Here is a 52,830-nt window from a genome sequence, read left to right as displayed (position 1 = left end):
GACCCTCCTGGGCCAGGGCGTCGCCACGGCGGCGGGGGCCGGGATCGATGACCGTCCACCCCAGGCGCAGCCCCGTGCCCGCGGCGACGAACACGGCGGTCAGTTCGAGCAGGCCGTGCGGGAGGACGAGGCCGAGGAACACGTCGAGCCGCCCGGCCGCGGACATGAGGCCGAGGCCCAGGCCCAGGTTGGCCATGTTCAGCAGCAGCACCCACAGGACCGGGATGCCCAGGAGCACGCCGAAGATGAGGCAGATGGCCGCCGCCTGGGCGTTGTTCGTCCACACCTGCGCCGCGAAGGAGGCGGCGGGGTTGCTGGAGTAGTAGGTCTCGTACTCCCCGCCGGGGCGGGTCAGCTGCCGCAGCTCGTCGGGGGCCCCGATGAGCGCCTGCACCTCGGGGTTCGTCCCGACCCACCACCCGATCACCGCGGCGAGGAGCACGGAGAGCACGGCCGTCGGCCCCCACCAGCGCGCGGTGCGGTAGCAGGCGGCGGGGAACCCGGCCGTGAGGAAGTGCCCCGCGTCGCTCCAGGAGGAGCGGCGGGGGCTCGTGACGGCGCTGCGGCCCCGGGCGACGAGGGAGGTCAGCCGGGCCGTGAGTGCGGGGTCGGGCGCGCTGGACTGGATCTGCGAGAGGTGGGTGGCGGTGCGCTGGTAGAGGGTGACGAGTTCGTCGACCTCGGCACCCGTGCGCGGGCGCCGTCGCCGCAGGAGTTCCTCCAGCCGGTCCCACTCGGGGCGGTGCGTGGAGACGAAGACGTCGAGGTCCATGGGGAGAGCTTCGCAGACCGGCGTGGCGCTCGTCGGGCACCGGTCGGCAGACTTGGTCCCATGTGCGACGAGGGGATGTGCTGGTGAGTGATCTGGTGACGGGTGACGCCGTCGTGCTGGGGCTGCGGCCGGCGAGGCTGCCGAGCCGTGCGCTGGCGATCTGTCTCGACCTCCTGGTCCTGTGGACGGCCTACATCCTCCTGTCCCTCGTCCTGACGACGATGGTGCTCGACCTGGACGGCGCGGCCGTGGCCGCGGTGCGGGTCGGGCTGCTGATCCTGGTGCTCATGGGCGTTCCGGTGGCCGTGGAGACGCTGACCCACGGCCGTTCCCTCGGGAAGCTGGCCTGCGGGCTGCGGGTGGTGCGCGTCGACGGCGGTCCGATCCGGTTCCGCCACGCGCTCGTGCGCGGGCTGGTGGGGTTCCTGGAGATCCAGCTGACGCTCGGCTCGGTGGCCTGCGTCGCCTCGCTGGTCTCCGCCCAGGGACGCCGGCTGGGTGACGTGTTCGCCGGGGCGCTCGTCGTCGCGGAGCGCGTACCCGTGCCCCGGACGGACGCGGTACCGCCGCCGCCTCCGTGGCTGGCGGGGCACTTCGCGGGACTGGACCTCTCGCAGGTGCCGGACGCTCTGTGGCTGGCGGTGCGCCAGTACCTGACCCGCGTGGGGCAGCTCGACCCCGGCGTGCGTCAGTCCCTCGGTGAGCGGCTGGCGGACGACGTCGTGGCCGCGACGGGGGCGCCGCCGCCAGCCGGTGTGCCCGCCGTGGCGTACCTGTCGGGGGTGCTGGCCGAGCGGCGGCGGCGGGAAGCGGGACGGGTGCGCGACACCGCTGCCCGGCCGGTGCCGCCGGGCCCGGCGGGTGCCGGGGCGGGCGCGTGGGCGCCGGAGCCTTCCGGTGCGGAGGCGGCGACGGCGCCGGAGGAGCGGGGGTCGGAGCGGCCCTCGGGTGGCTTCGTCCCGCCCGCCTGAGACGACCCGGGGCGAGGAGTCCAGCCACGGGCCCGGGGCGGACGGGTGGCGTGGGCCGCCGCGTCAGCCGAAGCCGGACGGCGGGGACTCCAGGTCCTCCAGCTCGACGCCGGGAGCCGAGAGGACGACGTCCCCAGCCAGGTGCACGGTGTGCTGTTCGCCGGTCTGCAGGTCGCTGACCTGGTACGCGTCGACGATCAGGGGGGCGTTGTCGGTGGCGTGTGTTTGGCTGTCGGTCAGGGCCCACGCCTGGTCGAGGGTGCGGGGCGCGAGGACGGGAGGGGTGAAGGCGACGAGGCGTACCCGGACGGCCGGGGCGGCGGGCTCGGGGCGCAGCAGCCGGGCGAGGGCGACCAGGAACGCGGGCGAGGCACCGGTGAACGCGTGCGCTGCGGCGTTGCCCTCCTGGGCGTGCTCGCCCAGCGGATCGCTGCGGACCCAGGTGACCCCGTCGAGCGCGGCGGCGCGGACGTGCCAGTCGGCGGCGCGGAGTTCGAGGCGGATGGGACGCCCGAGGTCGTCGAGGGTCAGGTCGAGGGAGCCGGCGTGCGCGCCTTCGGGTGTGGTGGTCCGTGAGACGTAGCGCCACCCGGACGGCCCGGGGGCGCACTGGAAGTGTTCTTCACCGAGGGGGGTGTGGTCGTGGGGATCGTGGAGCGTGTAGCGACCGCGGGGCATGGTGGGTCCTCGATAGGGCGGGCCCCCGCCGCCCTGCTGGGCGACGGGGGCCGACGTCCGGGGCTACCGGCTGTTGATCGCTGATCAGTAGCGGTAGTGGTCGGACTTGTACGGGCCCTGGACGGGGACGCCGATGTAGGCGGCCTGCTCGGGGCGCAGCTCGGTGAGCCGGGCGCCGAGCGCGTCCAGGTGCAGGCGGGCGACCTTCTCGTCGAGGAGCTTGGGCAGCACGTAGACGCCGATCGGGTACGCCTCGGTCCTCGTGAACAGCTCGATCTGGGCGATCGTCTGGTTGGCGAACGAGTTCGACATGACGAACGAGGGGTGGCCCGTGGCGTTGCCGAGGTTCAGCAGGCGGCCCTCGGACAGCACGATGATCTTCTTGCCGTCCTCGAAGGTCCAGGTGTGCACCTGCGGCTTGACCTCGTCACGGACGACACCGGGGATCCGGGCCAGTCCGGCCATGTCGATCTCGTTGTCGAAGTGGCCGATGTTGCCGACGATGGCCTGGTGCTTCATCCGCGCCATGTCGGAGGCGAGGATGATGTCCTTGTTGCCGGTGGTGGTGATGAAGATGTCGGCCGTCTCGACGAAGTCCTCGAGACGCGCCACCTGGTACCCGTCCATCGCCGCCTGCAGGGCGCAGATCGGGTCGATCTCGGTGATGACGACGCGGGCGCCCTGGCCGCGCAGCGACTCCGCGCAGCCCTTGCCGACGTCGCCGTAGCCGCAGACGACGGCGACCTTGCCGCCGATGAGGACGTCCGTCGCCCGGTTGATGCCGTCGATCAGGGAGTGGCGGCAGCCGTACTTGTTGTCGAACTTGGACTTCGTCACCGCGTCGTTCACGTTGATCGCCGGGAAGAGGAGCGTGCCTTCCTGCTGCATCTCGTACAGCCGGTGCACGCCGGTGGTGGTCTCCTCGGTGACTCCGCGGATCTCGGAGGCGAGCTGCGTCCACTTCTGGGGGCTCTCGGCGAGCGTGCGGTGGAGCAGTTCCAGGATGACGCGGTGCTCGTCGCTCTCGGCGGTCTCGACGGCGGGAACCTCGCCGTCCTTCTCGTACTCGACGCCCTTGTGCAGCAGGAGGGTGGCGTCACCCCCGTCGTCGAGGATCATGTTCGGGCCGCCGGTCTCGGTGCCCGGCCAGGTCAGGGCCTGCTCGGTGCACCACCAGTACTCCTCCAGCGTCTCCCCCTTCCAGGCGAAGACGGGGACGCCGCTGGGGTTCTCCGGCGTGCCCTCGGGGCCTACGGCGACGGCCGCGGCGGCGTGGTCCTGCGTGGAGAAGATGTTGCAGGACGCCCAGCGGACCTGCGCCCCGAGGGCGACCAGGGTCTCGATCAGCACCGCCGTCTGCACGGTCATGTGCAGGGAGCCGGTGATCCGCGCGCCGGCCAGCGGCTGCTCGGCGGCGTACTCGTCGCGGATGGCCATCAGGCCGGGCATCTCGTGCTCGGCCAGCGCGATCTCCTTGCGGCCGAACGCGGCCAGCGAGAGGTCGGCGACCTTGAAGTCCTGCGCGGTGTCAGGCGTGGTCATCTGAGCTGCTCCTCGGTTGTCGGTCGAGGTACGTGCGGGCTGTCTGCGGCAGCGGGTGGGGTACGCGAGGGCGTGCGGTACGGCGGCGCCGTGCGCCCCGTCCCGTGCACCCTACGGACCCTTCTGGTCCCTGACCGCAGCGCAGTCCGTCGGAGGCCCTCTCTCCCTCGACCGCCCATGGGGGCGCCCGACCGCCATCAGCAGCGACGTCTGTGCCCTGACGAATCTACACGCTGCGCCCGCCTCGCCCCAACGGTGCGTGGGGTGCGGGGAGGGGCCGGGCGACGGACGTCACACTCGGCGCGGTGCCACGGCCGCGGCGGCGCGGAACAGCGTGCCCTGGCCCCGGAGCCGTACGGCCACGCCCGCCCGTACGTAGGCGGACTCGCCCCGGCGGAGGGTGAGTTCCGAGCCGTCCGAGCCGTCCGCGCCGGCCGAGCCGTCCGCGCCGTGCAGGGACACGGTGCCGTGCGTGCAGAGCAGGATCTGCGCGACGTGGGAGGGCAGCGCGCGGGGGGCGGACGCGGGCGGGAGGACGTGGCGGGAGAGCTGGAACTCGTCGGTCGGTGTGCTGTACACCTCGGCCTCGTCGTCGCCCGCCTCGGGTCGGAGCACGGCCGGGTCGCCGGACTCGAAGCGCACGATGCGCAGGAGCTCGGGCACGTCGACGTGTTTGGGGGTGAACCCGCAGCGCAGCACGTTGTCGGAGTTGGCCATCAGCTCGACGCCCAGGCCGCTCAGGTAGACGTGCGGGACGCCCGCGCCGAGGTACAGGGCCTCGCCGGGCTGGAGCCGGACGTGGTGCAGCAGCAGGACGGCGAGGAAGCCCGGGTCGCCGGGGTGGTGGTGGGCGGCGCGGGCAGCGGCCGCGTAGGCGGCGGCGTGCGGGCCGCCCACCGTGCCGAGGCGCTCGGCCGCCGGTGCGGCGGCCGAGACGGTCGCGGTGATCTCCGCCCGGTCGGCGGTGAGCAGGGCCGTGAACACCTCGCGCAGGGCGTCGGTCTCGGGGCGCGCGTGCAGGAGGTCGACGTAGGGCTTCAGGCCGTCGACGTCGAGCGCGGCGAGGATGTCGGCGGACTCCTCGGCCCGCCGGAAGCCGCAGAACCCCTCGAAGGTGCTGAGGGCGCAGACGAGCTCGGGCTTGTGGTGGGCGTCCTTGTAGTTGCGGTGGGGGGCGTCGACGGGGATGCCCGCGGCCTCTTCGGCGGCGTACCCGGCTTCGGCCTGACGCCGGTCGGGGTGCACCTGGAGGGAGAGCGGGACGGCTGCGGCCAGCACCTTGAACAGGAACGGCAGCCGGGGGCCGAACGCCTCGACGCTCGGCCCGCCCAGCTCACCGGACGGGTCGGCCGCGATGACGTCGGCCAGCGAGCGCGGTCCGTCCCCCCGGTCGACGCGGGAGGGGGCGCCGGGGTGGGCCCCCATCCACAGCTCGGCCTGCGGCTCTCCGGTCGGTTCCTCGCCGAGGAGCTCCGGGATGGCCGTGGTGGAGCCCCACGCGTAGGGGCGCACGGTGTTGACGAGCCGGTCCATGGGGACTTCCTCCACGAGGTGTCGAACGGACCCCGGCCCGCGTCGCGGCCGGAGCGACTGACAGACCTACGCGTCGGGGGTGAGCGCGAGGTAAACCGCCGCGAAATCGGTGGTGGCGATGAGGTCGGCCGCTGCTTCCAGGGGGCTGCTTCCGGCGGTCGGCTCCAGTTCGCTGAGCCCGGCCTCGTGCGCGAACGCCAGCTCCCGTGCGGCCGGGGCCGCCGACTCCGGGCCGGCCGTCGCGTCCCGCAGGAGCACGATGTGGGCCTGGAGGGACGGGGGCTCCTCCACCCGGTCGCGGAAGAAGTCGTCCGGGTCGGCGGCGGCGAATGCCCCGCCCAGGAGGGCGCGGTGGACGGTGAGGGCCTCGGGGAGCTCGGCGGCGAGGGAGGGGCGGCCCGGCAGGGACGCGAGCACGGTGGTGCAGTGGCGTGCGGCGGCCGCGGCGACGGGGCCCTCGCTCCACAGCACCGGCAGTGCCTCGGCGAGTTCGGCGGCCAGGGTCTTCGCGGGGTTCGTGTAGGTCTCTGTGGCGGGGCCGCAGCGCTCGGCGACGGCGTCGAGCCGGTCGGCCAGGGCCTGCACCGCGTGCGGCGGGGCGTGGGCGAGGCCGAGTCGGTCGGTGAGCACGAGCAGGGGCGTGAGCAGCGACCACAGGGTGCCGGGCACGACGGGGGTGCCGGACGCGGCGGGACCGGCGTCCGCGCGGGCGTGGGGGTGCGGCAGCTCGACGGGCACGGTGAGCCCGTGGAGGTGACCGGCCGTCTCGGCGACGGTGTCCCCCGGTCGGGTGACGGCGACGACGGTGCAGCCCCGTCGGTACGCCTGCTCGGCCAGTGCGGCCAGACCGGCCTCGGTGCCGTCGGGGGTGACGATGACCAGCAGGTCCAGCGGCCCGGCCCAGCCGGGCAGCGTCCAGCGCAGGACGTCCGGTGTCGCGCCGGGCCCGGTGGGGCGCAGCAGGGACACGGGCAGCACTCCGTGGCTGAAGGCGGCCAGCAGGTCCGCGACGCAGCCCCCCGCGGGCGCCGGCCCCGCGACGAGCAGGCCGCGCGGCCGTCCGTCGGGGCGCAGTGCGGTGAGGCCCGCGTCGGCCGCGTTGCGCGCGGCGGTGCGGACGCGGGCTCCGGCTTCCGCCGTGCCGCGCAGTAGGGCCAGCCGGTCAGCGCCGGTCAGGGCCTCGGGATCGTCCAGCAGCGACTCGTCGAGCATGGCGTGCGGCCCCGTTCCGTCACGCCGGCCGGCGTGCCTCGTCGACGAGGAGGACGGGGATGCCGTCCCGCACGGGGTAGGCGAGGCCGCAGGCGCTGTCGGTGCAGACGAGTTCGCCTTCGGCGGCCCCGGCCGACGTCTCCTCACCGGCGGGTGCGGACTCCTCGCGGAGGGGCGCGTGGCAGGCCGGGCAGGCGAGGATCTCCAGGAGGCCGGCTTCGAGCGGCATGACGTCCCTCCAGACGGTTGGGCGGCTGGCCTCAGCCTACCGCCGGTGATCAGGGCGTGCGCCGTGGCGCGGGCCGGTGCGGTCAGGCGCGGACGATGGCCAGGACCTCGTCGCGGACGCCGGCGCAGGTGGCGGCGTCCCGGGCCTCGACGTTGAGGCGCAGCAGGGGCTCGGTGTTGGAGGCGCGCAGGTTGAACCACCAGTCGGGTGCGGTGACCGTGAGGCCGTCGAGGTGGTCGAGGGTCACGTCGTCCCGCTCGGCGTAGGCGGCCTCCACGGCGGCGGCGCGGCCGGGCTGGTCGTCGACCAGGCTGTTGATCTCACCGGAGGCCGCGTACCGGTCGTAGGCGGCCACGAGCCGGGACAGCGGGCCGTCCTGCTCGCCCAGCGCGGCCAGGACGTGCAGGGCGGCGAGCATGCCGGTGTCGGCGTTCCAGAAGTCGCGGAAGTAGTAGTGCGCGGAGTGCTCGCCGCCGAAGATGGCCCCGTGCCTGGCCATCTCCTCCTTGATGAACGAGTGCCCGACGCGGGTGCGGACGGGGGTGCCACCGGCCTCCCTGACGACCTCGGGGACGGAGCGGGAGGTGATGCAGTTGTGGATGATCGTGCCGCCGCCGTGCTTGGCCAGCTCGCGGGAGGCGACGAGGGCCGTGATGGCGGACGGGGAGACGGGCTCGCCGCGTTCGTCGACGACGAAGCACCGGTCGGCGTCGCCGTCGAAGGCCAGCCCGAGGTCGGCGCCGGTCTCCCGGACGCGGTGCTGGAGGTCCACGAGGTTGGCGGGGTCGAGCGGGTTGGCCTCGTGGTTGGGGAAGGTGCCGTCCAGCTCGAAGTAGAGGGGGTCCAGCTCGACGGGGAGGCCGGCCAGCACGCTGGGCACGGTGTGGCCGCCCATGCCGTTCCCGGCGTCGACGACGACCCTGAGCGGACGGATGCCGGTGAGGTCGACCAGGGTGCGCAGGTGGGCGGCGTAGTCGGCGAGGACGTCCTGTTCACCGACGGTGCCCGGGGCGGCGGCCGACGGCGGGAGGCCGTCGCGCCGCCACCGCTCCACCAGGGCGCGGATGTCGCCGAGGCCGGTGTCCTGGCCGACGGGGGCCGCGCCGGCGCGGCACAGCTTGATCCCGTTGTACCGGGCGGGGTTGTGGCTCGCGGTGAACATGGCGCCGGGGCGGTCGAGGAGGCCGCTGGCGAAGTACAGCTGGTCCGTGGAGCACAGCCCGATGAGCGTGACGTCGGCCCCGCGCGCGGCGGCGCCACGGGCGAAGCACGCGGCCAGGTCCGGGGAGGAGGGGCGCATGTCGTGGCCGACGACGAGGGGGCGGGCGTCGGTGATCTCGGCGAAGGCGGCGCCGAGCAGCCCGACCAGCTCCTCGTCGAGCTGGTCGGGCACCACTCCGCGCACGTCGTACGCCTTGATGATCTGCGACAGGTCAGGCACGGCCCACCCCTCCGAGAGTTCGTGTCGGAGGGTCAATCTACCCGTCGGTCACGAGCGGCCACGGCGTGGTTCCGGTTCGCCGTTCCGCCTGCTCAGGGGTCGGGGGAACGCAGGACGCGCAGGTGGCCCCGGCGCGCGACCTCCATCGGGTCGATCTCCCGGCCCCGGGGGGCCGGGCGCTCCCGCTCCCGCTCGCGCGGGGTGCGGGGGGCGCGGGCCGCCTCCCGGACGGCGTCCGCGAGGGCCTCCAGATCGTCACCGGCGGGCCGCGCGGGTCCGGCGGGGACCGCCAGCCGGACGACCTCCCAGCCACGGGGTGCGGTGAGCCGCTCGGAGTGGTCGGAGCACAGGTCGTAGCAGTGCGGCTCCGCGTAGGTGGCGAGCGGCCCGAGAACGGCGGTGGAGTCCGCGTAGACGTACGTCAGCGTCGCGACGGCGGGACGGCCGCACGCGGTGCGCGAACAGCGACGTACAGGGCTCACGATGTTGGACGGTACCGCACTCCTGAGCGGGCTGCGACGACTCGCCCCCGGGTCACCCGGCCGTGTCGTCCCGCTTCGCCGGGAAAGTACGGAACGGCGGGGCGGGGACCGAGCCGGGCGAGGAGGCGGCACCGACGCGGGAACGTCTCCGCGGGGGCTCGGGAAGCCGGTCGGGCCCGGGCACCACCGGGCCCCCGCGAACGCGGAACGGTCGGCCGGGTGCCGCAGAACCGACCCGGGCCGCACCCGGTCGGTCATCCGCCGACAGCGGCCCCGCACTACGGCAGATGGACGCGACCCCGGGGGCAACGGCGTCCGGGGCCGATACGCTCGGAGACGATGAGCAACGCCGTACCGCCGTCCCGGCCCCCGGACCGGGCGCGCCACCGAGACCGCCACGGCAGAGGCATGCGCGGCCCGCTCGCGCCGCCGCAGGTGCCGCTCGCGGTCAGCCGGTCCGCGTCCTTCGACCACCTCGTGCAGGACTCGGCCGAACGGCTGGAGCGCCAGTGGCCGCAGCTCTCCTCCGTCGCGTTCGAGGTGCAGGAGGTGCCGCTCCTCGACGGGGACCTCCCCGACGTCTGGGACGGTCTCGGCTCCCCCGTTCCGCTCGGCCGGCTCGTTGCCGCCCGGGGCGGCCGTCCCGCCCGGGTGGTCGTCTACCGGCGGCCGGTGGAGCTGCGCAGCAAGAGCAGGGAGGAACGGGCCCTGCTGGTGCACGAGGTCGTCGTCGAGCAGGTCGCCGAGCTGCTCGGCCTGGCCCCGGAGACCGTCGACCCCCGGTACGGGCAGGACTGAGCCCCTCCGGGGACGGACGCGGGCTAGGGCCTGACCGGCGCCATTTGTCAGACAGGCCCTAGTCGTTCTCCGTCAGGATCGACAGGTCCTCGCGGGCGGGCGGTACGGCGACCGTCCCCCGGTCGTCGGAGAGCGCCTGGAGCGTGAACATCGGCACGCCGTCCTCCGTCTGCTCCAGCATCCGCGCCACGTGCACCGGGCCGCCGGAGAGGCGCTCGACGGTGAGCGCGAAGCGCCCGTCGCCGCCCTCCGGCACCAGGTCGTCGACGGCCGTCGTGGTGCCCGGCTTGAGCTCGACGGTGCGGTCGGCCGGCGTACCGCCCTCGGCCCCGGGCGACGCCGTGACCTTGACCTTCGCCGCCTCGCCGGGGGCCGTCAGGAAGAGCGTGCTGCCCTTCCGGCTGCTCCCGGCGGCCGTCGTGCGTTCCTCCACCGGGGCCGTGGAGGGGAGGAAGGCGATCTCCTGCCCGTCGCCGTCCTCGCCGTCCTCGCCGTCGCCGCCACGGGTGACGCGGACGGCCGCGACGACCGTGGCGTCGGCGGTCCCCTCCTCCGGAGTGAGGACCAGCGAGGCCGGTTCGCCACGGGTGAGGTCCTGCAGCGCCACGGACGTCGTCATCCCGCTCTTGACCTGCAAGGTCTCCTGGCCGGCCGGGGTGAAGGAGCTGGTGGCCCCGGCGAGGGCGACGGAGAGCCGCACGTCCGAGTCGCCGGGGGTGAAGGCCGTGAGCCGCACCTCGGTCGCGTCCCCGGGGATGCCGGGGATGACGACGGGGCCGGTCGTCCCGGCCACCGGGGTGATCCAGTCGGCTCCGCGCTCCTCGTCCAGCGCCTGGACCTGTGCGCCGATCCGGCCCGCGCGGGCCGCGACGTGCAGCGTGACGTCCTCCAGTGGCTCGGGGGTGAGCGTGGAGAGCAGCACCGGGACGGTGGAGTGCGCGGGGATGGTGATGCCCGTGCCGCTCTCCGTCTCGACCAGGCCCTCGGGCCCGAAGAGCTGCAGGTCGACGGTGGCGGGCGCCTCGTCGGGGTTGGTCAGGTGGACGTAGTCGAGCCGCTCCTCGGCGGTGCTGACGGCGGCGAACCAGAACCGGGTGTCGGGTGCCGAGCACGCCACCCCCAGCATGCCGCGCCCGCCCCCACCGGGGATGACGGTCGTCTGCTGCACGGTCCACCCCGGCGCGAGGGCCCCGGTGGCGGTGCCGCTGAGGGCGGGCACCTCGGTGCTGTCGGCGGAGTGGACGGCGGGCGTGCCGGGCTCGGTGAGCGGCACCAGCGGTTCCGCGTCCTCGCCACGCCGGTCGGTGCCGCCGTTGTCGAGCGTCGAGACGGCGGGCAGCAGGCCCGCGTCGGCCTCGCCGCCGTCGGACCCGCCGGAGCCGCCGCCGGGCGTGAAAGCGGTGAGGTGCGTCTCCCCCAGCTCCGACGTGGACGGCTGCGGGCACACGAGCGTCGACCGCTGGACGGGGAGCCGTTCGGCGGACGACGCCGACGGGGTTCCGGCGCCGTCGGCGGACGTGGTCACGGCGGCCACTCCGCTGACGGCGGCCAGCGCCGTGACGGCGGCGGCGAGGGCGAGGGCGGGGCGGTTGAGGCTCACTGCTGGCTCCGGTGGTCGTACGTCGTGCCGTCGTGGCCGCCGGGGTGGCCGTCGGGACCGCCCTGGTGGCCGGAGTGGCCGCCGCCGTAGCCGGAGGTGCCGTCGTAGGAGGTGCCGTCATAGGGGGTGCCGTACGGGGCGCCGTAGGAGGGCTCCGGCTCCCATCCCTCGTACGGCCGGCCCGCGTCCGGGTACGGCTGTTGTTCGGGCACGTACGGCCGGTCCTGCGGCTGCCACTGGTGACCGTCGTCCCACGCGGGGGCCTCGGCGGGCTCGTGGACCGGGGGTGCGGGTGCGGCGGCCGGGGCCTGCGGGGCGGCAGCGCCGGCCTGGGCCGCGGCGCGCAGCCGACGGGCGCGGCGGCCCTCCCCGTCGACGGGCTGGGCCGGGACGGCGGCACCCGCCGCGTCGGCCGGGGTCCCGGTGCCGGCGGGGTCGTCGCCCTCGGCCCGGTCGTCGTCGTGGTGCTGCTTGCGGCCGGGCAGCGCCAGCACCACGACGGTCAGCAGCCCGAGCACCTGGGCCCACACCCACAGCGTGCGGCTCAGCGGCGTCTCGTGGGTGACGACGACGCGACCGGCGTCGGGGAGCAGCTCGAAGCCCTGCGCCCAGCCGTCGACGGTGACGGGCTCCAGCGCGCGGCCGTTCTGCGTCGCCCGCCAGCCGTCGGACGCGGTGTCCGCGAGACGCAGCACCCGACCCTCGGGGCCCGCCGGTACCTGGCTGTCCACCTCGACGGGGCCGGCCGCGACGGCGACCGGCTCCTCCCCCTCGGTCACGACGGTGACGCGGGCGATGTCCGCGCCGGTGCCGTCGTCGACCCGCCACAGCTCGCCGCCCTGCTGCTTGCTGAGCCGCTCCAGGCCGGGGGTGCCGTTGAGGACGCGGACCATGGCCTCGGGCGCGCCGCCGCGGACGAACACGTACCGCACGCCGTAGCCGCCGAGTTGTTCGCGCTGGTCGGCGCCGGACCCGGCGACGAGGTGGGCGACGATGTCCGCGAGCCGGTCGTGGTGCTCGGCGCCGGGGGTGACGTCGCCGTCGCCCAGGCGGACGCCGGAACCGCGCACGAGGGTGTAGCGCACCTCGTCGCCCTCGCCGCCGTCCAGGACGAGGGTGCGCGGACGGTCGGCGGTGTCCGCCTCCTCAGCGACGAAGGCCGGCACCTGGACGGGGTGCCGCCGCTCCAGCGGCCCGTCGGCGCCGCCCACCATCCAGCCGACGGCCGAGACGACGGGGGCCAGCGCGGCCAGTGCCGCGACGAGCACGGCGACCGGCTGCCGCCACCCGAAGGACTGGGTGGCGACGCGGGTGCGCGCGCCGTCCGCGCCGAGCAGGGCGGCGGCGAGCAGGGCCAGGCCCTGGACGAGGGTGGCGGGTCCGGCCCACCCGGAGCCGGCCGACAGGGCGGCGAAGAGCATTCCGGTCAGCGCGACGCCCCAGGCGCCGCGGACGGCGGCCTGCCGGTCCTGCCGCAGGAGGGCGGCGAGGGCCGCGAGGACGATGCCGCCGAGGAGCAGCCCGCCGTGGGTCCCCGGGCCGCCCGGGTCGAGGGTGAGCAGGCCGAGCGGGGAGGCCGCCCCGGAGTCGTGGGGCAGCCCGGCCTCGGCGAGGAAGGCCGAGGGGCTGGTCAGCAGCGTCAGCGACCAGGGGGCGAGCAGCAGCAGCGGCGTGCCGAGGAGCAGCAGCGCGCGGACGCCGTGGGTGCGGACGCCCTCCCCGGCGCGCAGCCGCAGCGCGAGGACGGCGAGGGTCAGGACGGCGGCGACCGGCCAGACGACGGGCGTGAAGGCGGTGGTGACCGTCAGCAGCAGGGCGCACGCCCACAGCGGACGCCAGCCGGGTCGGCCGGTGCGGCGTCCGACGCCGGCGGCCGCGACGGCGGTCCGGGCCAGCAGCGGCAGCAGGACGGCCAGCACGGCCGTGCCGATCCGGCCGGTGGCGAGCGCGCCGGTGGCGGCGGGCAGGAAGGCGTAGGCGACGGCGCCCCAGGCGCGCAGCAGCCGCGAGGTGACCAGCGGCCGGGAGGCGAAGTAGGCCGAGAACCCGGCCAGCGGCACCGAGCACACGAGCAGCAGCGTCATCGTCAGCCCGGTGCTGCCGAGGAGCAGGGTGGCCAGGCCGGCGAGGAGGGCGAGGTAGGGGGGCGCCGAGGCGGTGCCCCCGACGCCCACGGCGTGCCAGGCGTCGGCGTAGCGGGACCACAGGTCCGAGGCGTCGGCGGGGGCGGGAAGCAGCGCGCCGCCGGCGAGGGCGCCCCCGCTGAGGAGGGCGCGGCAGGCGACGAGCGAGACGAGGAGGAGCGCCGCGAAGAGCACCGGGCCCGGCCGGCGGGCCACGCGCTTGAGCCGGGCGAACTGCTCGACCTCCAGGAAGTCGGCGTCCTCCCCGCCCGGCCCGGACTCGACGGCGCCGTGCCGCCCCGGGGCGGACGTCTCGGCGTCCGTGCGGCGGGAGAGACCGGCGGCGGCCTGTTCGAGGGTGGCGCGGACGGTCGCGCCCGGCGGCGGGAAGAGGGGTCTGAGCTCCTTCGCCGGGACGGGTGCCTTCGCGCGCCGGCGCCGCGCGGCGAGGATCAGCCCCGGGCGCAGCACCGTCCGGGAGAGTCCGGTGATCTCGTCCAGCGCCTGGCCCGGGACCTTGCCGACGACGTACGCCAGGGTCCGCACGAGCGTGCCGAGGACGAGCCGCAGGAGGACCCAGGGCAGCGTGCGGCCCGGGGAGTTGGCGAGGAGGGTGTGGACGGCCCCGGCCTTGTCGACGCGGTGCGGGCCGGCGACGGAGCGCCCGGCGCAGTCGATGGGGCGGCGTTCGCGGGAGGCGGCCTCCGCGTGCCGCAGGACGGCCTGGGGCGCGACGAGGACGGCGTGGCCCGCCGCGTTGGCCCGCCAGCACAGGTCGACGTCGTCGCGCATGAGGGGCAGCCGCCGGTCGAAGCCGCCGAGCTGTTCGAACACGTCCCGCCGGATGAGCATGCCCGCCGTGGAGACGGCGAGCACCTGGCGTACCTGGTCGTGCTGGCCCTGGTCCTGTTCGCGGCGGTCCAGCCCGGTCCAGCGGCGTCCGCTGTGGGCGATCGAGACGCCGGCCTCCAGGAGTTGGCGGCGGTTGTACCAGCTGCGCAGCTTGGGGCCGACGACGCCCGCCGAGGGGCTGGAGTCCGCGATGCGCAACAGCTCCTGGAGCGCCTCGGGTTCGGGTGCGGCGTCGTCGTGCAGGAGCCACAGCCAGTGCACGGGCTCCCCGTGGGGGAGTTCCGGCATGTCGTAGGCGTCCATGCGCCAGCTGCGCGTGACCGGGTCCCAGGCGCTGGGGCGCCGGAGATAGGACAGGTCGTCGGGGCCGAGCACCGGCGCGGTGCGGACGGCCTCGGCGACGGCGGTGCCGAAACCGGTGCGCCGGGCGAGGTGCAGGACGCGGTCGGGACCGAAGGCGTCCGCGAGCAGTTGGGCGGAGGCGTCGGCGCTGCCGGTGTCGGCGGCGATCACGTCCTGCGGGGGGCGGGTCTGGGCGGCGAGCCCGGCCAGCGCGTCGGGGAGCCAACGCTCACCGTCGTGCGAGACGAGCACGGCCGTGACGACGTGCTGGGGGAACTCGGGCGCGGCCTGCTCGTACTGGGCCGCCGACTGGCTGTGCACGGACATCGAGCTGTGGGCCCCGGTCGGTGGGTGCGGTCGACGCGACTGCGTCGTGGACGGTGGCCCACACTAGCGCTGCGCCCGCCCGTGGCGGAGCGTCCGGGGGCGGGCTGTCCGCCCTTGCCCGTATACGTGTTGCGCGACCGGGCCCGCTGCCCGCCCGGCCGCCGGAACGGACCGGACGTCCCGGCCCGGCGGCACGCGAGCGGACGTGGCCCGGCCGACGTCGACCGCCGACGTCGACCGCCGCCGTCAGAGGCCGACGCCAGAGGCCGACGTCAGACGGCGGCCTTCTTCAGGCGACGGCGCTCGCGCTCGGACAGACCGCCCCAGATCCCGAAGCGTTCGTCGTTGGCGAGGGCGTACTCCAGGCATTCGGAACGGACTTCACACGCAAGGCACACCTTTTTCGCCTCGCGCGTGGAACCGCCTTTCTCCGGGAAGAAGGATTCCGGGTCCGTCTGCGCGCACAAGGCGCGCTCCTGCCAGCCGAGCTCCTCGTCCGCCTCTTGCACCAGCAGCTGCTGGAACGGCTCGGTCATGTGCGCGCCCCTTGTCGTCTTTACATCCCCGTGATGTCGTTGTTATCGCCCGCGAACGACACGAGTGAAATTACAGGTGCGCCGCTCAGGGGCCGTCAAGCCGGGTTCTGCTATTGAGCCCGTTATTCACTCTGCGGAACCAAGCCTCCGCAGTAAGTGTTGAAATCGCTACAAACGATGACAACGAACCCCGCCACCGGCGACCCGCCTCCGCCGTCGGGGAAGACCACGGAGGGGGCGGGTCGCGTTGCGGCGCCACCGTCGAAGCGACCAAGATCACAATGCGATCACGGATCGACAACGACGGACGTGCGCCCGACGGTTCCCGACCAGCGCACGAGTGATCGCCATGTATCCCCCAACGAAGGGCACAAACCTTTCCGCACTCTCCGTCACTGAAAGGAGTGACAGCTGCCACCAAACCCCCGCTTTCGGTTGACAGCTCGACGTGCCGCACGCTGTTCTTGGTTCCATGGCTCAGCTGCCGACGTCCGCCGCGCACCGTCCGTCCCGTTCCCTCGGGGCTCTTCGCGCTGCCCGGGTCGTCCGCTGCTGTCGCTGTTCCTGTTGTCGCTGAGCCCTCCGCTCCGCTGAGCCCTCCGCCGCGCCGTCCCGGCCCGCCGGGCTCCCGCCTGGCGTCGAGTCCTCCGCTCGCCGACGCCCCCGCGTGTCCGCGCCCCCTCCCCGCCCCGCAGCACCGCACCCACAGGAACGCCAGAACGTGAACAGCGACGTCGAAATCGCCGGCGACCTCCTCGCCGTACCGCACCTCCTGCCGCCCGCCCCCGAGCACCCGCACACCGTCGCGGCCTTCGCCGGACTCGCGCGCCGGATCGCCGCCGACCGCGCGGGCTGGGCGCCCCTCGTCCGCTACGACGCCACCACCCGCTGGTACCACCGGCTGCGCACCGGCCCCGGCTACGAGGTGTGGCTGCTCAGCTGGGTGCCCGGGCAGGGCAGCGGCCGCCACGACCACGGGCCCTCCAGCGGCGTGCTGACCGTGCTGGACGGCGAACTCACCGAGCACACCGGGACGCTGACGCGGACGCTGGCCGCCGGGACGCAGCGCGTCCTCGCCCCCGGCCGCGTGCACGAGGTCGTCAACGACGCGCTGGAGCCGGCCGTCAGCCTGCACGTGTACTTCCCCGGGCTGACCGCGATGCCGATGCACGCGCCGCGCTGCTCGCCCACCGCCCGGGACCTGCCCGTCGGCTGACACACTGTGCCGCATGCGCATTGTGGTTCTGGCCGGAGGCATCGGTGGCGCCCGGTTCCTGCGCGGCCTCAAACAGGCCGCGCCCGACGCGGACATCACCGTCATCGGCAACACCGGGGACGACATTCACCTCTTCGGGCTGAAGGTCTGCCCGGACCTGGACACCGTCATGTACACCCTGGGCGGCGGCATCCACGAGGAGCAGGGCTGGGGTCGGGCCGGTGAGACGTTCGCGGTCAAGGAGGAGCTGGCCGCCTACGGCGTCGGGCCGGAGTGGTTCGGCCTGGGCGACCGTGACGTCGCCACCCACATCGTGCGCACCCAGATGCTGGGCGCGGGCTACCCGCTGAGCGCCGTCACCGAGGCCCTGTGCAAGCGGTGGGAGCCCGGGGTGCGGCTGCTGCCGATGACGGACGACCGGGTGGAGACGCACGTCGTCGTCGACACCGGGGAGGGCCGCAAGGCGGTCCACTTCCAGGAGTACTGGGTCGGCCTGCGCGCCGAGCCCACCGCGCACGCCGTGGTGCCCGTCGGCGCCGAGCAGGCCACGCCCGCGCCGGGCGTGCTCGAGGCCGTGGCCGCGGCCGACGTCGTGCTCTTCCCGCCGTCGAACCCGGTGGTCAGCATCGGCACGATCCTCGCCGTCCCCGGCGTGCGGGAGGCCATCGCGGACGCCGGGGTGCCCGTCGTCGGGCTGTCCCCCGTCATCGGCGGCGCGCCGGTGCGCGGGATGGCCGACAAGGTCCTCGCGGCGATCGGCGTGGAGTCCACCGCCGCCGCGGTGGCCGCGCACTACGGCTCCGGGCTCCTCGACGGCTGGCTGGTGGACGCCTCGGACGCCGAGGCCGTGCCGGAGGTGGAGGGCGTGGGCATCCGCTGCCGGGCCGTGCCGCTGCTGATGTCGGACACCGCCGCGACGGCCGCCATGGCCCGGACCGCGCTGGAGCTGGCCGAGGAGGTCCGGGCGTGACGGGGCCCGGGGCCGTGTCGGGGCCGCCGGTACCGGAGTTCCGCGTCTGGGCCCTGCCGGGCATGCCCGAGGTGCGGCCCGGGGACGACCTGGTCAAGCTCATCGCCGACGCCGCGACCGGGGACGGCCTGCCCGGCCTGGCGCACGGGGACGTCCTCGTCGTCACCTCCAAGATCGTCAGCAAGGCGGAGGGGCGGATCGTCGAGGCCGACGACCGGGAGGCGGCCGTCGACGCGGAGACCGTACGCGTGGTGGCCCGGCGCGGGCCCGCCCGCATCGTGGAGAGCCGGCTCGGCTTCGTCATGGCCGCCGCCGGGGTGGACGCATCCAACACCCCGCCCGGGACCGTGCTGTTGCTGCCGAAGGATCCGGACGCCTCGGCGCGGCGCATCCGCGACGGCGTGCGGGACCTGCTCGGCGTCGACGTCGGAGTCGTCGTCACGGACACCTTCGGCCGCCCCTGGCGGGAGGGCCAGACGGACGTGGCCGTGGGCGCGGCGGGCGTACGGGTCCTGGCCGACCTGCGCGGCGGCACCGACACCCACGGCAACCCCCTCGGCGTCACCGTCACCGCCGTCGCCGACGAACTCGCGGGCGCGGGCGAGCTGGTGAAGGGCAAGGCGGACGGGCTGCCGGTCGCCGTCGTCCGGGGCCTGCCGCAGCACGTGCGCGGCCCGGTCATGGGCGAGGGGGAGGACGCGGACGCGGGCGCCGCCGCGCTCGTGCGTCCGCCGGAGCACGACATGTTCCGGCTCGGCACCTCCGAGGCCGTGCGGGAGGCCGTGGCGCAGCGGCGCACGGTCCGCGCGTTCGACGGCGCCCCCGTAGACGGCGCGGCCGTGCGACGCGCGGTGGACCTCGCCGTCACCGCCCCGGCGCCGCACCACACGACCCCCTGGCGTTTCGTGCTGCTGGAGAGCGCGGAGAGCCGGCTGCGGCTGCTGGACGCGATGCGGGACGCCTGGATCGCCGACCTGCGGGCCGACGGCCGCAGCGAGGAGGCCGTGGCGCGCCGCGTCCGGCGCGGGGACGTGCTGCGCCACGCGCCGTACCTCGTCGTGCCCTGCCTGGTGGCCGACGGCGCGCACCGCTATCCCGACGCCCGGCGGGCGACCGCCGAGCGGGAGATGTTCGTCGTCGCGGCGGGCGCCGGGGTGCAGAACCTGCTGGTGGCGCTGGCGGGCGAGGGCCTGGGCTCGGCCTGGGTGTCCTCCACGATGTTCTGCCGGGACGTCGTGCGGGAGGTGCTGGACCTGCCGCCGGAGTGGGAGCCGATGGGCGCCGTCGCCGTCGGACGGCCCGCCGCGCCGCCCCCGCCGCGCGCGCCCCGGTCCGGCGCGGACTTCACCGTCGTGCGCTGACGCCCGCCGTCGTGCGCTGACGCCCGCCGTCGTGCGCGGACACCCCGCGCCCGGGCGCCGTCCGGGGCCGCAGGTCAGAGCTGGGCGATGTCGCGCACGTACATGCGGGGCGCGCGGCGCGGCATGCGCGGCCCGGCGGCGAGGATCAGCCGCGCCGCCCGGTGCCGCTGGCCCGCGTAGGGCTCGAGGAGGGCGAGCATCCGGGCGTCGTCCGCGTCCCGGCGCCCGGTGAGCGCGTAGCCGACCTGGCGCGGCAGGTGCAGGTCGCCGACGGTGATGGCGTCCGGCTCGCCGCCGGAGCGCTGCACCGTCTCCGCCGCCGTCCACGGGCCGACGCCCGGCACCCGCTGGAGCCGGGCCAGCGCGTCCGGCAGCGCCATCGCGGCGGCCTCCTCCAGGCGCGGGGCGACGCGGACGGCTCGGACGACGGTGGCCGAGCGCTTGCCGTCCACGCCCGCCCGGTGCCACTCCCAGGACGGGACGAGGGCCCAGCCGCGCGCGTCCGGCATGACGTGCAGGCCCTCGGGGCGGCCCTCGGCCGGGCCCGGCGCCGGCTCCCCGAACCGGCGGACGAGCAGCCGCCAGGCCCGGTACGCCTCGTCCGCCGTCACCTTCTGCTCCAGCACGGCCGGAATCAGCGACTCCAGCACCAGACCGGTGCGGACCAGGCGCAGCCCGGGCAGGCGGCGGTGCGCCTCGCGGGTGAGGCGGTGGTGGGCGACGAACGCCTCCGGCCTGTCCTCGGCGCCCAGCAGCGCGGGCAGCCGGTCGAGCGCCCAGTCCGCGCCCGGCCCCCAGGCGGTGCCGGTCACGTGCGTACGGCTCTGCGCGAGGTGGAGCGTCACCGGGCCCTGCGGGGTGCGGCTGGCCCGCCACACCGCGCCGGGGGTGGCGCGGCACGTCGGGTCGTACGGGCCGCGTTGCAGCACGCCGAGGCTGCGGTGCAGGTCGTACGGGCCGGGCAGCGGCCAGCGGCGGGTGAGGGACACGCGACCAGGCTAGTCGGCGGGCCGGGCGACCGGCGCGGGGCAGTCAGGAGCGGTCAGGAACAGTCGGCGGAGAAGCGCACCGAGCGGTCGGCGACGTGGGCGCCGCACCAGACGCGGATGCCGTCGCGCAGCTCGTTGTCGGCGCCGATGACCGCGCCGTCGCCGATCACCGCGCCGTCCAGCACGGTGCGGGCGCCGATCCGGGCACCGGCGCCGACCAGGGAGTTCCGCACGACGGCGCCGGGCTCGACGACCGCGTCCCGCAGGACGGTGCTGCCCTCCACCAGGGCGCCGGTGTGCACCTCGGCCCCCGGACCGACCGCCGTCCCGCCGGCCAGCTTGGCGTCGGGCGCGACGTGGGCGCCGTCCATGACGAGCCACTCGCCGCGCCGCCCCGGCACGGCGGGTGAGGGAGCGCGGCCCAGGACCAGGTCCGCCGACCCGCGCACGAACGCCTGCGGGGTGCCGAGGTCGAGCCAGTACGTCGAGTCGACCAGGCCCTGGAGGTGGGCGCCCTCGGCGAGCAGCCCGGGGAACGTCTCGCGTTCGACGGAGACGGGCCGGTCGCCGGGGATGGTGTCGATGACCGAGCGGGTGAACACGTAGGCCCCGGCGTTGATCTGGTCGGTGACGATCTCCTCGGGCGTCTGCGGCTTCTCCAGGAAGGCGGTGACGCGGCCGGTGCCGTCGGTGGGCACCAGGCCGAACGCGCGCGGGTCCGGGACGCGGGTCAGGTGCAGGGTGACGTCGGCGCCGCAGGTGCGGTGGGTCCGGACGAGACCGGCGATGTCGAGGCCGGTGAGGATGTCCCCGTTGAAGACGAGGACCGGGTCGCCGGGGGCGGAGCCCAGCCGGGAGGCGACGTTGCGTATCGCGCCGCCGGTGCCGAGCGGTTCCTCCTCGGTGACGTACTCCAGGTGCAGGCCGAGCGCGGAACCGTCCCCGAAGTGCGGCTCGAATACCTCCGCCAGGTAGGAGGTGGCCAGCACGATGTGCTCGATGCCCGCCGCCCTGGCCCGGGCCAGCTGGTGGGTGAGGAACGGCACACCGGCCGCCGGCACCATCGGCTTCGGCGTGTTGACCGTGAGCGGACGCAACCGGGTGCCCTTGCCTCCGACGAGGAGGATCGCTTCTGTCACGTTTTGTCCTGCTTCCTGCCGAGGTGTTTGCCGAAGGTTACTGCCCGGTTCGACGGTCGGCCAGTCTAGGTAGTGACAACCTCGGGCCCCGTTGCGGTTGCCCGGACGGGGTGCCGGAGAGGGCTGCCCGGAACGGCGCCCGGCACGACGGAGGGGGCCTCCCGGCCGATGCCGGCAGGCCCCCTCACGCGGTGCTCTAACGCCCCTGGAGCTTGGCGGCGAGAGCGCGGATCGAGCCGAGCTCGGCGTACAGGCGGGCACCGGGGCACTCCGTTGCGAAGCCGTCCCGGTGGCCCGCGATCGTCCGCATCGTGACGCGTGCGCCCTTGCGGTACTTGCCGCCCCCGGAGACGAGCGTGGTGCTGCTGTTGGGGTCGACGCCGTACAGACCGAGCTTCCAGGCCGTCAGCTTGGCGACGCCGTCCGTGGCCGCCTTCGACGGATTCGTCCCCCCGTACGAGCCGAGGACGGCGATGCCCATGGTGTTGCTGTTGAAGCCGTAGGTGTGCGCGCCCATCACGGGCTTGGTGACGCCGCCCGCGCGACCCTCGTAGATCTGCCCGCACTTGTCGACGAAGAAGTTGTAGCCGACGTCGCGCCAGCCCAGGCTGACCGTGTGGTACCGGTAGATGCCCCGGATCACCGACTCCGCCTCCGAGCAGGCGTAGCCGTTGCTGCCACCGGTGTGGTGGACGAAGGCGGCCTTCACGGTGTCCGTGTAGAGGAAGCCGCCCTCGCGCAGGCTCTCGTCGGCACCCCACCCGTGCCGGGTGACGATGCCGGGGCGCGGCCCGACGTAGGGGTCCTTCTGCCCCTCGGTGATGCCTTCGGCGGTCACCGGGAAGACGCCGTCGTGGGCGGCGACGACGTCGGCGACGGCCTGCTCCCGGGTGCGCGAGGGGATCAGTTCGGCACCGAGGTCGGCCAGCTGGGAGTTGACGGCGCTGGCCGCCGCGGCGGCGGCGGACAGTTCCGGCGGGGCGGTGAGGGCGGACGTCCGGGCGCCCGTCGCACCCGGAGCGCCCGTGTCCGCGCGGTACGCGGCGGGGGCCCCGTGCGCGGCGGATCCGCCGAGGGACCGCACGGCCGCGGGGCCCGGCCCACTGCCGGTGTCCGGCCCGGCGGCGGCGCCGGGCACGGCGGCCGGCGCGTCGGCCGGGGCGTCCGGGGCGTCCGGGGCGTCCGGCTCCGGGGGCAGGTAGCCGCCGGGCCGACCGCCGGCGTCGTGCGGCGCGGAGCCGGGGTCGACCATCTCCAGCCGCAGGCCCGCCGGCAGCACGGGCGTCTGCGCGCCGGGCTCCGGCAGGACCCGGACCGCGACGCCGTCCGAGGCGCCGACCCACAGCGGCGCGGTGCTACCGCGCACCGTCTCGGCGCGCGCCTCGGCGGTCGCCGGGTCGGGGGCCTCGTCCGTGTGGGCGGACAGCTCCTGCCAGTCGGACCACGCGCCGGTCCGGGCGTCGCGGGTCCGCACCTGGACCCGGCCGTGCAGTTCCTGCTCGGCGTCCTCCCAGGCGACGCCGAGCAGGGAGAAGGGCTCGACCTCGCGGGAGGTGAGCTCGGCGAGGGCGCCGGCCGCCCGGTCGGAGGAGGTCGCGGGAAGGTGGTCCAGCGGCAGCGAGCGGTTCCCGGCCGGTCGGGCGGCGCTCTCGTGCGGCGCCGGTCGGTCCGCCAGGGGGGCGGACACAGCGGCATCGGCTGGTGCGGACGGCGGTACGGTCGCGGCCACGACGTGGGACGGAGCGAGGGGGACGAGGAGTGCGGCCGAGCAGACCACTCCGATCGAGGACGTCACATGTGCACGCATGGTCATGATGCTGTTCATAACCCGTTACGTCTGTCTATTCGACATTTGACGACCGTTTGGCCTGATATGCCGTCAACATCCCTCGCACGGCTGACCCGCTGACGACACGCCAGGACGGGCGGGCCGTACCCTGGCGCGCATGAACGCCACCGACCGAACCCCCGCCGACCTGCTGAGATCCGCGCTCGCCGGGGACGCGGCCCGCCCCCTGGTGACCTTCTACGACGACGCGACGGGTGAGCGCGTCGAACTCTCCGTGGCCACCTTCGCCAATTGGGTGGCCAAAACGGCCAATCTCCTCCAGGACGAACTGTCCGTCGAGCCCGGCGACCGGGTCGCCCTTCTGCTGCCCGCGCACTGGCAGACGGCCGTGTGGGTGCTGGCCTGCTCCTCGGTCGGCGTCGTCGCCGCCCCGCAGGGCGACCCGGCGGCGGCCGACGTCGTCGTCGCGGGGCCGGACGCCCTGGAGCCGGCGCGCGCCTGCACCGGCCCCCGGATCGCGATGGCCCTGCGCCCGCTCGGCGCCCGCTTCCCGCAGCCGCCCGAGGGCTTCGCCGACTACGCCGTCGAGGTGCCCGGCCAGGGCGACCACTTCTCCCCCTACGTGCCCCCCGGCCCCGACGACGTCGCCCTCGCGCTCGGCGGGGAGGACGGGAAGGGCGGGGAGGAGCTGACGGGCGCGCAGGTCGTAGAGCGAGCCCGCAGGGACGCCGGCGCCCTCGGACTCGCGCCCGGGGCACGCCTGCTGTCGGGGCTGGGCTACGACGACTGGCGCGGCCTCTCGCACGGCCTGCTGGCCCCGCTGGCCGCCGGCGCCTCCGTCGTCCTGTGCCGGCACCTCGACCGGCTGGACGCGTCGGACCTGGCCGCCCGCGAGGTCAGCGAACGGGTCACCCACACGGAGGCATAGCCGCCGACCCCGGGTCGCGAAGCCCCGGCCCGGGCTTCACGATGGGTGGAGGAACTGTCCGCGACCGCCCGGACCAGGCGGCAGACGCCACGCACCGTCGCGTACGGCCGGGGCCGCGCGTACAACCTCGCGGGGTTGCCGGATGTCTGCTTGGGCAGCCGGTTCCGTACATACGTACGGGACGGGCAAGCCGCCACAAGCGAGGGATGGACGCCGTGACCAACGCCGATGCCGAAGGCACCCCGGGGCCGGACCCCAAGGGGGGAACGGACCGCGACGGGGAGCGGGCGGAGGGGACGTCCAAGTCGCCCGACGCCCCGTCCCACCGCCGCTGGCTGCGCTGGGCGGCCGTCGGCGCCGCGATCCTCGTCCTGGCCGCCACCGGCGTCGGCGCCTCGCTCTACCTGCGGTTCGACAACAACATCACCACGGACACCGGCACGGCCGAGATCCTGGAGCGCTACGAGGAGGAGCGGCCGGAGCCGGAGTCGCACGAGGCGAAGAACATCCTCATCATCGGCTCCGACAGCCGGGGCGGCGGCAACGGGAAGTACGGGGAGGACAGCGGCACGGCCCGCTCGGACACGGCGATCCTGCTCCACCTGGCCGCCGACCGGGAGAGCGCGACGGCCGTCTCCCTGCCCCGCGACCTCATGGTGACGATCCCCGGCTGCGTCGGCCGGGACGGCGAGAGGGAGGAGGAGCAGTTCGCCCAGTTCAACTGGGCCTACCAGTTCGGCGGCGCCTCCTGCACGATCCGTACCGTCGAGGAGCTGACGGACATCCGCGTCGACCACCACATGGTCGTCGACTTCCAGGGCTTCAAGGAGATCGTGAACGCCGTCGGCGGCGTGGAGGTCTGCCTGGCCGAGCCCGTCGTCGACCGGGACGCCAAGCTGGATCTCCCGGCCGGGCGGCAGACCCTCAAGGGGGAGGACGCCCTCGGCTACGTGCGGGCTCGGTACGCGCTGGGCAACGGCAGTGACACGCAGCGCATGACCCGGCAGCAGGAGTTCCTGGCCTCGCTGTTCCAGGAGGTGCGCAGCAACGGCGTCCTGATGAACCCGGCGAAGCTGCTGCCCGTCCTGGACTCCGCCACCTCCTCGATCACCGCGGACGAGGGGCTGAACTCGCTCACCGAACTGTACGACCTCGTCCGCAGCGTGCGGGACCTGCCGGAGGAGGGCGTCGCCTTCCTCACCGTCCCGCGTCAGCCCTACAGCCAGAACCCCAACCGCGACGAGCTCGTCCAGCCCGACGCCGGCCGCCTCTTCGCCATGCTGCGCGAGGACCGCCCGGTCGACGTCTCGAACGACCCGAAGCCGGCGGAGGCCCGACCGGACGAGGCGGTCGAGGACGGGCCGGGCGAGGACGGGCGCGGCGAGCCCTCCCCGTCGCCGACGTACGAGGGCTCCACGGCCGAGGAGGACAGCTGTGGCTGACGCCACGGAACCCCACCCTCCTCTTGACCGTCTTTGACCCGGGGTGCCGGATTCACCCCCCACGCAATTCGCCACCGGCATGGCTGGGCGCTGAACAGGGCGGATAGTGTGAGCGCTCAACTGACCGCCCGACACCGGAGCGCTCCGAGGGGAGAAGCGCGACCCGGGCAACGGAGGACTCACGCGACGTGGACGCGCAAGGCCGTGGGCACGCGGAGGACATCGACCCCGCGGACCAGTGGGTGTTCAACCCCCGGACGAACAGCTACGAGCTGCGCCTGACGTCGGGCGACGCCGCTCCCCACGCGGGCGGGGCGCCGACGCCGCCGTCCCCCCGCTCCGCCGACGGGCCCGCGGGAGCGTCCGGCCCGGCCTCCGACGGCTCCACGCGCAGCCCGGCGGCGAAGCCGGACGGGCCCGCACGCCCCGGCGAGGACGACCGGCGCGTACCGGGCCAGCGCTCGCGCCGCGTCCCGGGCAGCCCGGGCGACAACGGACCGCGCAGCCGCCGCAAGCCCCGGCCCAAGCAGTCGGCCAAGAAGCGGGTCGTGCGCTGGGGCGGCGGTGTCGCGGCGCTGCTGGTGCTCTCCGGCTGCACCACGGCCTACCTGATCTACCAGGACTGGAACAACAACATCGACAAGGTGGACGTCGGCATCGACAACCCGGCCACCACCGACGGTCCGGTGAACATCCTGGTCCTGGGGACCGACTCCCGCACCGGTGAGGGCAACGGCTCCTACGGCGACGCGGACAGTGTCGGCCACGCGGACACCACGCTCCTGCTGCACGTGTCGGAGGACCGCTCGAACGCGACGGCCCTGAGCATCCCCCGTGACATGATCACCGACATCCCCGACTGCCCGACCAAGCAGCCCGACGGCACCGAGAAGACGATCCCGGGCGAGACGAACGTCCGCTTCAACGAGAGCCTGGGCCAGCACGGCCGCGACCCGGGCTGCACCTGGCGGACCGTCGAGCAGCTGACCGGCGTGAAGATCAACCACTTCATGATGGCCGACTTCAACGCCGTCAAGGAGCTGTCCACCGCGGTCGGCGGCGTCGAGGTCTGCGTCGCCAAGGACATCGACGACCCCAAGTCGCACCTGAAGCTGAGCGCGGGCACCCACCGGGTGGAGGGCGAGCAGGCCCTCGCCTTCGTCCGCACCCGCAACAGTGTCGGCTTCGGCAGCGACCTCAGCCGCATCGAGCTCCAGCAGCAGTTCCTCGGCTCGATGTTCCGGCAGATGAAGTCGCGCGACACCCTGACCGACCCGGGCAAGGTCCTCGACCTCGCCGACGCCGCCACCAACGCGCTCACCGTCGACGAGGGCATCGGCTCGGTGAAGAAGCTCGCCGACCTGGCCCGCGACCTGGCCCGGGTCAACCCCGAGAACATCACCTTCACCACTGTGCCGGTGCTGGACAACCCGGCGGAGGAGGTCAAGGCGACCGTCGTGCTCGACGAGGCCAAGGCCCGTCCGCTCTTCCGGATGATCAAGGAAGACAAGTCGCTGACCGGGACGGCGAAGAAGGACGACGACAAGCCCAAGGCCGAGCCCGTCGAGAAGGTGCCCGCCGCGCAGGTCCGGGTGGACGTGCTCAACGGCGGCGGACCGATCGGCGCCGCGCAGCAGACCGTGACGTGGCTGCAGAACCAGCAGGCCGTCCCGCTGTCCACGAACGCGGGCAACGCGGACGCCGAGCAGCCGAAGACGACGCTGACCTTCGGCTCCGACCAGGCCGGGCAGGCCGCCACGCTGGCCGAGATGATGGGCCTGCCGAAGTCCGCCCTGAAGAAGCAGTCCGAGCCGGCCGGGGAGGGCGTCCCGATGCGGCTGGTCCTCGGGGAGGACTACGTCGCCGCCGGGACGCCGCTGGAGGCGCCCGACAAGGCGCCGGAGGGCGTGCAGAAGATCAACGGCGCGGACGAGGACGTCTGCGCGAAGTGAGCCGTGGCCGGACCGACGAGGGGGAGATCCGGTGCCACCGATCGAGAAGGACGCCACGCCCCGCGCGCGGCCGTCCACAGCTGACGGCGCGGGGGTCGCTCCGCTACCCCGGCCGCGTGGCCCGGTCCGCCCCGGCGGGGACGGCTCCGGCGGGGACGGTTCCGGCGGCCCGGCGGGCGGAGCCGGGCCCGGGGGCGCCGTCGGACTGGCCCTGCGCTGGTCGGCGGTCGTGCTGTCGGTGCTCGTCCTCGCCACGGCCGGGGTGGGCTACCTCTGGTACGACGGGCTGAACGACAACCTCCGCAAGGAGGCGCTGCACCTGGGCGAGAACAAGCTCGACAGCAGCAAACCGAACGCCGCCGGTCAGACGCCGCTGAACATCCTGCTGCTCGGCTCCGACAGCCGGAACTCCGACGAGAACGTCCGGCTCGGCGGGTCCCACGCCGACCGTGGCCGACCGCCGCTGGCCGACGTGCAGATGCTGGTGCACCTGTCCGCCGACCGCAGCAACATGTCGGTGCTGTCCATACCGCGCGACACCCGGGTGGAGATCCCCCGGTGCACGGACCCGGCGGACGGCGCCGTGTACCAGGCGCGCGTCGACAAGATCAACGCCAGTCTCCAGAACGGCGGCCCCGGCTGCACCGTCGCCACCTGGGAGAACCTGACCGGCATCCCCGTCGACCACTTCATGATGGTGGACTTCGCCGGCGTGGTGTCCATCGCGGACGCCGTGGGCGGGGTCCCGGTGTGCGTCGACGCGAACGTCCACGACCGGCGCTCCGGGCTGCGCCTTGAGAAGGGCGAGACGACCGTACGCGGCGAGCAGGCCCTCCAGTGGCTGCGCACCCGGCACGGCTTCGAGGACGGCAGCGACATCGGCCGCGCGAAGGCGCAGCACCTGTACATGTCGTCGATGGTCCGGCAGCTGAAGGGCGGCACGAAGCTCACCGACGTCGGAAAGCTGCGGAGGCTGGCCGAGGAGGCCACCGACGCGCTCACCGTCGACCACGGCCTGGAGACCGTCGACAAGCTGTACGGCCTGGCCGACGAGTTGAAGAAGGTCCCAGCCCGGCGCATCACGCTCGCCACGATGCCCTGGGTGTACTCCCCCGGCGGCAGCTACGTGCTGCCGAAGGAGGGGGACGCGGCGCGGGTGTTCTCACTCATCCGCCGCGACGTCGCGCTGGACGGCGAGGACGCCCCGGCGGACGACCGCACCGGCGACACGGGCGGGCGCGACGACGCCGACTCAGACGCCGACACCGGCGAGGAGCCCGCCGCTACGCCCTCCGGGCCGGACGGCACGCCTCCCGTGGACCCGGCCTCCGTCACCGTCCGCGTCCTCAACGGCACCGGCACCGCAGGCCGGGCGCCGGTGCGCGGTCGGGCCGGTGACGTCGCGGCGGAACTCCAGACGGCGGGCTTCACCCAGGCAGTCGCCGACGGCACACCGCGCTCGCAGTGGGACACCGTGCTGACCCACTCCCAGGCCGGGGAACGCGCCGGGGCCCTGGCCGTCGCGCGGGCCCTCGGCCTGCCGGAGAGCGCGGTGCGGCAGTCCCCGGGCGACCCGGGCCTGACGCTCACCGTCGGCGCCGACTGGCGCACCGGCCCGTCCTACCAGGCCTCGCCCGACGACCCGGACCCGTCGGCACAGCCCGAGGACGACACACCCCCGGAGGGCCTGGACGGGCTGGGCGGCGACGACTCGACCGCCTGCATGCACGTCAACCCCCTCGCCACCTGGTAGGTCAGACAGCGCCCAGGTCGCCGTCCCTGACCGCGTTGACGAACCCGGCCCAGCCTGCGGGCGAGACCCGAAGAGCGGCCCGCCGGGGGTCCTTGCTGTCGCGGACGGGCACGACGCCATGCGCCGCAGCGTGCGCAGGCGCCCACTCGACGCAGTTCCCGCCTTCGCCGCCGCTGTACGTGCTCTTGACCCACAGGGTGGTGCTACCGGGGTCCGGGGTGCTGCTCATGGAGCGTATCCCTCCGCGATCTGTCGGATAAGGGCTTGTGACTCCTCCGGGGACAGGGCCGCCGCACGCAGGCGCTCGTAGGTCGTCCGCGCACTGGCCACGGCTGTCACGGAGTCGGACACATGCCCCTTCTCCCTGGCCTCCGAGTAAAGGACGGTTGACCCGTCCTCCCCCGTCAGCAGGATAAACGGAAGAGAGGACGCCGGGGCACCTGCCCGGGAGGGCAGAACTTGCAGCGTGATGTGCGGAGTTGCCCCCTGAGCGGCCAGGTGCTCAAGCTGTCCGCGCATCGTGGCCGGGCCGCCGACCGCAGTGCGAAGCGTCGCTTCGTGGAGGATGACCCCCAGGAGCGGCGGCGCCTTCCGGTCCATCACTTCTCGCCGTCGCAGACGGGCCTCAACCCGCATCTTGATCTGGTCGTCGGACTCACGGGGGTGGGTGGCCCGGAAAGTGCCTTCCGCGTATTACGGGGTCTGCAACATGCCCATGATGAAGGCGTTGCTGTAGTCCTCGACCTTGGCAGCGCTCTTCTCCAGCTCGACGTACGGGATGAACCATTCGGGGTGACCCTGCTTGCTGAGCTTGTTCCGCAGACGGACGTACACGCCCGGAGTACCGGCCACGCGGTCCATGGCTTCCGCGAAGGCTTCAGAGGCGAGCACGGTCCCGTTCTCCACCTTGCTGACCTGCGCCTGTTGGTAGTGCAGCCGCTCGGCGAACCTCTCCTGAGACAGCCCCAAGGATTCCCGTAGCGCCCTCACCTCCTGCCCGAAGTACGCGGCACCACTCGGGGGCTCCTGCGCCTCCTCGGCTTCGTTCATGTGTTCAACTCCCGCGTATTCCAGCTTTGTTGGAATGCTTTCGCCCCTGTTGAGCGTACGTCCCGAAAGTGATGGTGGGAGTACACAACGTAAGTATCCGCCCCATCAACAGGGACGAACGAGACGGCGCACGGAGTGGCGAGCATGACGACGGCAGCAAGGGGTCGGCAGACGGCAACCGACAAGTTCGAGGGCAACGAGGCATTCTGCGGCGCCCTGGAAGACGCACGTGCCGCCCTTGGGGCGGGACGGTGACGGAACGACCTCACGTCTCCGGCATGGAGCACGACGACACCGAGACGGCCGCCGACGACGCAGTCCCCACCCTGGTGGAACTGAACGAGCGGCGAGAAGCCCTGAACGCGCGGATCACGGATCACTTCAACCTGTTGAAGGGGCAGCGATGCGAGAGGTGTACGGGGTGCGCCGGTTCACCGTGGAGGCGGACGTGGAGCCCGACGCGGAGCCGTCCACGGTGGTGATGCAGTGCGCCGTGTGCGGGAAGTCCGGCCCGGCCGTGGAACTGCCCCGGCCGTGCGCGCCCGCTTCGCGGGAGGCCGCACGGCGGTCGGCGGCGGGGTGGGTGCGGGAGCACCGGAAGACGAACCGGGAGCACTTCACCTACCGCCTGGTGGAGACCCACCCCTACCGGCTGGTTCCCGGGGGTTGGCTGTGACGACGGTCCACGACGGCTACTGGTGCGAGACGGTGGCCCGAAGCCCGGGGGCCGAGGGGGAATGGATACTCGGCGGCTACCGGGCCGGCACGCCACGTCTGGCGCTGCGGTGGCTCCGGAACCAGGCCCGCCGCCTGTCCGACGCCCTGGATCCGCTTCCCGACCGTGGCCCGTTCCCGCCGGGCAGTCTCCGGCCCGTCGGGCCCCACCGACCGAACCCGGGGCGGATCTTCCGGGAGTGGCTGGCCGATCTCCGCTTCCAGGAGGTGCAGTTGGCAGCCCTGGCGAACGGTCGGCACATCAGCGTCAACGCCGGGGGCCCCGGTCCGCGTATGGGGGTGGTGTGACGCGGATGTCTTCTACTCGCTGTCCTGTCGACCGATCACACTCGACCTCCTGACCGACCGAACAAAGGAGGACCCCCAGCACTTGCACCCCTGACAGACTCCCGCCCCCACTGGGAATGAACCACGCACCTCCCACGCCACGCCCCCGGTAGGGACGGGTCAAGCTTCCCGCTCCGCAAGAGCGGGAAGAAAAGCACTCCCAGCACCGAAAAGAAGGGCAAGAAATGCACACAGCAACGCTCGAAGACCAGGCCGGACCAAGTCTGGCTTTGGATCGCCCGGAAAGCCGGTTCGCGCTCGACCGGGGAACCGCAGCGGCGCTTCCCGATCTGACCGACCACACGGGCCCTGCCCCGCTGGCCTTCCGGTTCCTCACGGCGGTCACGGAGTCGGGCGGCGTCCTACCGTGCGACATCGAGTACGACGAGGAGACGCAGACCGGCACGTACGAGGGACTTCCGCCGGGTGTCTTCATGACGAAGAACCCACCGAAGACCTACGGGCCGACCCAGCCGTCAGGACAGATGGACGCACCCGACGACCCGGGACCGAGTGACGACTGATGACCGATGCCGGAACAGTCCTCGTACTGGCAGGCCGTTTTGATCCGACGGCGGACCTGGTGATCGAGGAGCTGAACCGGCGTGCCGTGCCCCTGTTCCGGGTCGACATGGCAGAGTTTCCGCTGAGGCTGGCGCTGTCCGCCGGCCTCAGCGGGGACGGCTGGCACGGCACGCTCAGTACAAGCCGCCGGACGCTGGACTTGGCGGCGGTTCGCTCCGTCTACTACCGCAGGCCCACCCGCCCGCGCTTCCCAGAGGGCATGTCGTCAGCAGCCCGCAAGGTGGCCGAGCGGGAGGCGCGCCTGGGCTTTGGAGGCCTACTCGCTGCCCTCCCGTGCCGATGGCTCCCCCCGCCCGGCAAGGCCGCAGACGCCGAGTACAAACCTCTTCAGCTTCGCATCGCCGCCGAATCGGGACTGAGCGTGCCGCGAACGCTCATCACCAACCAGCCCAGCGCGGCAGAGCGCTTCTCGGAAGCAGTGGTGGGCGCTGTGATCTACAAGCCCTTCTCACACGTCCGGGGCGTCGTCAACGATCACTCCGCGGCCGTCTACACCAGCATCGTCAATCCCGAAGACCTCTGTCGTAGTGATATCTCCACAACGGCCCATCTCTTTCAAGAATGGGTTCCCAAGGCGTACGAAGTGAGGCTGACAGCAGTTGCGGGCAGAATCTTCGCAGCTGAGATTCACGCTGACTCCGATGCGGGTCACATTGACTGGAGAAGAGACTACGAGAGTCACAGCTATGCGGTATGCGATCCCCCGGCGTCGGTAACGGCTGGTGTTCTGCAGATGCTGCAACGACTGGAGTTACCTTACGGGGCCTTCGACTTCGTCGTCACACCCGATGGCGACTGGCATTTTCTGGAAGTGAACCCCAGCGGCCAGTTCGGGTTCGTGGAACAAGCAACCGGATTGCCCATTACGGCCGCCATCGCTGACTACCTGGAAGGAAAAGGGTGGTGACTCAACCCGTTGAGGAGAACCCTCAGCACATCGAAGCCCGCGTACGTCTGGTCCGGAGGATGGATCAAGGGGGTGTCGTTCTCCCCTCCAGCCTGGCGGAAGCCTTCCTGAACACGCCCCGCCATCCCTTCGTGCCCGTCTTCTACCGCAGGGAGGCTGACACGTTCGTTCCGTGGCGCAGCACGAACGGCGATGCCTCCGCATGGCTGTCCCAGGTGTACGCGGATGACTCGCTCATCACCGAAGTAGACGGCCTGCATGCCGAAGACGCCGGGCCAGGCGCTGTCACGGGTGCCCCCACGTCGTCTTCGACGGCACCCAGCCTCATGGCCGACATGCTTGACGCCCTCGACGTGCGAGAGGGCACGCGTGTCCTGGAAGTGGGAACCGGTACCGGATACAACGCGGCGTTGCTCTGCTACCTGGCAGGGGCGGAGAACGTCACCACGGTGGACCGCTCCGCTGGTCTGACGAGCACGGCGCGGAGCCGGCTCAACGCCCTGGGGCTGCGCCCGCACATTGCCTTCGGGGACGGGCAGAAGGGGCTTCCCGCACGTGCCCCCTTCGACAGAATCATCGCCACCTGTTCCGTGCGCCGCGTTCCACCTGCCTGGTTCGACCAGTGCGCCACGGGCGGACTCATGGTCGTGCCGCTCAAGGGAACCCTGGCGGGGGGCATGCTGGCCCGGCTCAAGAAGTTGCCCGACGGCACCGCCGCCGGTCACATCCTGCACACACCTGCGGCCTTCATGCCGCTCCTCTCTGGGGAACAGTCACCATCGGGGGCTCCGGAACCAGCAAGCCGGGAGAAACGGGGATCGACGCTTTCCGCCGGCGTGCTGGACGACTGGACGTTCTCCTTCTTCGCCCAGCTCCACATGGACCCGTGCACGGTCCGGGAGTTCTGCCGAGAGAAGGACGGCACGCACGTCACGACGTTGTTCGACGGTCGGGACGGCTCCTTTGCCCGCGTGGCCGACACACCGGACGGACCCGGCGCACAGGTCCAGGTGTCAGGCCCCCGAGATCTCTGGGCGCCCGTCGAGAGAGCCCACGAGACGTGGCTGGCCCTCAACCGGCCCCGGCGTGAATGGTTCACCATCACCGCCGGTCCGGACGGTCAGACCGTCGCGTACACCGATCCCGGCTCCGCGGTGCACCGCTGGGCGCTGTAGCCCCAGACGAACGGCCCCCGGCGCGGCGCCGGGGGCAGTTCGTCTGGGCGCGTCACGGGCCGGACGCCCCGAACCGGTGCTGGCCTGTGAGAACCGCCTTACGGCAGGTTGCGGGCCATGACGATCCGCTGCACCTGATTCGTACCCTCATAAATCTGGGTGATCTTCGCGTCGCGCATCATGCGCTCCAGCGGGTAGTCACGGGTGTAGCCGTAGCCGCCGAGGAGCTGGACGGCGTCGGTGGTGATCTCCATGGCGGCGTCCGAGGCGTAGCACTTGGCCGCGGCGCCGTAGAAGGTGAGGTCCTCGCCCTTGCCGTCGGCTCCGAGCGCGACACGCTCGGAGCGGGCGGCGGCGGCGTAGGTGAGCTGACGCGCGGCCTCCAGCTTCATCGCCATGTCGGCCAGCATGAACTGCACGCCCTGGAAGTCGCCTATCGGCTTGCCGAACTGCTTGCGCTCCTGCACGTAGCCCTTGGCGTAGTCCAGGGCGCCCTGGGCGACGCCGAGGGCCTGCGCGGCGATGGTGATGCGGGTGTGGTCGAGCGTCGCCATCGCGGTGGCGAAGCCGGTGCCCTCGGCGCCGATCATGCGGTCGGCGGGGATGCGGACGTTGTCGAGGTAGACCTCGCGCGTCGGGGAGCCCTTGATGCCGAGCTTCTTCTCGGGGGCGCCGAAGGACACGCCCTCGTCGCCCTTCTCCACGACGAAGGCGGAGATCCCGCCGCGCGTCTTCTTCTCCGGGTCGGTGACGGCCATCACCGTGTAGTAGTCGGAGACGCCGGCGTTGGTGATCCAGCGCTTGACGCCGTTGAGGACGTAGTGGTCGCCGTCCCGCACGGCGCGGGTCTTCATGCCGCCGGCGTCGGAGCCCGCGTCGGGCTCGCTGAGGCAGTAGGAGAACATCGCGTCGCCCTTGGCGAGCGGGCCGAGGTACTTCTTCTTCAGGTCCTCGGAGCCGGAGAGGATCACCGGCAGGGAGCCCAGCTTGTTGACGGCCGGGATCAGCGAGGAGGAGCAGCACACGCGGGCCACTTCCTCGATGACGATGCAGGTCGCCAGCGCGTCGGCGCCGGCGCCGCCGTAGGACTCGGGGACGTGCACGGCGTGCAGGTCGTTCGCGACGAGGGCGTCGAGCGCTTCCTGCGGGAAGCGGGCCTCCTCGTCCACCGCCGTGGCGAAGGGGGCGATCTTCGCCTCGGCGAGCGAGCGCACCGAGTCGCGGAGCATGTCGTGCTCTTCGGACGGCCGGTACAGGTCGAAATCAGCGGCTCCCGCCACGGTGGCTCACTCCCCTGGAGATGCGTTGCTAACTACCGTTAAGTAACCCAATTCTAAGGGGCTCGGGGCCCGGAGGTACAGGTGAGCTTGCCGACAGTGACGCGCTCGGCCCGGCTATGCTCGGGCGGGTTCCGTCCACACCCTCAGGAGTACCCGCATGGCCCCCAGGATCACCGTGATCGGCACCGGATACCTCGGTGCCACGCACGCCGCCGCCATGGCCCACCTCGGGTTCGAGGTGCTGGGCCTCGACGTGGTGCCCGAGAAGATCGAGATGCTGTCCCGGGGCCGGGCCTCGATCTACGAGCCGGGGCTGGACGAGCTGCTGGCGCGCCACGTGCAGGGCGTCGAGGGGTCCTCCGGACGGCTGCGCTTCACCACCTCCTACGAGGAGGTGGCGGAGTTCGGCGACATCCACTTCGTCTGCGTGAACACGCCGCAGCGGCACGGCGAGTACGCCTGTGACATGAGCTACGTCGACGGGGTGATCGAGACGCTGGCGCCGCTGCTGACGCGGCCCGCGCTCGTCGTCGGCAAGTCGACGGTGCCGGTGGGCAGCGCGGACCGGCTGGCCGCGCGCCTCGCCGAGCTGGCGCCCGTGGGGGCGGAGGCCGAGCTGGCCTGGAACCCGGAGTTCCTGCGGGAGGGCTTCGCCGTCCAGGACACGCTGCACCCCGACCGGATCGTCGCGGGGCTGCGCTCGGAGCGGTCCGAGCACCTGCTGCGGACGGTCTACGCGCAGCCCATCGGTGAGGGCTCGCCCTTCGTCGTGACCGACTTCGCGACGGCCGAGCTGGTGAAGACGGCGGCGAACTCCTTCCTGGCGACCAAGATCTCCTTCATCAACGCCATGGCCGAGGTGTGCGAGGCGGCCGACGGCGACGTGGTGAAGCTGGCGGAGGCCATCGGGCACGACGAGCGCATCGGCTCGAAGTTCCTGCGGGCGGGGATCGGCTTCGGCGGCGGCTGTCTGCCCAAGGACATCCGCGCCTTCATGGCCCGCGCCGGCGAGCTGGGCGCCTCGCAGGCGCTGACGTTCCTGCGCGAGGTCGACTCCATCAACATGCGCCGGCGCGGCCACATGGTCGAGCTGACGCGGAACGCCGTCGGCGGGACGCTGCTCGGCAAGCGCGTCGCGGTGCTGGGCGCGACGTTCAAGCCGGACTCCGACGACGTCCGGGACTCCCCCGCGCTCAACGTGGCCGGGCAGCTGCACCTCCAGGGCGCGCAGGTCACCGTCTACGACCCGAAGGGCATGGACAACGCCCGGGCCATCTTCCCCACCCTCCAGTACGCGCCCAGCGCGCTGGAGGCCGTGCGCGGGGCGGACGTCGTGCTGCACCTGACGGAGTGGCGGGAGTTCCGCGAGCTGGACCCGGAGCGGCTGGCCGAGGAGGTCGCCGAGCGGCACATCCTGGACGGCAGAAACGCGCTGGACCCGGCGGTGTGGCGCAAGGCAGGCTGGACGTTCCGGGCGCTGGGACGTCCCACCGCCTGAGGAACCACCGCCTGACGACGACCGGTCCCGCACGGACCCTCACGACGGGAGCACCCCTCGATGCCCATCGCCGCGTTCGGAGTGACCGCGCTGGACTGTCCCGACCCGCGCGCCCTCGCCGCCTTCTACGGCGCGGTGCTGGGCTGGGAGATCGCCGAGGACAGCGACGACGAGTGGGTCGAGCTCGTCGACGCCGACGGGCACAGGCAGCTGGCCTTCCAGCGGTCGGAGGGGTACCGGCCGCCGCAGTGGCCGTCCACCGAGCACCCCCAGCAGATGCACCTGGATCTCAACGTGCCCCGCGAGCGGCTGGACGAGGCCGAACGGGCGGTGCTGGAGCTGGGGGCGACGCTGCTGGAGGGGGACGGCGGCGGGCAGCGGAACTGGCGGGTCTACGCCGACCCGGTCGGACACCCCTTCTGCTTCTGCGCCTGCTGACACGCCCGCCGGGACCGCGCGGGACCGCCGGTCCGCTCAGGCGGCCCGGCGGTCCCGGCGTCCGGTGTCACTGGTCACCCTTGACCGTGACCTTCTCGTCGTCCCGCAGCTGCTGCATGAGCTGCTCCACGCGCTCCATGTCCCACTTGAGCGCGGAGGCGCCGTTCGGGGCGGTGAAGGGCCCCTCGATCGGCATGTTCATCTGGGTGCCCTCGCCGCCGCTCAGCCCCTTCATGGCCCAGAACATCGAGGCCAGGTCGAAGAGGCTCATGTCCTTGTCGACGATCAGGGAGTCCATACCCGCGCCGATGGTCGGGTAGAGCTGGAACGGGTTGAGGACGGTGGCCGGGGTGGCGCTCTCCTTGGCGAGGGCGGCCAGGAACTTCTGCTGGTTCTGGGTACGGCCGAGGTCGCCGCCCGCGACGTTGTAGCGGTTGCGGACGAAGGCGAGCGACTCGGCGCCGTCGAGCTCGTGGCAGCCCTTGGCGAAGTCGGCCCCGGAGTTCTTGTCCTTGACGGGCTCGTCGAAGCACATCTCCACGCCGCCGAGCGCGTCGACGAGGTTCGCGAAGCCGCCGAAGCCGATCTCCGCGTAGTGGTCGATGCGCAGCCCGGTGTTGTACTCCACGGTCCTGACCAGCAGCTCCGGGCCCTGGATGGAGAACGAGGCGTTGAGCTTCTGCGCCTGCGCGGGTATGCGGTTGCCGGACTCCGAGCCGGTGAACTCGGGGATCGTGACCCAGGAGTCGCGCGGGAGGCTGATGAGGCTGTTCCCGTTGTCACCGACGTGCAGGATCATCATCGAGTCGGTGCGCTTGCCCTCGGCGGAGCCGGTGCGCAGGCGGTCCTTGTCCGTCTCGCTCAGCCCCTCGCGGCTGTCGGAGCCGACGATCAGGTAGTTCGTGCCCTCGCCGGGCTCCGGCCGGTCCTCGACGGCGGAGAGGTCGACCTCGCGCCGCATCTTGGAGTCGGCCCAGAAGTACGTGCCCACGCTGATCACCAGCAGGGCGACGACGAGGGTGACCAGGCCCACCTTGATGCGGCGGCCCCAGTTCGGCCGGGGGCGCGGCGCTCCGGCCGGGCCCGCGCCGTAGCCGCCGGAGCCGGCGCCGTGGGCGGGGTCGTGGCCCGGTTCCCGGCCGTATCCGGCGTCGTGGGTGGACGGCGCACCGTAGGCGGGGGCGGTGTCGTGTCCGCCCGCCGCCTGGGACGGGACGGGGGCGCCCCGCACGGTCCGCATGACGCGGGCGCTCTCGGGTTCTGCACTGCTCGCGCCGCGGCCGTAGCGGTCGCGGTCTCCGGTCCATCCCTGGGGCCAGTCGCTCATGCGAGTGAGTGTGCCCTGTCGGCCGCCCGGGTGACACACCTGGGTACGGAACGGGGGCACGCCTGTAGCGGTATCGATGCATTCGCGGGTGGCTGCCGTCCCGCGGCGGTCCGAGGCCCGCCCGGGGGACGGACCGTAGGGTGGCGGTATGACCGATCCAGAGAGGGCCGCCGCGGAGAGCGGGCTCGCGGCGAAGCCGACCTCGGCCTCACGCACCACGCTGAGCCACATCATGACGCACAACGACACCAACCTCCTCGGCACCGTGCACGGTGGCGTGATCATGAAGCTGGTGGACGACGCGGCCGGGGCGGTGGCGGGACGTCACTCGGAGGGCCCGGCGGTGACGGCGTCGATGGACGAGATGGTCTTCCTGGAGCCGGTCCGCGTCGGTGATCTGGTGCACGTGAAGGCGCAGGTCAACTGGACCGGCCGGACCTCGATGGAGGTCGGCGTGCGGGTGCTCGCCGAGCGCTGGAACGAGTCCTCCCCCGCGACGCAGGTCGGTACGGCCTACCTCGTCTTCGCGGCGGTCGACCCGGAGGGCAAGCCCCGGCCCGTTCCGCCGGTCATGCCGGAGACCGAGCGGGACCGGCGGCGCTACCAGGAGGCGCACATCCGCCGCACCCACCGTCTCGCGCGCCGCCGCGCCATCCGCGAGCTGCGTCGGCAGCGGGAGTCGGAGGGCCTGCGCGACGAGTGACGCGGGCGGCGGGGGTCAGCCGTCGGGCATCAGCCGTCGGGGCAGACGACCTCGTCGCCGGTGACGGCGCTGTGGCCGGTGCGCCGACCGGTGCCCTCGTCCCCCTGCGGCGTGGCGGCACGCACCGGGGTGACGCCGTCGAACTCCTCGCCGAGGGTGACGCGCATCAGGGGCCCCTGGCCCTCGACGGCGCGCAGCTCGGCGCCGGGGAGAGCGGCGGCCAGGGCCCGCGCGGAGCGGTCCCAGCGGGGGTCGTAGGCGATCTCGGTCCGCTCCGCGTCCCGCTGCTCGGCGTTGCCGGGGACGCCGGTCGTGGCGAACCCGGTGTCGGCCAGTTCCCCGTCCACCCGGTGGCCGAGGCCCGCCTCCCGCGTGCCGTTGTCGACCTGGACGCGGATGTTGCGGGGCGGCACCTCCACGGGGACGGCCCGCTGCGCGGGTTCCGCCTCGGGCTTCCCCTCGGGCTTCCCCTCGGGCCCCCGCTTCGCCAGCGGACGGTCCTCGCGCAGGGCGGTGAAGAGTCTCCGCGCGGGGGCGGCGTCCCACAGGACCGTTTCTCCCAGCCCCGGCACCCGGTGGCGGGCGTTCTTGATCGGCACCGTCGTGAACTCGGAGGAGGCCGCGCTGAAGCCGCGCATCGCCTTCCCGAGGGCCAGCATCTCCTCGGTGCCGAAGTCCCGGTCCGCGCGTACCGAGCCGAGTGCGGCACCGGTCACCGCGCGGAAGCGGCCCGGGTTCATCAGCACGCCGCTGCGGGTGGCCCGGTCGATGACGGAGGCGACGAACCGCTGCTGGCGCTCCATGCGGCCGAGGTCGGCGGCGCCGTCGACGTACCGCGCGCGGACGTACTGGAGGGCCTCGCCGCCGTTCAGGACGCTCGTCCCGGCGGGCAGGTCCAGCCCGGAGTGGCTGTCCTTGAGCGGCCGGGCGGTGCAGACCGGGACGCCGTCGAGCGCGTCCACCGTCTTCATGAAGCTGGTGAAGTCCACCTCCAGGTAGTGGTGGACGTGGACGCCGGTCAGGCGTTCCACGGTCCGTACCGTCAGCTGCGGCCCGCCGTGGGTGTAGGCGGCGTTGAGCTTGACCCGCTGGGTGCCGTGCGGCGCGCCGGACGCGGGGTCGGTGTGCGGGGGGAGGGTGGTGTAGGTGTCCCGGGGCAGGCTCACCACGGAGGCCCGCTCCCGGTCCTCGGAGAGGTGCACGAGCATCATCGTGTCGGTGCAGCGGCAGGCCTCGCCCCCGAGGTGGTACTCCCGGCGCTGCTTCTCGGAGACGCTGTCCCGGTCGTCGACCCCGACGACGAGGAAGTTCAGCCCCCGGCCTCCGTCGGGCCGCTGGTCGAGGTCGCTGAAGGGGTCCACCCGGCCGATGCCGTCGGCCACGCCCGTCACGACGACGTGGCCGAAGCCGCTGACGGCGAGGACGACGCCGGCCGTGCAGGCGCTGATCCGCAGCCCCCACCGGGGTGGGCGGCGGGCGGGTCGGCGCCGGATGGGACGCGGCGTAGCGGGCACGGAAGCACCTTCGCGCAGGGGTGGGGCTGTGACACGCCCCGGAGACGCTAGCGCGCCGGGGGTGTCGCGGACGTCAGGCGCGGCGGCCGTGCGGAGGTGTTCCCCCGTTCGCGGTAACGTGACCGGGTGAATTCCGCTGCACCCGGCGGGGCGGCGCCCGCCCCGGCCGTCTCCGTGATCATGCCCGTGCTCAACGAGGAGCGGCACCTGAGGGAGTCGGTGCGGGCCATCCTCGCGCAGGACCACCCCGGTGACCTGGAGGTGGTGATCGCGCTCGGGCCCTCCACGGACCGCACCGACGAGATCGCCGCCGCGCTGGTGGCCGAGGACGCCCGGGTGCGGACCGTGCCGAACCCGACGGGCCGGACCCCGGCCGGCCTGAACGCCGCGATCAAGGCCTCCCGCCACCCCGTCGTCGTCCGGGTGGACGGGCACGGCATGCTCTCCCCCGGCTACATCGCGACGGCGGTCCGGCTGCTGGAGGAGCAGGGCGCGGCGAACGTCGGCGGCATCATGCACGCCGAGGGCGAGACGGCGTGGGAGCAGGCCGTCGCCGCCGCGATGACGTCCCGGATCGGCGTGGGGAACGCCGCCTTCCACACCGGCGGCCGGGCCGGTGAGGCCGAGACCGTCTACCTGGGTGTCTTCCGCCGCGAGGTGCTGGAGCAGCAGGGCGGGTACAACGAGGAGTTCGTCCGGGCGCAGGACTGGGAGCTGAACTACCGCATCCGGGCGGCGGGCGGGCGGATCTGGTTCTCCCCCGACCTGCTGGTGTCCTACCGGCCGCGGCCGTCGGTGCGGGCGCTGGCGAAGCAGTACCGCAACTACGGGCGCTGGCGGCACGTCGTCGCCCGGTACCACCCCGGCTCGATCAATCCGCGCTACCTGGCGCCGCCGACGGCCCTGCTCGCCGTCGTCGCCGGCACGGTGCTCGGCGCGGCCGTCACCCCGTGGGCGCTGCTGGTACCCGGCGGCTACCTGGCGGCGATCACGGCGGGCTCGCTCCCGGCGGGCCGGGGCCTGCCGTGGAAGGCCCGCGTCCGGATCCCGGTGGCGCTCGCGACGATGCACATGTCCTGGGGCTGGGGCTATCTGACGAGCCCCCGGTCGCTGGCCCGGAAGGTGATCGCCTCCCGCCGCGAGCCGGTGACCGTCGCGGGCTCCTGACGCGGACGCCCCCAAGCAGCGCCCCCGAGCAGCGCCGACGTCAGCCGCTGACGCCCGGCGGGTCCTGCGGTGCTCCGTCGCCGTGCTCGGGGAGGTCACCGCGTTCGACGGGGGCGGGGGCGTCGGACAGGGGTGGCAGGATCTCGTCCAGCTCCGCGCCCTCCGCGCGGTGCGCCTCGTCGGCGGCCTGCCGCAGGGTCTCGCGGGTGGCTTCGTCCCGCGCGGAGCCGACGCGGACGACGTGCCCGTCCTCGGCGCGGGCGTACTCGTGGCCGTCCGGGGTGGAGCGGTAGAGCAGGCCGCCGTCCTCCTCGCACGTCACCTCGGCGTCCGAGGAGCCCTCCGCCACGGCGGGCTCCGCGCAGTCGAGGTCGCCGTGGTCGACGGTCAGCTGGAACACGGCGCCGGACTCCTGCGAGACGTAGGAGGCGCTGAAGCCGTCGTCGCCGTACACCCCGACGGACTGCCGGGCGAGGGTGTACCCCTCGGCCTCGGTGAGGTAGACGAGTTCGGGCGCGGAGCCCATGGTCTCGATCCGCCGGTCCAGTTCGGCCTGGTCCGGCACGTCTCCGGTCTCGGAGCCGCAGGCCACGAGCACGAGGGGTGCGACGAGCAGCGGCAGGCGCCTGAGAAGGGTCATGCGCTCATCATGCAACAGGGCCGGGCGGTTCCCCGGCTGTGGCCAGGGAACCCCGGCGTTCCGGCCACGGGCCCCCGGAGAATGGCGCGGGATCCGCCCCGTCAGGTGTCGAGTTGGGCCAGGGTGGCGTTGGACGGCGGTGTCGTGGCGGTGAGTTCGCGGGCCACGGCCTCCGCGTCGCGCAGGACGCGGACGGCGTTGTGCCAGGTGAGCTTGGCCAGATCGGCCTCGGACCAGCGGCGGTCGAGGAGTTCGGCGATCAGGTTCGGGTAGCCGGCCACACTGTCGAGCCCGGCGGGCAGGAAGGCGGTGCCGTCGAAGTCCCCGCCGATGCCGATGTGGTCGACGCCCGCGACCTCCCGCATGTGGTCGAGGTGGTCGGCCACGGTGGCGGCGGTCGCGACCGGGCGCGGGTGGGCGTCCTCGTAGGCGCGGTGGAGTGCCATCGCCTCGGGTGAGGTGTCCAGGTGGTGCAGGCCGTGGGCGCGGAGGTTCTCGTCGGCCCGCCGGGTCCACTCCACGGCCTCGGGGAGGATGAACTTGGGCACGAACGTGGCCATCGCGACGCCGCCGTTGCCGGGCAGCTGGGCCAGCACGTCGTCCGGCACGTTGCGCGGGTGGTCGCAGACCGCACGGGCCGAGGAGTGCGAGAACACCACCGGCGCCCGGCTGACGCGCAGCGCGTCGCGCATGGTGGTGGCGGCGACGTGCGAGAGGTCGACCAGCATGCCGACGCGGTTCATCTCGCGGACGACCTGCTCGCCGAAGGCCGTCAGGCCGTCGTGCCGGGGCGCGTCCGTGGCGGAGTCGGCCCAGTCGATGGTGTCGTTGTGCGTGAGCGTCATGTAGCGGACGCCGAGCCGGTGGAACTGGCGCAGGGTGCCCAGGGAGTTGGCGATGCTGTGCCCGCCCTCGGCCCCCATCAGGGAGGCGATGCGGCCCCGGCTCCGGGCGGCCTCCATGGCGTCGGCGGTGAGGGCCGGTTCGAGGTCGTCCGGGTAGCGGTCGATCAACTGCCGCACGGCGTCGATCTGTTCCAGGCAGGCGGTGACGGCGGCCTCCCCGGCGAGGTCCGACCGGACGTAGACCGACCAGAACTGGGCGCCGACGCCACCGGCCCGCAGCCGGGGCAGGTCGGTGTGCAGGAACGCCGACTGGTCACGGGCGATGTCGCGGGCGTCCAGGTCGTAGCGGACCTGCTCCCGCAGGGCCCAGGGGAGGTCGTTGTGCCCGTCGACGACGGGGTGTTCGGCCAGCAGCCGCCGGGCGCGGGCCAGGGCGGGGTGCGCGTCGCTCACGTGCGGGTTCCTTCAGTTGCCGAAGCCGAAACCGGCGCCGCCGGCGGCCTTGTTGCGCAGCCTGCGGCCCTTCTCCGTGGCCTGCTCGTTCAGTTCGCGCTGGAAGGCGGCCATGCGCTCGCGCAGCCCGTCGTCGTGTGCGGCGAGCATCCGGACGGCGAGCAGTCCGGCGTTGCGGGCCCCGGCCACGGAGACGGTCGCGACCGGCACTCCGGCGGGCATCTGGACGATGGACAGCAGCGAGTCCATGCCGTCGAGGTACTTGAGCGGCACGGGTACGCCGATCACGGGCAGCGTGGTGACGGACGCGAGCATGCCGGGCAGGTGCGCGGCGCCCCCGGCGCCCGCGATGACGGCCTTCAGCCCCCGGCCTGCGGCCTGCTCGCCGTACTCGACCATCTCGCGCGGCATGCGGTGGGCGGAGACGACGTCGACCTCGTAGGGGACCTCGAAGTCGGCGAGGGCTTCCGCGGCGGCCTCCATGACGGGCCAGTCGGAGTCGGAGCCCATGACGATGCCGACGACGGGGGCGGGGCGTGCGTCGCTCATTGCGTGATCGTTCCTCGCAGGTAGTCGGCGGCGTGCCGGGCGCGCTCGCGCACGTCGGCGAGGTCGGCGCCGTAGGTGTTGACGTGCCCGACCTTGCGGCCCGGCTTCACGTCCTTGCCGTACATGTGGATCTTGAGCTGCGGGTCGCGGGCCATGCAGTGCAGGTAGCCGCTGTACATGTCCGGGTAGTCGCCGCCCAGGACGTTGCACATGACCGTCCAGGGGGCGCGGGGACGCGGGTCGCCGAGCGGCAGGTCCAGCACGGCCCGCACGTGGTTGGCGAACTGCGAGGTGACGGCGCCGTCCATCGTCCAGTGCCCGGAGTTGTGCGGGCGCATGGCCAGCTCGTTGACGAGGGTGCGGCCGTCCCGGGTCTCGAACAGTTCGACGGCGAGGTGCCCGACGACGTCGAGCTCCGCCGCGATGCGCAGGGCGAGCTCCTGCGCCCCGGCGGAGGTCTGCTCGCTCAGCCCCGGCGCCGGCGCGATCACGGTGTCGCACACGCCGTCGACCTGGATCGACTCCACGACGGGGTAGGCCACGGCCTGGCCGTGCGGGGAGCGGACGACGTTCGCCGCCAGCTCGCGCACGAACTCGACCTTCTCCTCCGCCAGCACCGGCACCCCGGCGCGGAACGGCTCGGCGGCCTGCTCCGCGTTCCGCACGACCCACACGCCCTTGCCGTCGTAGCCGCCGCGCACGGTCTTGAGGATCACGGGGAAGCCCCCGTCCTCGGCGGCGAAGGCGACCACGTCGGCCGGGTCGGCGACGATGCGGTGCCGGGGGCAGGGGATGCCCATGGCGTCGAGCCGGGCGCGCATGACGCCCTTGTCCTGGGCGTGCACGAGCGCGTCGGGGCCGGGGCGGACGGGGATGCCGTCGGCCTCCAGGGCCCGCAGGTGCTCGGTGGGCACGTGCTCGTGGTCGAACGTGACGACGTCACAGCCGCGCGCGAAGTCACGCAGCGTGTCCAGGTCACGGTAGTCGCCGATGACGACGTCACCGGCCACCAGGGCCGCCGAGTCCTGGGGGGTGTCACTGAGGAGCTTGAAACGGATGCCGAGCGGGATGCCCGCCTCGTGGGTCATACGAGCGAGCTGGCCACCGCCGACCATGCCGACTACCGGGAACGTCACGTTCCCAGGGTAAGGGGCACCGGGCCCGGGGCCGTACCCGCGTCGGACGGGAGCCGCCGGGCCGTGCCCCGGCCGGTTCGCGGGGAAGGCTCTAGCATGAGGAACAGGGGCCGGAGCCGACCGAACGGGGCACTGAGGATCACGATGGGTGAACGACTGCCGCTCTCCGCCCGGCTGAAGCGCCTGCTGCGGGAGATGGCGAAGTTCGGGACGGTGGGAGCCTTCGGCTTCCTCGTGAACGTCGCCGTGTTCAACCTGTGCATCCACACCTTCGGGCTGGCGCCGGTCCGGTCGGGCGTCATCGCCACGGCCGTCGCCATCGGCACCAACTACGTCGGCAACCGCTACTGGACCTACCAGCACACCGACAAGCGGCGGATACGGCGCGAGGCCTCGCTGTTCCTGCTGTTCAGCGGCGTGGGCCTGGTGATCGAGAACGGCACGCTGGCCCTGTCGCACTACGGCTTCGGCTTCACCTCGCCGCTGGCGGACAACCTGGCCAAGAACGTGGTCGGGCTCGGGCTCGCCACGGCGTTCCGGTTCTGGTCCTACCGCACCTGGGTGTTCCGGGGGCGGTCCTCAGCCGCCGGCGGGGCCGTCGACGGCCTCTCGGCTGAGGAAGAGCGCGAACACCGGCGGATGCTGCTGAAGTAGTTCCAGCCGCCCGCCGTCGGCCTCGGCGAGGTCGCGGGCGACGGCCAGGCCGAGCCCGGTGGAGTTGTGGCCGCTCACGGTGCGTTCGAAGACGCGGGAGCCCAGCTCCGGGTCGACGCCCGGCCCCTCGTCCGTCACCTCCACGACCACCTGGTTCCCCGCGACGCGGGTGCGCAGCGCCACCGTGCCGCCACCGTGCATGAGCGCGTTCTCCACGAGGGTCGCCAGGACGGTCGCGACGGCGCCCGGCGTGCCCACGGCACGCAGCCCGGCCTTGCCGGAGTGCACGATGGCCCGGCCGGCGCCGCGGTAGGCGGGCCGCCACTCCTCGACCTGCTGGAGCACCACCTCGTCCAGGTCGAAGCCGACGGCCGAGGTGGAGCGGGGGTCGCGGCTGTTGGTGAGCAGCCGCTCGACGACGTCGGTGAGCCGCTCCACCTGGGCGAGGGCGATGGCGGCCTCCTCGCGGACGACGTCGGAGTGGTCGCCCTCCGTCTCGGCGGTGTGAACGATCTCCTCCAGGCGCATGGACAGGGCCGTGAGCGGGGTGCGGAGCTGGTGGGAGGCGTCGGCCGCCAGTCGGCGTTCGGCGGTGAGCATGCGGCCGATGCGTTCGGCGCTGGAGTCCAGCACGTCGGCGACCCGGTCCAGCTCGGGCACGCCGTAGCGGCGGTGCCGGGGGCGGGGATCGCCGGAGCCGAGGCGTTCGGCCGTCTCGGCCAGGTCGGTCAGGGGCGCGGCGACCCGGCGGGCCTGCCGGACGGCGAGCAGGGCGGCGGCCACGATCGTCACCAGCGCCACGGCGATGATGATCATGAGGATGCGGCCCACCTCGTCCGTGACGACGCTGCGCGGCTGCCGGACGACGACGACCTCGCCGTTGCGGCCCGTCGCCCGGCCCTCGATGACGCCGCCCTGCGGCCGTTCCCCGAGGGAGATGGGCCCCTGGCCGGGCAGCTCGATGCGCACGTACCGGTCGGCCGGGACGGCGCTGCGCATGGTCTCGGCCGTCACCCGCTCCCCGGCGGCGATCCGGGCCTCCACGACCGCCACCAGCCGCGCGGCCTCGGAGCGGGTCGTCTCGTGGGCGCTCTTCTCGATGGCCTGGGTCTCGACGGTGATCAGCGAGATGCCGAACACGGCGATGACGACGACGACCACGGCGAGCATGGAGTTGATCAGTCGGCGGCGCACAGGGGTCGGGTCTTCCGGTCAGTTCTTCTCGAACCGGAAGCCGACACCGCGCACGGTGGTGATGAAGCGGGGGTTGCCCGCGTCGTCCCCCAGCTTCTTGCGCAGCCAGGAGATGTGCATGTCGAGCGTCTTGGTGGAGGACCACCAGGTGGTGTCCCACACCTCGCGCATCAGCTGGTCGCGGGTGACGACGCGGCCCGCGTCGCGCACGAGGACGCGCAGCAGGTCGAACTCCTTGGCGGTCAGCTGGAGCTCGTCCTCGCCGATCCAGGCGCGGTGGGAGTCGACGTCGATGCGGACGCCGTGGGCCGGGGGCGGCTGGTGTGACGGGTCGGCGGTACCCCTGCGGAGCAGGGCCCGCACGCGCGCCAGCAGTTCGGCCAGCCGGAAGGGCTTGGTGACGTAGTCGTCCGCGCCCGCGTCCAGGCCGACGACGGTGTCCACCTCGTCGGCGCGGGCGGTCAGGACGAGGACGGGGAAGGTGAAGCCCTCGGTGCGCATCCGGCGGCAGACCTCCAGCCCGTCCATGCCGGGCAGCCCGAGGTCCAGCACGACGAGGTCGATCTCCCCGTGGAGGCCGGTGTCGAGGGCGCTCGGCCCGTCCTCCCTCACCTCCACCTCGTAGCCCTCCCGGCGCAGGGCCCGGGCGAGCGGCTCGGAGATGGAGGCGTCGTCCTCGGCGAGCAGTACGCGGGTCATGGCCCGATGGTAGTCCGGCCGGGACGGCCCGCTGACCGGAAGCCGGGGGCCGGCCGGGACCGGCGTCGGAACGACGCGGGGCGCCGTTGGTCTACTCCGCGATCCGTTGATCGACGACGCGTTTTACCTTTGAAAAGATTAGGCAAATACAGCATTTACCTGTGATCCGTACCTCACTGGTCTTCGAGCGGCACCTGAACCTCGCGTAAGGTGTTTGCGCCTCCCTAGCGGGGGCCAGGGCCGACGACGGGTGATGCGGGCCGGCGGTGAACCGCCGGCCCGCCCCGCCGCCCCTGCGGTGACCGGGCGGACCACCCGGCCCCTCCTCCCACGCGGACCGGCGCCACCGGCCCGCGGCACCCCCCGTCCGGGCGCACGTCCCCCCACCCCTGCGACGCGCGTCCCGAACCCACAAGGAATCCCCCATGGCGTCCAGCACGACGAAGGGCGAGGCCGCCCCCGGCGGCAAGACCTTCTTCGGCCACCCGCGAGGGATGGCCACCCTGTTCATGACGGAGATGTGGGAGCGCTTCTCCTGGTACGGGATGCGCGCCATCCTCGTCCTCTACCTGATCGCCGGAGTCCTCGACGGGCCCCTGGAGGACCGGGAGGCCCTCGCCGCCGCCATCTACGGCGTCTACAACGCCGTCGTCTACATGACGTCCATGCCCGGCGGCTGGGTCGCCGACCGGCTGTGGGGCGCCCGCCGGGCCGTCCTCGTCGGCGGCATCGTGATCGCCTCCGGGCACTACGTGCTGGCGATCCCGCACGACACGACGTTCTTCTTCGGCCTCGCGCTCATCGCCGTCGGCACCGGTCTGCTGAAGCCGAACATCTCCGCGATGGTCGGCGGCCTCTACGAGGGGCGGTCCGGGGCCCGCAGGGACGCCGGGTTCACGCTCTTCTACATGGCCATCAACATCGGCGCCCTGGCCGCGCCGCTGGTGGTCGGCACCCTCGGCCAGAAGGTCGACTGGCACCTGGGCTTCGGCGTCGCCGGGGTCGGGATGACCCTGGCCGTCGTCCAGTACGTGTTCGGCGCCCGGCACCTGGGCTCCGTGGGCCTGCACCCGGCCAACCCCGCCTCCCCCGAGGAGAAGCGGCGCGTCCTGCACCGCGTCCTGCTGTGGAGCGGCGTCGCGGTGGGCGCGCTCGTCATGGACGTGGCGCTGGGGACGTTCACGATCGAGCACGTCGTCAACGTGCTGGCCGTGCTCGGCATCGTCCTGCCGGTCGGCTACTTCTGGACGATGTTCCGCAGCCCGAAGCTGAGCGCGGCGGACCGGCCGAAGATCGTCGCGTTCGTGTGGTTCTTCGTCACGGCCGTGCTCTTCTGGATGATCTACGACCAGTCCGGCTCCCTGCTGACGATCTTCGCCGACCAGAAGACGGACCGGACGATCGCGGGCGGCTGGGAGTTCCCCGCCTCCTGGTTCCAGTCGGTGAACCCGGTGTACGTGATCATCCTCGCGCCCGTCTTCGCCGCCCTGTGGGTGCGGCTGGCGCAGCGCGAACGCGAACCGAGCGCGCCGGTGAAGTTCGGCCTGGCCATGCTGCTCATCGGCGGTTCCTTCGGCCTGATGGGCCTCGCGGGCGCGGCGGCGGCCGGCTCGGAGACCGGCCGGGTGACCGTCTTCTGGCTGCTGGGCGTCTACCTGGTGCAGACGCTCGGCGAGATGTGCCTGTCGCCGGTCGGCCTGTCGCTGTCGACGAAGCTGGCGCCCAAGGAGTTCGTCAGCCAGATCATGGGTCTGTGGTTCCTGGCGACGGCCACCGGCAACGCGCTCAACGGCTGGGTCACGCGGCTCAACGAGCCGCTCGGCGACACGCTGTACTACACGATGTGGGCGGTCGTCGCCGTCGCGGCGGGGCTGGCGTTCATGGCGGGGGCGCGGCGCCTGCGCACCCTGATGGGCTCCGTCGACTGACCCTCCGCGGGAACCCGCCCGGACGGTCGTGCCCGGTACCGCTAGGGGGTCGTGCCGTCCGGGCCGACCGCGTCGTCCTCGATCCCGGCCAGGACGGCGTCCCAGACCGAGGGCGGAGGGGGCGTCGGCACATCGGCGGCCTCCGCCGTGCGGCCCGCCCGCACCACCCTGCGGTAGGACGCCAACTCCCGGGCGCACGCAGGGCAGTCACGCAGGTGCTCGGCGTGCCAGGCCGGGAGGCGAGCGGTGTCCCCGTCCAGCGCGCGGACGGCGAGGTCCGCCGAATCGATGTGGTGCATGCGGACCCCTCTCGTGCGGCGGTTCCGGATGCCGGACTCGCCGGATGCCGAACGGTCTCGCGGCGGGACGGCCGGGCGGACGTCCCGCCGCGATACCGGCACCGCATGCGGCGCTCGGCGGCCTCAGCCCCCGACGGGCTCGGCCGTGACGACGAGGTTGTTGCGGTAGCCGTCCTCCTCGTCGTAGGGCGGTGCGCAGGTGATGAGCGTGAGGACGTGCGGGCCGTCGCGTCGGAAGAGCTCCCGGGGGAGCTCGTCCTGGTCCACGACCGCGCGGGCCGTCACCTCGTAACGGGCGGCGGGCGCGCCGCCGCGGTCGACGCGGACGGTGTCGCCGCGCCGCACGTCGTACAGGGCGGCGAACTCACCCAGTTCACCGGTCTCGAAGTCCACGTGCCCCACCAGCACCGCCGACCCGTCCGACGCGCCGGGCGCGGTACCGAAGCGGTACCACCCGGCGGCCTGCGGGGCGTCGGGGATCTCGACGGTCCCGTCCGCCTGGACGCCGACCGGTTCCACCGTGGCGTCCAGCCCGACCCGGGGGACGGCGACCGCTGTCGGGGCCGCCGGCGACCGCTCCGGCGCGGAAGTGCCGGAGCGGCCGTCCGGACCGGCCGCCTCCGCTTCCTCGGCGGCCCGGGGCCGGTCCTCAGGCCCGGCGGCGGCCGGGGGCGCGGTGGGCCGCGCCCCGAAGTCGTCCGGGGCGGAACCGGGTGCCAGGAGCACGACGAGCAGGGCTGCCGCGGCGCAGAGCACCGCGGCAGCCAGGACGGCGCGGGCCGGCAGCGGCCGGTTGCGCATCACTGCCCGCAGCCGTCGTCAGTCGCGGGTGACCGTGGCGGCACGGCGACGGTTGCCGAGGGCGAGCGCTCCGGCGACCAGGGCCGCCGCACCCGCCGAGCCCGCCAGCCAGGCCGCGGCGGAGTTCCCGCCGGCCTGGGTGTCGCCGGCGCCGGCCTCGACACCGCTCGGAGCCGAGTGCATGCCGCTCAGCGTCTGGACCTTGAGGGCGAGGTTCTCCTCCTCGGCGCTGCCCCAGGCGTAGACGACGTTGCTGGTGCCCTCCTCGAGGGTCAGGTCGGCCGGGCCGATCACGACGTCGTCGGTGCCCGCGAGGGTCACGTCGGCGGAGACGGTGCCGGCGTCCACCTCGGCGGTGTCCTCGTTCGGGTTCGTCAGGCCCTCGAAGACCGGCTGCCCCCCGGCCCGGACGTCGACGGCCGGGGCGGCCGCCACGTGCCGCACGGTCAGTCGGGACTGGCCGGCCGGAACGTCGGAGGTGTCGTTGGCGAAGGCGGTGAGCTCGGGTTCGCCGTCCTCGGTGAGGTGCGCGGCGACGGTGGCGTTGTCCCCGGCGGCGACCTCGACCGTCTTCTCGATGGCCGGGTCGTCGGACGCCGGGTCGGCGCCGTCGGGGAAGACCTTGATGTCGTAGCTGCCGGCGGGCAGCGGCATGGGATCGGTGAGCGTGCCCGGCTCGAAGTCGGGGATCAGCTCCTCGTCACCGGCGTAGACGTCGACCGTCAGGCCGGGGACACCGTGGAAGACCGACACCATCGCGTCGTCGCTCTCAGCCGCACCGGCGGGCGCGGCCACACCCAGGCCGAGGACGCAGGTGCCGAGGGTCGCGGCGAGCGCGGTGCTCTTGCGCATGTGTGACATGGGAACTCCCTTAGCCCTTCAGGAGAGGCCCGTGGAACTCCGGACCTTCACCAACCACTTCCGGCTGCGCACCCGTTCCGGATGCACCGTGCGGGAGAAGAATCTCCGCCGAGCCGGACCTGTCAGGTTCCGCTCTTCTCCTTCCTCGCCGGCCGCTCCTTCCGTCGCGCGCCCGGAGTTCCGGGCGGCAGAGCGTCGGAGGAGGCCCTTTCGGTGGCGGCGCGGGACGGGCCGCCTGCGGTGAGCGCTCCGGCTGTGGGCCGGGGCCGCTCGGCGTCGGCCCGTTCGGGGTGGCGCCGCTTCCAGTAGGGGTTGTCATGCGGAAGTCCGCCACTTACCCGCCCGTACATCCCGAACGTGAGGATCAGCAGCCCCATCAGGAAGCTGAAGATCACGTTGGGCATCCGGAAGGCCAGGATGTTGACCGACCGTTCCAGGATGGCCAGGTGCACGAAGCCGCTGAGCAGGAAGAGCGCACCGACGGTCATGTTGAGTGTCGAGGCGAAGTTGCCGCCCACGACGGCCCCGACGATCAACAGCACGCCGAAGACGACCGAGATGAGGCTGAGCAGGCCGTTGCTGGACAGCCCGGCGATGCGTGTGCCGTCGGTGTCGAAGAAGGCCAGCTGGTCGGCGAAGCCGAGGATGCCGAAGACGAGGAGGATCAGGCCGCTCAGGGCGGCGCCGTAGCGGTAGACGACGGCCAGGCGGTGGTCGACGGGGAGTTCGTCCTGCAGTCTCATGGTGCACTCCTCCGAACGGGTGGTACGGGAGCGGTCGGGGGGCCGGCCTGTTCGGTCAGCCGGGTACGCAGCCGGTGCAGGCCGCGCCGGGCGTGGCTCTTGACGGTGCCCAGCGCGAGCCCGGTGCGCTCGGCTATCTGCGCCTGGGTGAGGTCCTCGTAGAAGGCCAGGCGCAGCACGCGCCGCTGCGCCGCCGGGAGCGCGGCCAGTTCGTGGGCCAGCAGGACCCGGTCAAGGGCAGCCTCCGCCTCCGCCGGCTCCGGCGCCACGTGGGCGCCGCGCGCGGCGGCCCGCGCTGCCAGGTCGCCACGGCGGGAGCGGGCCGCCAGGGCGTCCGCGATCCGG

The 52,830-nt window shown here is 73.4% G+C and carries 49 protein-coding genes and 1 pseudogene (2 of these 50 only partly in view); 20 read left to right on the top strand and 30 right to left on the bottom strand.

The genetic code is table 11. The features are described from left to right. Positions 1-772 carry the 5' portion of a stage II sporulation protein M gene (locus V6D49_RS18215; protein ID WP_340561108.1) on the bottom strand. Its footprint begins 236 nt before the window's first position, so the window shows 772 of its 1,008 coding nt (coding positions 1-772); its start codon is at positions 770-772; the stop codon falls past the left edge of the window. A gap of 83 nt (positions 773-855) precedes the next feature. On the opposite strand from V6D49_RS18215, the gene V6D49_RS18210 reads away from it, so the two are divergent. Then, on the top strand, positions 856-1,743 hold the full coding sequence (locus V6D49_RS18210) for an RDD family protein (protein ID WP_340561106.1): 888 nt from the start codon (positions 856-858) through the stop codon (positions 1,741-1,743). Positions 1,744-1,806: 63 nt separating this feature from the next. Here the strand turns inward: V6D49_RS18210 and V6D49_RS18205 are convergent, their stop codons facing one another. The 7 genes from V6D49_RS18205 to V6D49_RS18175 form a co-directional block, all read right to left on the bottom strand. Continuing rightward, on the bottom strand, positions 1,807-2,421 hold the full coding sequence (locus V6D49_RS18205) for a hypothetical protein (protein ID WP_340561104.1): 615 nt from the start codon (positions 2,419-2,421) through the stop codon (positions 1,807-1,809). An 84-nt stretch (positions 2,422-2,505) separates the two neighbouring features. Next, entirely contained in the window at positions 2,506-3,963 is a 1,458-nt protein-coding gene (gene ahcY / locus V6D49_RS18200; protein WP_340561102.1) for an adenosylhomocysteinase, read from the bottom strand. A gap of 291 nt (positions 3,964-4,254) precedes the next feature. Beyond that, a complete protein-coding gene (gene manA / locus V6D49_RS18195; RefSeq protein WP_340561100.1) occupies positions 4,255-5,496 on the bottom strand; it encodes a mannose-6-phosphate isomerase, class I in 1,242 nt (413 codons plus the stop codon). Between the two features lie 66 nt (positions 5,497-5,562). After that, on the bottom strand, positions 5,563-6,708 hold the full coding sequence (locus V6D49_RS18190; protein WP_340561098.1) for an SIS domain-containing protein: 1,146 nt from the start codon (positions 6,706-6,708) through the stop codon (positions 5,563-5,565). 19 nt (positions 6,709-6,727) lie between these two features. Beyond that, the gene (locus V6D49_RS18185) at positions 6,728-6,937 is read right to left on the bottom strand and encodes a Trm112 family protein (protein ID WP_340561096.1); all 210 of its coding nucleotides are present in this window, start codon (positions 6,935-6,937) and stop codon (positions 6,728-6,730) included. 82 nt (positions 6,938-7,019) lie between these two features. After that, entirely contained in the window at positions 7,020-8,378 is a 1,359-nt protein-coding gene (locus V6D49_RS18180) for a phosphomannomutase/phosphoglucomutase (RefSeq protein WP_340561094.1), read from the bottom strand. A 92-nt stretch (positions 8,379-8,470) separates the two neighbouring features. Then, positions 8,471-8,863 carry a DUF3499 domain-containing protein gene (locus V6D49_RS18175; protein WP_340564114.1) on the bottom strand — a complete coding sequence of 131 codons (393 nt, stop codon included), beginning with the start codon at positions 8,861-8,863 and terminating at the stop codon, positions 8,471-8,473. A gap of 336 nt (positions 8,864-9,199) precedes the next feature. On the opposite strand from V6D49_RS18175, the gene V6D49_RS18170 reads away from it, so the two are divergent. Then, the gene (locus tag V6D49_RS18170) at positions 9,200-9,658 is read left to right on the top strand and encodes a metallopeptidase family protein (RefSeq protein WP_340561092.1); all 459 of its coding nucleotides are present in this window, start codon (positions 9,200-9,202) and stop codon (positions 9,656-9,658) included. A 58-nt stretch (positions 9,659-9,716) separates the two neighbouring features. On the opposite strand, the gene V6D49_RS18165 is transcribed toward V6D49_RS18170, so the two are convergent. From V6D49_RS18165 to V6D49_RS18155, 3 genes are all read right to left on the bottom strand, one after another. Beyond that, positions 9,717-11,258, bottom strand: a complete 1,542-nt coding sequence (locus V6D49_RS18165; RefSeq protein WP_340561090.1) for a DUF5719 family protein — start codon at positions 11,256-11,258, stop codon at positions 9,717-9,719. Further along, the gene (locus V6D49_RS18160) at positions 11,255-14,902 is read right to left on the bottom strand and encodes a glycosyltransferase family 2 protein (protein ID WP_340561088.1); all 3,648 of its coding nucleotides are present in this window, start codon (positions 14,900-14,902) and stop codon (positions 11,255-11,257) included. The genes V6D49_RS18165 and V6D49_RS18160 overlap by 4 nt, the downstream gene beginning before the upstream one ends. Before the next feature lie 272 nt (positions 14,903-15,174). Then, positions 15,175-15,438, bottom strand: a complete 264-nt coding sequence (locus V6D49_RS18155; protein ID WP_191211831.1) for a WhiB family transcriptional regulator — start codon at positions 15,436-15,438, stop codon at positions 15,175-15,177. Between the two features lie 721 nt (positions 15,439-16,159). On the opposite strand from V6D49_RS18155, the gene V6D49_RS18150 reads away from it, so the two are divergent. The 3 genes from V6D49_RS18150 to V6D49_RS18140 are packed head-to-tail and all read left to right on the top strand — an operon-like array spanning position 16,160 to position 18,985. Next, positions 16,160-16,654: a cysteine dioxygenase gene (locus V6D49_RS18150; RefSeq protein WP_340561086.1), complete on the top strand. Its 495-nt coding sequence runs from the start codon at positions 16,160-16,162 to the stop codon at positions 16,652-16,654. A 13-nt stretch (positions 16,655-16,667) separates the two neighbouring features. Continuing rightward, positions 16,668-17,624: a 2-phospho-L-lactate transferase gene (gene cofD, locus V6D49_RS18145; RefSeq protein WP_340561084.1), complete on the top strand. Its 957-nt coding sequence runs from the start codon at positions 16,668-16,670 to the stop codon at positions 17,622-17,624. Next, positions 17,621-18,985 (top strand): coenzyme F420-0:L-glutamate ligase, encoded by a 1,365-nt coding sequence (locus V6D49_RS18140; RefSeq protein WP_340561082.1) that lies wholly within the window; start codon positions 17,621-17,623, stop codon positions 18,983-18,985. The genes cofD and V6D49_RS18140 overlap by 4 nt, the downstream gene beginning before the upstream one ends. A gap of 74 nt (positions 18,986-19,059) precedes the next feature. On the opposite strand, the gene V6D49_RS18135 is transcribed toward V6D49_RS18140, so the two are convergent. From V6D49_RS18135 to V6D49_RS18125, 3 genes are all read right to left on the bottom strand, one after another. After that, the gene (locus tag V6D49_RS18135) at positions 19,060-19,974 is read right to left on the bottom strand and encodes a DNA-3-methyladenine glycosylase family protein (RefSeq protein ID WP_340561081.1); all 915 of its coding nucleotides are present in this window, start codon (positions 19,972-19,974) and stop codon (positions 19,060-19,062) included. A gap of 53 nt (positions 19,975-20,027) precedes the next feature. After that, a complete protein-coding gene (locus tag V6D49_RS18130) occupies positions 20,028-21,113 on the bottom strand; it encodes an NDP-sugar synthase (protein WP_340561079.1) in 1,086 nt (361 codons plus the stop codon). Positions 21,114-21,309: 196 nt separating this feature from the next. After that, positions 21,310-22,926 (bottom strand): N-acetylmuramoyl-L-alanine amidase, encoded by a 1,617-nt coding sequence (locus V6D49_RS18125; RefSeq protein WP_445330544.1) that lies wholly within the window; start codon positions 22,924-22,926, stop codon positions 21,310-21,312. Positions 22,927-23,059: 133 nt separating this feature from the next. On the opposite strand from V6D49_RS18125, the gene V6D49_RS18120 reads away from it, so the two are divergent. The 4 genes from V6D49_RS18120 to V6D49_RS18105 all read left to right on the top strand — a co-directional run bounded on the left by V6D49_RS18120 (position 23,060) and on the right by V6D49_RS18105 (position 28,977). Then, a complete protein-coding gene (locus tag V6D49_RS18120; protein ID WP_340561077.1) occupies positions 23,060-23,830 on the top strand; it encodes a TIGR03089 family protein in 771 nt (256 codons plus the stop codon). A 215-nt stretch (positions 23,831-24,045) separates the two neighbouring features. Further along, on the top strand, positions 24,046-25,272 hold the full coding sequence (locus V6D49_RS18115) for an LCP family protein (protein WP_340561075.1): 1,227 nt from the start codon (positions 24,046-24,048) through the stop codon (positions 25,270-25,272). A 188-nt stretch (positions 25,273-25,460) separates the two neighbouring features. Next, positions 25,461-27,224 (top strand): LCP family protein, encoded by a 1,764-nt coding sequence (locus V6D49_RS18110; RefSeq protein ID WP_340561074.1) that lies wholly within the window; start codon positions 25,461-25,463, stop codon positions 27,222-27,224. 31 nt (positions 27,225-27,255) lie between these two features. Further along, positions 27,256-28,977: an LCP family protein gene (locus tag V6D49_RS18105; RefSeq protein ID WP_340561073.1), complete on the top strand. Its 1,722-nt coding sequence runs from the start codon at positions 27,256-27,258 to the stop codon at positions 28,975-28,977. 1 nt (position 28,978) lies between these two features. Here V6D49_RS18105 and V6D49_RS18100 read toward each other — a convergent pair whose 3' ends face one another. Both V6D49_RS18100 and V6D49_RS18095 read right to left on the bottom strand, forming a co-directional pair. Then, positions 28,979-29,206 (bottom strand): DUF397 domain-containing protein, encoded by a 228-nt coding sequence (locus V6D49_RS18100; RefSeq protein WP_340561071.1) that lies wholly within the window; start codon positions 29,204-29,206, stop codon positions 28,979-28,981. Beyond that, a pseudogene (locus V6D49_RS18095) lies at positions 29,203-30,027 on the bottom strand (helix-turn-helix domain-containing protein). The gene V6D49_RS18100 and the pseudogene V6D49_RS18095 overlap by 4 nt, the downstream one beginning before the upstream one ends. Positions 30,028-30,430: 403 nt before the next feature. On the opposite strand from V6D49_RS18095, the gene V6D49_RS18090 reads away from it, so the two are divergent. The 5 genes from V6D49_RS18090 (at position 30,431) to V6D49_RS18070 (ending at position 33,756) form a co-directional block, all read left to right on the top strand. Beyond that, positions 30,431-30,703, top strand: a complete 273-nt coding sequence (locus V6D49_RS18090) for a DUF7848 domain-containing protein (protein ID WP_340561069.1) — start codon at positions 30,431-30,433, stop codon at positions 30,701-30,703. Then, a complete protein-coding gene (locus V6D49_RS18085; RefSeq protein WP_340561067.1) occupies positions 30,700-31,050 on the top strand; it encodes a hypothetical protein in 351 nt (116 codons plus the stop codon). Before V6D49_RS18090 ends, V6D49_RS18085 begins: the two co-directional genes overlap by 4 nt. Positions 31,051-31,274: 224 nt before the next feature. Continuing rightward, positions 31,275-31,613 carry a hypothetical protein gene (locus V6D49_RS18080; RefSeq protein ID WP_340561065.1) on the top strand — a complete coding sequence of 113 codons (339 nt, stop codon included), beginning with the start codon at positions 31,275-31,277 and terminating at the stop codon, positions 31,611-31,613. Beyond that, a complete protein-coding gene (gene tgmB / locus V6D49_RS18075) occupies positions 31,613-32,581 on the top strand; it encodes an ATP-grasp ribosomal peptide maturase (protein WP_340561063.1) in 969 nt (322 codons plus the stop codon). Before V6D49_RS18080 ends, tgmB begins: the two co-directional genes overlap by 1 nt. Continuing rightward, the gene (locus tag V6D49_RS18070) at positions 32,578-33,756 is read left to right on the top strand and encodes a methyltransferase domain-containing protein (RefSeq protein WP_340561062.1); all 1,179 of its coding nucleotides are present in this window, start codon (positions 32,578-32,580) and stop codon (positions 33,754-33,756) included. The genes tgmB and V6D49_RS18070 overlap by 4 nt, the downstream gene beginning before the upstream one ends. A 98-nt stretch (positions 33,757-33,854) precedes the next feature. On the opposite strand, the gene V6D49_RS18065 is transcribed toward V6D49_RS18070, so the two are convergent. Then, positions 33,855-35,036: an acyl-CoA dehydrogenase family protein gene (locus V6D49_RS18065; RefSeq protein WP_340561061.1), complete on the bottom strand. Its 1,182-nt coding sequence runs from the start codon at positions 35,034-35,036 to the stop codon at positions 33,855-33,857. Positions 35,037-35,193: 157 nt separating this feature from the next. On the opposite strand from V6D49_RS18065, the gene V6D49_RS18060 reads away from it, so the two are divergent. Together V6D49_RS18060 and V6D49_RS18055 are read left to right on the top strand one after the other, a co-directional pair. After that, on the top strand, positions 35,194-36,534 hold the full coding sequence (locus V6D49_RS18060) for a UDP-glucose dehydrogenase family protein (protein WP_340561059.1): 1,341 nt from the start codon (positions 35,194-35,196) through the stop codon (positions 36,532-36,534). Between the two features lie 60 nt (positions 36,535-36,594). After that, positions 36,595-36,972, top strand: a complete 378-nt coding sequence (locus tag V6D49_RS18055; RefSeq protein ID WP_340561057.1) for a VOC family protein — start codon at positions 36,595-36,597, stop codon at positions 36,970-36,972. Positions 36,973-37,039: 67 nt separating this feature from the next. On the opposite strand, the gene V6D49_RS18050 is transcribed toward V6D49_RS18055, so the two are convergent. Beyond that, positions 37,040-38,299: an LCP family protein gene (locus tag V6D49_RS18050; protein ID WP_340561055.1), complete on the bottom strand. Its 1,260-nt coding sequence runs from the start codon at positions 38,297-38,299 to the stop codon at positions 37,040-37,042. A gap of 148 nt (positions 38,300-38,447) precedes the next feature. Here V6D49_RS18050 and V6D49_RS18045 point away from each other — a divergent pair, with 148 nt between their 5' ends. After that, positions 38,448-39,002 carry an acyl-CoA thioesterase gene (locus tag V6D49_RS18045; RefSeq protein ID WP_340561053.1) on the top strand — a complete coding sequence of 185 codons (555 nt, stop codon included), beginning with the start codon at positions 38,448-38,450 and terminating at the stop codon, positions 39,000-39,002. Positions 39,003-39,031: 29 nt separating this feature from the next. Here V6D49_RS18045 and V6D49_RS18040 read toward each other — a convergent pair whose 3' ends face one another. Beyond that, positions 39,032-40,516, bottom strand: a complete 1,485-nt coding sequence (locus V6D49_RS18040) for an LCP family protein (protein WP_340561051.1) — start codon at positions 40,514-40,516, stop codon at positions 39,032-39,034. A gap of 126 nt (positions 40,517-40,642) precedes the next feature. Here V6D49_RS18040 and V6D49_RS18035 point away from each other — a divergent pair, with 126 nt between their 5' ends. After that, positions 40,643-41,683, top strand: coding sequence for a glycosyltransferase family 2 protein (locus V6D49_RS18035; protein ID WP_445330543.1), 1,041 nt, complete (start codon positions 40,643-40,645; stop codon positions 41,681-41,683). Between the two features lie 40 nt (positions 41,684-41,723). Here V6D49_RS18035 and V6D49_RS18030 read toward each other — a convergent pair whose 3' ends face one another. The 4 genes from V6D49_RS18030 to V6D49_RS18015 all read right to left on the bottom strand — a co-directional run bounded on the left by V6D49_RS18030 (position 41,724) and on the right by V6D49_RS18015 (position 45,306). Beyond that, the gene (locus tag V6D49_RS18030; RefSeq protein ID WP_340561049.1) at positions 41,724-42,323 is read right to left on the bottom strand and encodes a hypothetical protein; all 600 of its coding nucleotides are present in this window, start codon (positions 42,321-42,323) and stop codon (positions 41,724-41,726) included. Positions 42,324-42,424: 101 nt separating this feature from the next. Next, positions 42,425-43,621 carry a dipeptidase gene (locus V6D49_RS18025; protein WP_340561047.1) on the bottom strand — a complete coding sequence of 399 codons (1,197 nt, stop codon included), beginning with the start codon at positions 43,619-43,621 and terminating at the stop codon, positions 42,425-42,427. 12 nt (positions 43,622-43,633) lie between these two features. Beyond that, positions 43,634-44,170 carry a 5-(carboxyamino)imidazole ribonucleotide mutase gene (gene purE / locus V6D49_RS18020; protein ID WP_340561046.1) on the bottom strand — a complete coding sequence of 179 codons (537 nt, stop codon included), beginning with the start codon at positions 44,168-44,170 and terminating at the stop codon, positions 43,634-43,636. After that, positions 44,167-45,306 carry a 5-(carboxyamino)imidazole ribonucleotide synthase gene (locus V6D49_RS18015; protein WP_340561044.1) on the bottom strand — a complete coding sequence of 380 codons (1,140 nt, stop codon included), beginning with the start codon at positions 45,304-45,306 and terminating at the stop codon, positions 44,167-44,169. The genes purE and V6D49_RS18015 overlap by 4 nt, the downstream gene beginning before the upstream one ends. Positions 45,307-45,450: 144 nt before the next feature. Between V6D49_RS18015 and V6D49_RS18010 the strand changes: the two genes are divergently transcribed. Next, on the top strand, positions 45,451-45,960 hold the full coding sequence (locus V6D49_RS18010; RefSeq protein WP_340561042.1) for a GtrA family protein: 510 nt from the start codon (positions 45,451-45,453) through the stop codon (positions 45,958-45,960). On the opposite strand, the gene V6D49_RS18005 is transcribed toward V6D49_RS18010, so the two are convergent. Beyond that, on the bottom strand, positions 45,886-47,154 hold the full coding sequence (locus V6D49_RS18005; RefSeq protein WP_340561040.1) for an ATP-binding protein: 1,269 nt from the start codon (positions 47,152-47,154) through the stop codon (positions 45,886-45,888). The two genes, V6D49_RS18010 and V6D49_RS18005, sit on opposite strands and share 75 nt — an antisense overlap. 18 nt (positions 47,155-47,172) lie before the next feature. Beyond that, a complete protein-coding gene (locus V6D49_RS18000; protein ID WP_340561038.1) occupies positions 47,173-47,853 on the bottom strand; it encodes a response regulator transcription factor in 681 nt (226 codons plus the stop codon). 425 nt (positions 47,854-48,278) lie between these two features. Here V6D49_RS18000 and V6D49_RS17995 point away from each other — a divergent pair, with 425 nt between their 5' ends. Further along, on the top strand, positions 48,279-49,781 hold the full coding sequence (locus V6D49_RS17995; RefSeq protein ID WP_340561036.1) for a peptide MFS transporter: 1,503 nt from the start codon (positions 48,279-48,281) through the stop codon (positions 49,779-49,781). Positions 49,782-49,822: 41 nt separating this feature from the next. Here the strand turns inward: V6D49_RS17995 and V6D49_RS17990 are convergent, their stop codons facing one another. The 5 genes from V6D49_RS17990 to V6D49_RS17970 form a co-directional block, all read right to left on the bottom strand. Continuing rightward, on the bottom strand, positions 49,823-50,080 hold the full coding sequence (locus tag V6D49_RS17990; RefSeq protein ID WP_340561034.1) for a hypothetical protein: 258 nt from the start codon (positions 50,078-50,080) through the stop codon (positions 49,823-49,825). A gap of 123 nt (positions 50,081-50,203) precedes the next feature. Beyond that, the gene (locus V6D49_RS17985; RefSeq protein ID WP_340561032.1) at positions 50,204-50,881 is read right to left on the bottom strand and encodes a class F sortase; all 678 of its coding nucleotides are present in this window, start codon (positions 50,879-50,881) and stop codon (positions 50,204-50,206) included. A gap of 18 nt (positions 50,882-50,899) precedes the next feature. Then, entirely contained in the window at positions 50,900-51,742 is an 843-nt protein-coding gene (locus tag V6D49_RS17980; RefSeq protein WP_340561030.1) for a DUF4397 domain-containing protein, read from the bottom strand. Positions 51,743-51,864: 122 nt separating this feature from the next. Next, positions 51,865-52,485, bottom strand: coding sequence for a DUF4383 domain-containing protein (locus V6D49_RS17975; RefSeq protein ID WP_340561028.1), 621 nt, complete (start codon positions 52,483-52,485; stop codon positions 51,865-51,867). After that, positions 52,482-52,830 carry the 3' portion of an RNA polymerase sigma factor gene (locus V6D49_RS17970; RefSeq protein WP_340561027.1) on the bottom strand. It continues 305 nt past the right edge of the window, so 349 of the gene's 654 nt are visible here — the last part of the coding sequence; its start codon lies off the right edge, out of view; the stop codon is at positions 52,482-52,484. The genes V6D49_RS17975 and V6D49_RS17970 overlap by 4 nt, the downstream gene beginning before the upstream one ends.

This window comes from Streptomyces sp. GSL17-111 (assembly GCF_037911585.1).
GTDB lineage: Bacteria > Actinomycetota > Actinomycetes > Streptomycetales > Streptomycetaceae > Streptomyces.
Note: the sequence above shows the minus strand (reverse complement) of the source record. Positions and strands in the feature narration are given on the sequence as shown.

What these genes read in the sequence shown, in the direction of transcription:
- V6D49_RS18120 (WP_340561077.1), top strand. Translation starts at nt 23,060, where the DNA reads ATGAACGCCACCGACCGAACCCCCGCCGACCTGCTGAGATCCGCGCTC.
- V6D49_RS18055 (WP_340561057.1), top strand. Translation starts at nt 36,595, where the DNA reads ATGCCCATCGCCGCGTTCGGAGTGACCGCGCTGGACTGTCCCGACCCG.
- V6D49_RS18060 (WP_340561059.1), top strand. Translation starts at nt 35,194, where the DNA reads ATGGCCCCCAGGATCACCGTGATCGGCACCGGATACCTCGGTGCCACG.
- V6D49_RS18010 (WP_340561042.1), top strand. Translation starts at nt 45,451, where the DNA reads ATGGGTGAACGACTGCCGCTCTCCGCCCGGCTGAAGCGCCTGCTGCGG.
- V6D49_RS18185 (WP_340561096.1), bottom strand. Translation starts at nt 6,937, where the DNA reads ATGCCGCTCGAAGCCGGCCTCCTGGAGATCCTCGCCTGCCCGGCCTGC.
- cofD (WP_340561084.1), top strand. Translation starts at nt 16,668, where the DNA reads ATGCGCATTGTGGTTCTGGCCGGAGGCATCGGTGGCGCCCGGTTCCTG.
- V6D49_RS18000 (WP_340561038.1), bottom strand. Translation starts at nt 47,853, where the DNA reads ATGACCCGCGTACTGCTCGCCGAGGACGACGCCTCCATCTCCGAGCCG.
- V6D49_RS17990 (WP_340561034.1), bottom strand. Translation starts at nt 50,080, where the DNA reads ATGCACCACATCGATTCGGCGGACCTCGCCGTCCGCGCGCTGGACGGG.
- V6D49_RS17975 (WP_340561028.1), bottom strand. Translation starts at nt 52,485, where the DNA reads ATGAGACTGCAGGACGAACTCCCCGTCGACCACCGCCTGGCCGTCGTC.
- V6D49_RS18190 (WP_340561098.1), bottom strand. Translation starts at nt 6,708, where the DNA reads ATGCTCGACGAGTCGCTGCTGGACGATCCCGAGGCCCTGACCGGCGCT.
- purE (WP_340561046.1), bottom strand. Translation starts at nt 44,170, where the DNA reads ATGAGCGACGCACGCCCCGCCCCCGTCGTCGGCATCGTCATGGGCTCC.
- V6D49_RS18045 (WP_340561053.1), top strand. Translation starts at nt 38,448, where the DNA reads ATGACCGATCCAGAGAGGGCCGCCGCGGAGAGCGGGCTCGCGGCGAAG.
- V6D49_RS18125 (WP_445330544.1), bottom strand. Translation starts at nt 22,926, where the DNA reads ATGACCATGCGTGCACATGTGACGTCCTCGATCGGAGTGGTCTGCTCG.
- V6D49_RS17985 (WP_340561032.1), bottom strand. Translation starts at nt 50,881, where the DNA reads ATGCGCAACCGGCCGCTGCCGGCCCGCGCCGTCCTGGCTGCCGCGGTG.
- V6D49_RS18170 (WP_340561092.1), top strand. Translation starts at nt 9,200, where the DNA reads ATGAGCAACGCCGTACCGCCGTCCCGGCCCCCGGACCGGGCGCGCCAC.
- V6D49_RS18100 (WP_340561071.1), bottom strand. Translation starts at nt 29,206, where the DNA reads ATGAGCAGCACCCCGGACCCCGGTAGCACCACCCTGTGGGTCAAGAGC.
- V6D49_RS18080 (WP_340561065.1), top strand. Translation starts at nt 31,275, where the DNA reads ATGCACACAGCAACGCTCGAAGACCAGGCCGGACCAAGTCTGGCTTTG.
- V6D49_RS18030 (WP_340561049.1), bottom strand. Translation starts at nt 42,323, where the DNA reads ATGACCCTTCTCAGGCGCCTGCCGCTGCTCGTCGCACCCCTCGTGCTC.
- V6D49_RS17980 (WP_340561030.1), bottom strand. Translation starts at nt 51,742, where the DNA reads ATGTCACACATGCGCAAGAGCACCGCGCTCGCCGCGACCCTCGGCACC.
- V6D49_RS17995 (WP_340561036.1), top strand. Translation starts at nt 48,279, where the DNA reads ATGGCGTCCAGCACGACGAAGGGCGAGGCCGCCCCCGGCGGCAAGACC.
- V6D49_RS18155 (WP_191211831.1), bottom strand. Translation starts at nt 15,438, where the DNA reads ATGACCGAGCCGTTCCAGCAGCTGCTGGTGCAAGAGGCGGACGAGGAG.
- ahcY (WP_340561102.1), bottom strand. Translation starts at nt 3,963, where the DNA reads ATGACCACGCCTGACACCGCGCAGGACTTCAAGGTCGCCGACCTCTCG.
- V6D49_RS18050 (WP_340561055.1), bottom strand. Translation starts at nt 38,299, where the DNA reads ATGAGCGACTGGCCCCAGGGATGGACCGGAGACCGCGACCGCTACGGC.
- V6D49_RS18160 (WP_340561088.1), bottom strand. Translation starts at nt 14,902, where the DNA reads ATGTCCGTGCACAGCCAGTCGGCGGCCCAGTACGAGCAGGCCGCGCCC.
- V6D49_RS18205 (WP_340561104.1), bottom strand. Translation starts at nt 2,421, where the DNA reads ATGCCCCGCGGTCGCTACACGCTCCACGATCCCCACGACCACACCCCC.
- V6D49_RS18090 (WP_340561069.1), top strand. Translation starts at nt 30,431, where the DNA reads ATGCGAGAGGTGTACGGGGTGCGCCGGTTCACCGTGGAGGCGGACGTG.
- tgmB (WP_340561063.1), top strand. Translation starts at nt 31,613, where the DNA reads ATGACCGATGCCGGAACAGTCCTCGTACTGGCAGGCCGTTTTGATCCG.
- manA (WP_340561100.1), bottom strand. Translation starts at nt 5,496, where the DNA reads ATGGACCGGCTCGTCAACACCGTGCGCCCCTACGCGTGGGGCTCCACC.